The 57,091-nt window shown below is 70.2% G+C and carries 51 protein-coding genes (1 of these 51 cut by a window edge); 35 read left to right on the top strand and 16 right to left on the bottom strand.

The window, feature by feature from the left end; genetic code table 11:
• The 3 genes from ACFW0G_RS36270 to ACFW0G_RS36260 form a co-directional block, all read right to left on the bottom strand.
• Positions 1-939, bottom strand: partial view of an ABC transporter substrate-binding protein gene (locus tag ACFW0G_RS36270; RefSeq protein ID WP_378330009.1) — the 5' portion only. Its footprint begins 324 nt before the window's first position; only the first 939 of its 1,263 coding nucleotides appear in the window; its start codon is at positions 937-939; its stop codon lies beyond the left edge, outside the window.
• 84 nt (positions 940-1,023) lie between these two features.
• Complete coding sequence (locus ACFW0G_RS36265) at positions 1,024-1,821, bottom strand: hypothetical protein (protein ID WP_378330023.1); 798 nt, start codon at positions 1,819-1,821, stop codon at positions 1,024-1,026.
• A gap of 109 nt (positions 1,822-1,930) precedes the next feature.
• Entirely contained in the window at positions 1,931-2,650 is a 720-nt protein-coding gene (locus tag ACFW0G_RS36260; protein WP_378330008.1) for an MgtC/SapB family protein, read from the bottom strand.
• A gap of 166 nt (positions 2,651-2,816) precedes the next feature.
• On the opposite strand from ACFW0G_RS36260, the gene ACFW0G_RS36255 reads away from it, so the two are divergent.
• Positions 2,817-3,497: a maleylpyruvate isomerase family mycothiol-dependent enzyme gene (locus tag ACFW0G_RS36255; RefSeq protein ID WP_378330007.1), complete on the top strand. Its 681-nt coding sequence runs from the start codon at positions 2,817-2,819 to the stop codon at positions 3,495-3,497.
• A gap of 21 nt (positions 3,498-3,518) precedes the next feature.
• Here the strand turns inward: ACFW0G_RS36255 and ACFW0G_RS36250 are convergent, their stop codons facing one another.
• The 3 genes from ACFW0G_RS36250 to ACFW0G_RS36240 form a co-directional block, all read right to left on the bottom strand.
• The gene (locus ACFW0G_RS36250) at positions 3,519-4,874 is read right to left on the bottom strand and encodes a copper resistance CopC/CopD family protein (RefSeq protein WP_378330006.1); all 1,356 of its coding nucleotides are present in this window, start codon (positions 4,872-4,874) and stop codon (positions 3,519-3,521) included.
• The gene (locus tag ACFW0G_RS36245) at positions 4,871-5,452 is read right to left on the bottom strand and encodes a hypothetical protein (protein ID WP_378330005.1); all 582 of its coding nucleotides are present in this window, start codon (positions 5,450-5,452) and stop codon (positions 4,871-4,873) included. The genes ACFW0G_RS36250 and ACFW0G_RS36245 overlap by 4 nt, the downstream gene beginning before the upstream one ends.
• Positions 5,453-5,607: 155 nt before the next feature.
• Positions 5,608-6,288, bottom strand: coding sequence for a winged helix-turn-helix transcriptional regulator (locus ACFW0G_RS36240; protein ID WP_378330004.1), 681 nt, complete (start codon positions 6,286-6,288; stop codon positions 5,608-5,610).
• A 305-nt stretch (positions 6,289-6,593) separates the two neighbouring features.
• On the opposite strand from ACFW0G_RS36240, the gene ACFW0G_RS36235 reads away from it, so the two are divergent.
• From ACFW0G_RS36235 to ACFW0G_RS36225, 3 genes are all read left to right on the top strand, one after another.
• Positions 6,594-8,858, top strand: coding sequence for a TOMM precursor leader peptide-binding protein (locus ACFW0G_RS36235; RefSeq protein ID WP_378330003.1), 2,265 nt, complete (start codon positions 6,594-6,596; stop codon positions 8,856-8,858).
• A gap of 49 nt (positions 8,859-8,907) precedes the next feature.
• Positions 8,908-10,353: a SagB/ThcOx family dehydrogenase gene (locus tag ACFW0G_RS36230; protein WP_378330002.1), complete on the top strand. Its 1,446-nt coding sequence runs from the start codon at positions 8,908-8,910 to the stop codon at positions 10,351-10,353.
• Positions 10,354-10,623: 270 nt separating this feature from the next.
• Positions 10,624-11,721, top strand: coding sequence for a sensor histidine kinase (locus ACFW0G_RS36225; RefSeq protein ID WP_378330001.1), 1,098 nt, complete (start codon positions 10,624-10,626; stop codon positions 11,719-11,721).
• Between the two features lie 30 nt (positions 11,722-11,751).
• On the opposite strand, the gene ACFW0G_RS36220 is transcribed toward ACFW0G_RS36225, so the two are convergent.
• Together ACFW0G_RS36220 and ACFW0G_RS36215 are read right to left on the bottom strand one after the other, a co-directional pair.
• Positions 11,752-12,357: a DNA-binding response regulator gene (locus tag ACFW0G_RS36220; protein WP_378330000.1), complete on the bottom strand. Its 606-nt coding sequence runs from the start codon at positions 12,355-12,357 to the stop codon at positions 11,752-11,754.
• Positions 12,358-12,673: 316 nt separating this feature from the next.
• On the bottom strand, positions 12,674-13,420 hold the full coding sequence (locus ACFW0G_RS36215) for a helix-turn-helix domain-containing protein (protein WP_378329999.1): 747 nt from the start codon (positions 13,418-13,420) through the stop codon (positions 12,674-12,676).
• 485 nt (positions 13,421-13,905) lie between these two features.
• Between ACFW0G_RS36215 and ACFW0G_RS36210 the strand changes: the two genes are divergently transcribed.
• The gene (locus tag ACFW0G_RS36210) at positions 13,906-14,082 is read left to right on the top strand and encodes a hypothetical protein (protein WP_378329998.1); all 177 of its coding nucleotides are present in this window, start codon (positions 13,906-13,908) and stop codon (positions 14,080-14,082) included.
• A gap of 337 nt (positions 14,083-14,419) precedes the next feature.
• Positions 14,420-15,013, top strand: a complete 594-nt coding sequence (locus tag ACFW0G_RS36205; protein WP_378330022.1) for a DNA-binding response regulator — start codon at positions 14,420-14,422, stop codon at positions 15,011-15,013.
• A 7-nt stretch (positions 15,014-15,020) separates the two neighbouring features.
• Here ACFW0G_RS36205 and ACFW0G_RS36200 read toward each other — a convergent pair whose 3' ends face one another.
• The gene (locus ACFW0G_RS36200; RefSeq protein WP_378329997.1) at positions 15,021-17,357 is read right to left on the bottom strand and encodes a sensor histidine kinase; all 2,337 of its coding nucleotides are present in this window, start codon (positions 17,355-17,357) and stop codon (positions 15,021-15,023) included.
• 203 nt (positions 17,358-17,560) lie between these two features.
• Positions 17,561-18,073, bottom strand: a complete 513-nt coding sequence (locus ACFW0G_RS36195; protein ID WP_378329996.1) for a DUF899 family protein — start codon at positions 18,071-18,073, stop codon at positions 17,561-17,563.
• Between the two features lie 170 nt (positions 18,074-18,243).
• On the opposite strand from ACFW0G_RS36195, the gene ACFW0G_RS36190 reads away from it, so the two are divergent.
• Positions 18,244-18,864 (top strand): L-threonylcarbamoyladenylate synthase, encoded by a 621-nt coding sequence (locus tag ACFW0G_RS36190; RefSeq protein ID WP_378329995.1) that lies wholly within the window; start codon positions 18,244-18,246, stop codon positions 18,862-18,864.
• A 73-nt stretch (positions 18,865-18,937) separates the two neighbouring features.
• On the opposite strand, the gene ACFW0G_RS36185 is transcribed toward ACFW0G_RS36190, so the two are convergent.
• The gene (locus ACFW0G_RS36185) at positions 18,938-19,624 is read right to left on the bottom strand and encodes a winged helix-turn-helix transcriptional regulator (RefSeq protein WP_378329994.1); all 687 of its coding nucleotides are present in this window, start codon (positions 19,622-19,624) and stop codon (positions 18,938-18,940) included.
• 60 nt (positions 19,625-19,684) lie between these two features.
• Positions 19,685-20,527 (bottom strand): BTAD domain-containing putative transcriptional regulator, encoded by an 843-nt coding sequence (locus ACFW0G_RS36180; protein WP_378329993.1) that lies wholly within the window; start codon positions 20,525-20,527, stop codon positions 19,685-19,687.
• 549 nt (positions 20,528-21,076) lie between these two features.
• On the opposite strand from ACFW0G_RS36180, the gene ACFW0G_RS36175 reads away from it, so the two are divergent.
• The 16 genes from ACFW0G_RS36175 (at position 21,077) to ACFW0G_RS36100 (ending at position 42,299) form a co-directional block, all read left to right on the top strand.
• A complete protein-coding gene (locus tag ACFW0G_RS36175) occupies positions 21,077-21,988 on the top strand; it encodes a helix-turn-helix transcriptional regulator (protein ID WP_378329992.1) in 912 nt (303 codons plus the stop codon).
• Positions 21,989-22,014: 26 nt separating this feature from the next.
• A complete protein-coding gene (locus ACFW0G_RS36170; protein ID WP_378329991.1) occupies positions 22,015-23,010 on the top strand; it encodes a DUF1702 family protein in 996 nt (331 codons plus the stop codon).
• Between the two features lie 136 nt (positions 23,011-23,146).
• The gene (locus ACFW0G_RS36165) at positions 23,147-24,127 is read left to right on the top strand and encodes a DUF1702 family protein (RefSeq protein WP_378329990.1); all 981 of its coding nucleotides are present in this window, start codon (positions 23,147-23,149) and stop codon (positions 24,125-24,127) included.
• A complete protein-coding gene (locus tag ACFW0G_RS36160; protein ID WP_378329989.1) occupies positions 24,124-26,097 on the top strand; it encodes a CRTAC1 family protein in 1,974 nt (657 codons plus the stop codon). The genes ACFW0G_RS36165 and ACFW0G_RS36160 overlap by 4 nt, the downstream gene beginning before the upstream one ends.
• Before the next feature lie 5 nt (positions 26,098-26,102).
• A complete protein-coding gene (locus ACFW0G_RS36155) occupies positions 26,103-27,086 on the top strand; it encodes an enediyne biosynthesis protein (protein WP_378329988.1) in 984 nt (327 codons plus the stop codon).
• Positions 27,083-28,468, top strand: a complete 1,386-nt coding sequence (locus tag ACFW0G_RS36150; RefSeq protein WP_378329987.1) for a cytochrome P450 — start codon at positions 27,083-27,085, stop codon at positions 28,466-28,468. The genes ACFW0G_RS36155 and ACFW0G_RS36150 overlap by 4 nt, the downstream gene beginning before the upstream one ends.
• A 55-nt stretch (positions 28,469-28,523) precedes the next feature.
• Positions 28,524-29,090, top strand: a complete 567-nt coding sequence (locus ACFW0G_RS36145; RefSeq protein WP_378329986.1) for a DUF5987 family protein — start codon at positions 28,524-28,526, stop codon at positions 29,088-29,090.
• The gene (locus ACFW0G_RS36140; RefSeq protein WP_378329985.1) at positions 29,087-30,739 is read left to right on the top strand and encodes a GMC family oxidoreductase N-terminal domain-containing protein; all 1,653 of its coding nucleotides are present in this window, start codon (positions 29,087-29,089) and stop codon (positions 30,737-30,739) included. The genes ACFW0G_RS36145 and ACFW0G_RS36140 overlap by 4 nt, the downstream gene beginning before the upstream one ends.
• A gap of 162 nt (positions 30,740-30,901) precedes the next feature.
• Positions 30,902-31,948 (top strand): carboxymuconolactone decarboxylase family protein, encoded by a 1,047-nt coding sequence (locus ACFW0G_RS36135; protein ID WP_378329984.1) that lies wholly within the window; start codon positions 30,902-30,904, stop codon positions 31,946-31,948.
• A gap of 213 nt (positions 31,949-32,161) precedes the next feature.
• Positions 32,162-37,993: an SDR family NAD(P)-dependent oxidoreductase gene (locus ACFW0G_RS36130; RefSeq protein ID WP_378329983.1), complete on the top strand. Its 5,832-nt coding sequence runs from the start codon at positions 32,162-32,164 to the stop codon at positions 37,991-37,993.
• Positions 37,994-38,000: 7 nt separating this feature from the next.
• Positions 38,001-38,471 (top strand): acyl-CoA thioesterase, encoded by a 471-nt coding sequence (locus ACFW0G_RS36125; RefSeq protein ID WP_378329982.1) that lies wholly within the window; start codon positions 38,001-38,003, stop codon positions 38,469-38,471.
• A 103-nt stretch (positions 38,472-38,574) separates the two neighbouring features.
• Positions 38,575-39,048, top strand: coding sequence for a flavin reductase family protein (locus ACFW0G_RS36120; RefSeq protein ID WP_378330021.1), 474 nt, complete (start codon positions 38,575-38,577; stop codon positions 39,046-39,048).
• Between the two features lie 14 nt (positions 39,049-39,062).
• Positions 39,063-40,139 carry an SDR family NAD(P)-dependent oxidoreductase gene (locus tag ACFW0G_RS36115; RefSeq protein ID WP_378329981.1) on the top strand — a complete coding sequence of 359 codons (1,077 nt, stop codon included), beginning with the start codon at positions 39,063-39,065 and terminating at the stop codon, positions 40,137-40,139.
• Positions 40,136-40,309, top strand: coding sequence for a DUF6222 family protein (locus ACFW0G_RS36110; protein WP_378329980.1), 174 nt, complete (start codon positions 40,136-40,138; stop codon positions 40,307-40,309). The genes ACFW0G_RS36115 and ACFW0G_RS36110 overlap by 4 nt, the downstream gene beginning before the upstream one ends.
• A 160-nt stretch (positions 40,310-40,469) precedes the next feature.
• Positions 40,470-42,053, top strand: a complete 1,584-nt coding sequence (locus ACFW0G_RS36105) for an acyl-CoA carboxylase subunit beta (RefSeq protein ID WP_378330020.1) — start codon at positions 40,470-40,472, stop codon at positions 42,051-42,053.
• Positions 42,054-42,299, top strand: a complete 246-nt coding sequence (locus ACFW0G_RS36100; RefSeq protein ID WP_378329979.1) for an acyl-CoA carboxylase subunit epsilon — start codon at positions 42,054-42,056, stop codon at positions 42,297-42,299.
• 85 nt (positions 42,300-42,384) lie between these two features.
• Here the strand turns inward: ACFW0G_RS36100 and ACFW0G_RS36095 are convergent, their stop codons facing one another.
• Positions 42,385-42,690 carry a hypothetical protein gene (locus ACFW0G_RS36095; RefSeq protein WP_378329978.1) on the bottom strand — a complete coding sequence of 102 codons (306 nt, stop codon included), beginning with the start codon at positions 42,688-42,690 and terminating at the stop codon, positions 42,385-42,387.
• A complete protein-coding gene (locus ACFW0G_RS36090) occupies positions 42,687-42,815 on the bottom strand; it encodes a hypothetical protein (RefSeq protein ID WP_378329977.1) in 129 nt (42 codons plus the stop codon). The genes ACFW0G_RS36095 and ACFW0G_RS36090 overlap by 4 nt, the downstream gene beginning before the upstream one ends.
• Before the next feature lie 236 nt (positions 42,816-43,051).
• Between ACFW0G_RS36090 and ACFW0G_RS36085 the strand changes: the two genes are divergently transcribed.
• The 7 genes from ACFW0G_RS36085 (at position 43,052) to ACFW0G_RS36055 (ending at position 47,917) form a co-directional block, all read left to right on the top strand.
• The gene (locus tag ACFW0G_RS36085) at positions 43,052-43,189 is read left to right on the top strand and encodes a hypothetical protein (protein WP_378329976.1); all 138 of its coding nucleotides are present in this window, start codon (positions 43,052-43,054) and stop codon (positions 43,187-43,189) included.
• A gap of 234 nt (positions 43,190-43,423) precedes the next feature.
• Positions 43,424-43,732 carry a DUF6235 family protein gene (locus ACFW0G_RS36080; RefSeq protein WP_378329975.1) on the top strand — a complete coding sequence of 103 codons (309 nt, stop codon included), beginning with the start codon at positions 43,424-43,426 and terminating at the stop codon, positions 43,730-43,732.
• A 293-nt stretch (positions 43,733-44,025) separates the two neighbouring features.
• Positions 44,026-44,511, top strand: coding sequence for a DUF6423 family protein (locus ACFW0G_RS36075; RefSeq protein ID WP_378330019.1), 486 nt, complete (start codon positions 44,026-44,028; stop codon positions 44,509-44,511).
• A gap of 2 nt (positions 44,512-44,513) precedes the next feature.
• Positions 44,514-45,857: a hypothetical protein gene (locus ACFW0G_RS36070; RefSeq protein ID WP_378329974.1), complete on the top strand. Its 1,344-nt coding sequence runs from the start codon at positions 44,514-44,516 to the stop codon at positions 45,855-45,857.
• Positions 45,850-46,344 (top strand): DUF6187 family protein, encoded by a 495-nt coding sequence (locus tag ACFW0G_RS36065; RefSeq protein WP_378329973.1) that lies wholly within the window; start codon positions 45,850-45,852, stop codon positions 46,342-46,344. Before ACFW0G_RS36070 ends, ACFW0G_RS36065 begins: the two co-directional genes overlap by 8 nt.
• Positions 46,316-46,861, top strand: coding sequence for a carboxymuconolactone decarboxylase family protein (locus tag ACFW0G_RS36060; RefSeq protein ID WP_378329972.1), 546 nt, complete (start codon positions 46,316-46,318; stop codon positions 46,859-46,861). Before ACFW0G_RS36065 ends, ACFW0G_RS36060 begins: the two co-directional genes overlap by 29 nt.
• A gap of 666 nt (positions 46,862-47,527) precedes the next feature.
• Complete coding sequence (locus ACFW0G_RS36055; protein ID WP_378329971.1) at positions 47,528-47,917, top strand: VOC family protein; 390 nt, start codon at positions 47,528-47,530, stop codon at positions 47,915-47,917.
• Positions 47,918-47,974: 57 nt separating this feature from the next.
• Here ACFW0G_RS36055 and ACFW0G_RS36050 read toward each other — a convergent pair whose 3' ends face one another.
• Positions 47,975-49,588, bottom strand: a complete 1,614-nt coding sequence (locus ACFW0G_RS36050) for an FAD-dependent monooxygenase (RefSeq protein ID WP_378329970.1) — start codon at positions 49,586-49,588, stop codon at positions 47,975-47,977.
• Between the two features lie 87 nt (positions 49,589-49,675).
• Between ACFW0G_RS36050 and ACFW0G_RS36045 the strand changes: the two genes are divergently transcribed.
• On the top strand, positions 49,676-50,428 hold the full coding sequence (locus ACFW0G_RS36045; protein ID WP_378329969.1) for a TetR/AcrR family transcriptional regulator: 753 nt from the start codon (positions 49,676-49,678) through the stop codon (positions 50,426-50,428).
• Between the two features lie 90 nt (positions 50,429-50,518).
• On the opposite strand, the gene ACFW0G_RS36040 is transcribed toward ACFW0G_RS36045, so the two are convergent.
• On the bottom strand, positions 50,519-52,810 hold the full coding sequence (locus ACFW0G_RS36040) for a family 43 glycosylhydrolase (protein ID WP_378329968.1): 2,292 nt from the start codon (positions 52,808-52,810) through the stop codon (positions 50,519-50,521).
• Positions 52,811-53,104: 294 nt separating this feature from the next.
• Here ACFW0G_RS36040 and ACFW0G_RS36035 point away from each other — a divergent pair, with 294 nt between their 5' ends.
• The 4 genes from ACFW0G_RS36035 (at position 53,105) to ACFW0G_RS36020 (ending at position 57,022) form a co-directional block, all read left to right on the top strand.
• Positions 53,105-53,272 carry a hypothetical protein gene (locus ACFW0G_RS36035; protein WP_378329967.1) on the top strand — a complete coding sequence of 56 codons (168 nt, stop codon included), beginning with the start codon at positions 53,105-53,107 and terminating at the stop codon, positions 53,270-53,272.
• Between the two features lie 220 nt (positions 53,273-53,492).
• A complete protein-coding gene (locus tag ACFW0G_RS36030) occupies positions 53,493-55,961 on the top strand; it encodes a CHAT domain-containing protein (protein WP_378329966.1) in 2,469 nt (822 codons plus the stop codon).
• A gap of 99 nt (positions 55,962-56,060) precedes the next feature.
• Positions 56,061-56,540 (top strand): SgcJ/EcaC family oxidoreductase, encoded by a 480-nt coding sequence (locus ACFW0G_RS36025; protein WP_378329965.1) that lies wholly within the window; start codon positions 56,061-56,063, stop codon positions 56,538-56,540.
• 17 nt (positions 56,541-56,557) lie between these two features.
• Positions 56,558-57,022, top strand: a complete 465-nt coding sequence (locus tag ACFW0G_RS36020) for a peroxiredoxin (RefSeq protein WP_378329964.1) — start codon at positions 56,558-56,560, stop codon at positions 57,020-57,022.
• The last annotated feature ends 69 nt before the right edge of the window (positions 57,023-57,091 follow it).

The following is a 57,091-nucleotide window of genomic DNA, read 5'->3' as shown; positions in this document are numbered from 1 at the left end:
CAACGCGGCCTCGAACGCCTCGGGCTTGTGCTTCGAGTAGCTGCTGACGGCGAAGTTGAATCCGCCGATCGTGACCCGGCTCGGCGTCCCCGGCAGCACCTCGGGGTATCGCGCCCAGCGCAGATGCCCGACGTCGTGTGGCTTCTCCTTGGCGTAGGAGGCGAGGACGTACGGCCAGTTCAGCTCGAACGCGCCCTGTCCACGCTGGAACGCCTGCCGGACCTCGTCCTCCTTCTGACTCGCCAGCGACGCGTCGGTGATCCCGGACGTCGTCAGCTTTTTCAGCAGCTCCAGCGCCCGGACCGCGCCGTCGTCCAGCACCACGGACCGGCCGTCGTCGGACAGGATGTGGCCGCGCAGGGAGGCCACGAGCGTGTTGTAGAAGACGACGAGGCCCTCGTACTGGGCGCCGGTGAACAGGATCGACGACGGTTTTCCCTCGGCCTTCAGCCGCTCGGCCCGCGTGATCATCTCGTCGAACGTCTTCGGCGGCGTGGTGGTGATCCGGTCGTCGTACCAGAGCAACTGGACGTTGGTGTGTTTCGTGGCCGCGTAGAGCCTGCCGTTCCAGCGCGCGGTCGACAACGGGCCGGGCAGGACGTCGCGGGTCGCCTCGGCCTCGGCGGCGCCGGTCCACGGCTCGGCCCACCCCGCTTCGGCGAATTCCGGTACCCACGTGACATCGAGGCCCAGCACGTCCAGCGAGGTGTCGCCTGCCGCGAGCCTGCGCACCAGCTGTTCACGCTGGCCGTCCGCGCTTCGGGGCAGCTTGTGGTACTCGATCCGGTACCGCCCGCCCGATGCCGCCGAGCAGCTGTCCACCACGTGCTGGAGGTTGTTCTGCGGGTTGACGTACAGGGTGATCGTGAGCCCCTGGCCGCTTCCACAGGCGGTGAGCGTGCTCGCGCACAGCACACCCGCCAGCGCCGCACTGGCCATTACCGAATTCGGTCGCACGAAGCCCCCGCTCTCGCCGAGATCCACCGATGATCCGGGGACAGCGGCCCGGGGACAAGCCGGGGGTCAGCCGCCGCCCGCGACGTCGGTGAGCGCGGCGACCGGTTTGATCCGCTGGACCGGAACGGCGGGTTTCTCCGCGCCGGGTTCGGGATCGAGGGCGGAATTGGCCTTCGCCAGCAGGTCACGGCACCCGGCGAGGCTCGCGGCGAGCCTGGCGCGGACGTCTTCCAGTGCGGCCACCTTGCCCTCGGCTTCGGTGACGATCTTCTGGGCGCGGGCCCCTGCCTCGCGCACCCGCCGTTCGGCCTCGGCTTTCGCGGCCGCGTCGCGTTCGGCCAGCTGCCGCATCGCGTCGGCGCGCCGCAGCGCCATCGCCTGCGCGAAATCCTCTTCGAGACGCGCCCGCCGCGCGGCGGCCTCCTCGTCCAGCTCGCGGCGGCGTTGCTCGGCCTGGCGCGAGGCCTCCTCGGCGTCGGCGACCAGTTTCCGCTCCCGCCGGGTGAGCTCGACCGCTTCCAGTTCGGCGTCCCGCCGGGTCTGCTCGGCCTTTTCCCGCGCCCGCGTGGTGATTTCGGCGGCCTCTTCGCGGGTGAGCTCGATCATTCGCCGCGAACGCTCCTGTAACGCGTCCGGCGCGATCGGGGTACGGCTGATCCGGTCGATCCGCGCGCGCAGCTCGCGGTTCTCCTCGGCGAGCCGGGCCGCCTGGCGCCGCGCGTCGTCGCGTTCGGCCGTCCTCCGGCGTAGCTCGGTTTCGGCCAGCTCGACGAATTCCCGGACCTGGCCACGATGGAAACCGCGCCATGCCAGGTCGAAGCCGGTCGCTGAGCGGGCCTTCTCCTCGCCACCACCGGGGATCATGCTCACCTCCCATTTGGATGGTTTCTCCTCGGCCGCGTGTTTTCGTTGCGGTACCGGGGTTTCGGCTGCCACCAGTGTGCCGTATCCGGGGCGATCGCGCCCGTGCCGGTTATTCCTCGACCGGATCCTCCGCGCCCGTGGCGGTGCTGCGCACCCCGGGCAGCTCCGCGAGTTCGGCGGTGAGGTCGGGAAGATCACCGCGGCCGTCCAGCAACAGCGTGACCATCGCGACCCGTTGTCCTTCCTCGGAAACCGTTTCCCGGTCGACCGCGACTCGCACCACGATCCAGCCGCGGCCGGTGCACGTCTCCAGCACGGCGCGGAGCACGCCGTGCCCGTCGTTGTAGCTCAGCCGCACGATCGGCGGCTCCTTGCGGTGCCGCGCGACGAACTTCGCCAGCGGCGGGAAACCCCGCGTGATCACGAATAGCCCGATCGTGGTGGCCACGGCGAGCACCGGCAGGCCGGCGCCCGAGGCCATCCCGACCGCCGCCGCCACCCACACGGTGGCCGCGGTGGTCAGCCCGCGGACCGCGTCCCGCCGCACGAAGATCAGCCCGCCGCCGACGAAGCCGATCCCGGACACGATCTGCGCCGCGATCCGGGACGGGTCGAGCGCGACGTGCTCGGTGCTCAGCAGATCGGCGAAACCGTACTTCGAGACCAGCATGAACACCGCGGAACCGACCCCGACCAGGGTATGTGTCCGCAGGCCCGCGCTCTTGGCCCCGGCCTCGCGCTCCATGCCGATCGCGGTGCTGAGCACCAGGGCGAGCAGCACCGGCGGCAGCAGGGCCCACTGATCACCCGTGGACCACAGGGCGTGCACTGACGATCGCCTCCGTCCTTCGCGTCGATCACCGTCCTGGGTCACCTTGCACCTTCTCCGATTTCGCCGTGCGGGCACCCCGGTGCCCTGGTGCGCACGGCGTGAGAACCGCGGGCCCGGCACCCCGCACATACTGAGCGTCACCGAACTCGCGAGGAGGCCGGGTGTGACGATCAGCGAGCAGAACGCCGCGGTGGCGGAGGACTACGTCGGCTATTCCGAAGTGCGGCGCAACATCCGGAAACTGCTCGAGGAATATCCCGGCGCCACCACGCGGTACGTGCCCGCCTGTCCGGAGTGGACAGTCGGTGACCTGCTCGCGCACCTGGTCGAAATCGCCGAACGCGCGCTGGCGCGCTTCGGGGCCGCCGTGCCGCCCGTGCACGGGAAGCTCCGGCTCGGCGAGCTCCTCGACCGGTGGGACGTCCTCGGTGCCGAGATCGAACTGCGGCTCGAGTCGGCGGGCGGGCAGCGCGGCGACGTCCTGGTGACCGACGCCTTCACCCACGAGCTGGACCTGCGCTACGCCCTCGGCCTCGGCTTCCCCGCCGAGCACGTGGCGTGGGTGGCCAGTTTCGAAGTCCTCGTCCGCGGGTTCTCCGGGTCGATCGTGGAACGCGGGCTGCCCGCACTGCGCATCGTCACCCCGGGCGGCAGCGCCTGGCTCGCCGGGGCGGGACCCGCCGGTGCCATCCTCACCGCGCGGCCCGACGTGCTCTACCGCAGCCTCGCCGGTCGGCGGTCGCTGGACCAGATCAGTGCGCTGACCTGGTCCGCGGACCCCGGGCCCTGGCTGCCCGCGTTCGCATGGGGCCCGTTCCGCCCGCCCACGGCCCGCATCGAATGAGCCGCCGCCGGGTCGCGTGACTCAGCCGGTGGGGGACATCGACGAGAGCATCGCCGCCAGCCCCAGCACCGCCGTCGCCAGCACCACCTCCGCGCCGACCGCGAGACGCAGGCGCCGCAACTGGACCGTCCGTACCGCGGTTCCGCCACCTTGCCCGGCCACCTCGTGCAGGATCGCCCGCCGCGCGACGTTGGCGAGCGCGAGCAGCCCGGCGAACCCGGCGAGCTTGAGCAGCAGGATCACCCCGTAGGTCGTCGACCACAGCGCGGCAAGCGACGGCACCGTCCGGACGCCCAGGTACGCCCCGCTGAGCACGACCACCACGACCGACGTCGCGGCGGTGCGGGAGAACCGGGCCACCACGGCGCCGGGGTCCTCGCCGTCGGAAGGGCGGCGCAGGCACAGCGCCAGCTGGACGAGCCCGCCCGCCCACACCGCGATCGCGCCGAAATGCGCCAGGTCGGCGGTGACCGAGAAGAACATGATCGGATCCGTCACCGCGTGCCCCGAGGCGGAAAAGGTCAGCAGCACCACGAACCCGGCCACCATCGCGAGGTTCTCGTACCGCGACCGCAGCCGTTCGGGCAGCGTGCCGCGCGGCACCAGCAGCCGGGGGACGAGCCAGGCCAGCGCCCCGACGGCGGCCAGCCGCAGCAGGAGGAGCTTCCCGTACGCGACCCGCAGCGTCGAGGCGAGCATCTCCGGGTCGAACACAGCCGACACCCCGCGGCCGGCCACGTACGGGCCCTGCAGGAGGAACCCGGCCACCGCGGTGACCGCCGTGAGCACCCAGCCGTAGCGCAGCACCTGGCGTACCCGCGGGTCGGTCCGCCCCGCCGGACGGCAGGTCAGCACGAACACCAGCCCGCCGAGCAGCGCGACCCCGGCGAACGAAACCCACCGGAACACGGTGAACAACACGTCCACCAGCGCGTCGGTGCCGGTCGCCGCCGACACCGCCCCGGCGGAGGTGACGAGCGGCCCCGCTCCGACGACGAAGGCGAACGTACCCCGTACGGGATGCGAGTCCGCCGAGACGAACGCGTACTCGACCAGGTAGCTCGCCTCGGGCAGGTTCGGCTTCAGCCGGACGGCGAGTTCCTCGGCGACGGTGCCGGGCTGGAACACCGGCCCGTCGTCGACCCGGTTGCCCCGCTGGTCCACGACGTGGATCGCGCCGGGCTGGATGCCGACGTTCTCCGAGAGCACCACCGACACCTGGGCCGGGGACGTGCCGAGCCGGGTGCCGTCGCGGGGTGTCGCGGAGATGATCTCGACGTGTGCCGACGCGGGTGCGGCGGCGAGCACGCCCAGCCCGAGCCAGCCCGCCAGGAACAGCAGCAGCGTGAGACCGCGCCGCGCGGTCCGCGTCCTCACGACCCGGACAGCGCGGGAGCCGTGGGCCGGGGCGCCCCGCAGGAGCAGCCGGTCCGCGCGCGTTCGGCGGCCGGCGCCCGCCGGTGCAGGATCACCGCGACGATCATCGGGATGGTGACGATCGTGTTGTAGAACAAATGCAGTTCCACCCGGGGGATGAACAGCTGAATGATGCTGGACGGCACCTTCTGCCCTGCAAAACGCCAGCCCGTCTGCGCCTGCAGCAGCAGGAGCAGATGTTCGATGTGGTGCCAGAACTGGATTCCCAGCGCCAGGTTCCACCATTGCCGCGAACGCCCCGCGAAACCCTTTCGCAGCAGGAACAAAGCGATCAGCATGACGATCGCGTAACCGTAGTGCAGCCATTCCGAACTGATCAGCCACGGAAAGGGAATACCGAGAACGCCGCGCGCGTCGGGGGTTTTCCACCCCAGCGCGTAGATCTGGAACGCCTGCGCGAGGTGCTCGGCCCAGTGTGCGAGCACGACGACCATGAACGCCGCGAGGGCCAGATGGTGGTATCTGCTGTTCAGGCTTCCCAGAAAACCGGTCGGCCGCGTGATTCCGGACGTCGACATGGCAGGCCCCTTAAGCCGGTCACGAACACGATCGTTTCGACGATAGTCGTTCGTCCTGCTTGGACGGTTACTCCGGATTGCCGATAATGGACGGCCGGTTGCGCCGTTCGGCGGATTGTCCGCGGGTTTTCCGGGGACAATCCGCGCCGTGAAGGTCAGCCGATGCCTTCGGCAGGCGTGGGCGGCGCCGGGATGTGGAACAGCTTCGTGAACAGTTCGAGATGCCCGATCTCGCCCTCGATCCGCACCTTCCCGGTCCGGACGGCGTCCGCGGCGGTCAGCCGTCCGGCCAGGACGTCGACGAAACCGGGGCCGGTCGGCGCGACGACGAGGTCGGCCCCCGGATGCGAGCCTTCGCCCGCCTTGAGGGTGCCGTTGTCGATCAGCGCGTGGACGACCACGCCGTTCTGGTGCCGGATCTCGTAGGCGATGTGGACACCGACGGCGTTGTCGGGGCGGAAGGTGGTGTAGAGCGAAAGAATGGCGGAATCGAGGGTGAGGATTTCGCCGGGCGCGGGATGACCGAGGGAGCGGGCTCCCCACAGGCCGAGGTCGAGCACGATCTGGTCGAGTTCGCTGCCGTATTCGGTGAGCTCGTACACCACGCCGGCGTCCAGCTGCGGCAGGACCCGGCGGCGGATGACGCCGGACTGCTCGAGTTCGTTGAGCCGCGCCGAAAGGAGGCTCATCGGGATCTTCGGCAGGGTCCGCTGGAGATCGGTGAACCGCTTCGGGCCGAGTACGAGGTCGCGGATCACGAGCAGCGACCAGCGCTCCCCGACGAGATCGAGCGCGCGGGCGAGGCCGCAGAACTGTCCGTAAGTGCGCGTGGTCATACGTCGGTCCTTACTTGCTCGGTGGTGCCCACAGTGCGCCCGGTGCCGAAGGCGCGGCGGGCGCACGTCCTCTTCGTCGACTGTGACCGAGACGCCGCCTCGAAACCAGTGCCCTCGGCACCCGTCGGGCGTGGGTTCCTCCCCGGTGGCACATGCGTTTCGCATATCAGGCCGGTGTGGCAGGCACTGGCCGTCCACCCGCCGTCGACAGGAGGATCTGCTGCAACCCGGTACGTCCCACCACGGCAGGGAGTGCTCATGCGTGAGTCAGTGTCGGTACCAGAGCGATCCCGGCCCGGTGCGCGATGACCACCGGGGCGGTCAGTCCGACGCTGGCATTCAAACGGCATCTGCGGGCGGAGATCAGCGAGGGGAACGGTGCCTACCTGTTCTCCGAACAGGGCGTGATCGCCATGCGCGGCGCGCACATCGCGTCGCTGGCCGCCCTGCTGGACGGGACCCGCGGCCTGGACGACCTGCTCCGCGCCCGGCCCGACGGGATGGTGCCCGAGCAGGTGACCGGGCTGCTGGCGCGGCTCGTGGAGGCCGGGCTGATCAGCCTGCGGACACCGGAGGACCAGGCCGCCGACGAGCGCACACTGGCGTACTGGGACGCGGCGGGCATCGACGCCGCCGCCGTCGCGCGGGGAAAACCCGCCGGCGTCCGGCTGATCGCCGTCGGCGACGAGGTCGACACGGCACAGGTCGAGCGGGCGCTGGCCGATGCCGCGCTCGAACCGGACCGCGGCGACCGCGGTCTGGCCACCGGCCTTTCCGTCGTGCTGTGCGAGGACTACCTCGACCCGCGGCTGGCCGACATCGACGCCGAGCACCGCCGGACCGGGCAGCCGTGGCTGCTCGCGCGCCCGGTCGGCGCGCAGGTGTGGATCGGCCCGTTCCTGCAGCCCGGCGAATCGGGCTGCTGGCACTGCCTGGAGAGCAGGCTGTGGGGCCACCGGCACGCCGAGGCCTGCGTCCAGGCGGTCCTCGGCCACGTGGGCCCGGCGCGGCGCCCGGTGTCCACGGTGCCGCCGCTGACCGCCGCCGCGGCGCATCTCATCGCGCTCGAGACGAGCAAATGGCTTGCCGGGTACCGAAATCCGGGACAGCGGTGCGTCTGGGTGCTCGACACGCTCGATCTGCACGGCAGGCTGCACGAGCTGCGCCGCAGGCCGCAGTGCCCGGAATGCGGGGACCCGGGACTGGTGGCCGCGCGGACGGCGCATCCGGTACGGCTGCGCCCCGCGGTCAAGGTGACCTCCTCGGGCGGTGGGCACCGCACGCTCACCCCGGTGCAGGTGCTCGACCGCTATCGCCACCTGGTCAGCCCGGTCACCGGGATCATCAAGGAGATCCGGCGCGACCGGAACGCGCCGCCGTTCATCAACGCCTACCGCTCCGGGCTGAACACCGCCCGCGCGGTCACCGGGCTGGCCGGGCTGCAGGCGGGACTCCGCGGGGAGAACGGCGGCAAGGGCGCGACCCCGATGGACGCCGAGGTCGGCGCGCTCTGCGAGGCGGTGGAACGGTTTTCCGGCAACTACCAGGGCGACGAGCTGCGGGTGCGCGGGTCGCTGCGCTCGCTCGGCGGCGAAGCGGTGCATCCGAACAGCTGCATGCTCTTCGACGAGCGGCAGTACCGGGACCGCGCGCGGTGGAACGCCGAGCACGCGCCGTTCCAGAACGTCTGCGAGCGGTTCGACGAGGACGAAGAGATCGACTGGACACCGGTGTGGTCGCTGGCCGGGCGCCGCAGGCTGCTCCCGACCGGTTACCTCTACTACGGCGCGCCGCTGGAGTGCGGGATCCGCGGCGTACGCGCGGATTCGAACGGCTGCGCGGCCGGAAGCAGTCTCGAGGACGCGATCCTGCAAGGGACACTGGAACTGATCGAACGCGACGCGGTGGCGTTGTGGTGGTACAACCGCACGCCGGTGCCGGGCGTCGACCTCGGCGCGTTCGGCGATCCGCTGATCGCGGAGATGGCCGGGCACTACACCGACCTCGGCCGCGAGCTGTGGGCGCTGGACGTGACCTCGGATCTGGGCGTGCCGGTGATGGTCGCGCTGTCCCGGCGGACCGACGGGCCGCAGGAGCAGATCATGATGGGCCTCGGTGCGCACCTCGACCCGCGGATCGCGCTGCGTCGCGCGGTGACCGAGCTGAACCAGCTGCTCCCCGCCCTCGGCGCCGAGGGCGCGGCGTTCGGCGACGTCGACGCGGACCGCTGGATGCGCTACGCGACCGTGGCCAATCAGCCGTACCTGCGGCCAGCCGCGGGCGTACCGGCCAGGACGCAGGCCGACTTCGAGTTCGTGCACCGGAAGGACGTGCGTGACGACGTGGTCGCGCTCGGCCGCCTGCTGGCGGCCCGCGGCATGGAGATGCTCGTCCTCGACCAGACCCGCCCCGACGTCGAGCTGCCGGTCGTCAAGGTGATCGTGCCGGGGCTGCGGCCGTTCTGGGCGCGCTTCGCGCCCGGCAGGCTGTTCGACGCCCCGGTACGGCTGGGCAGGCTGACCGAGCCGACGCCGTACGAGCGGCTGAATCCGTTCCCGCTGTTCCTCTAGGGAGGACGGCTCCGGGAAGACCGGCGACACGGAGTACAGGAGTTTCAGGGTGACATCGCAAGGCAGGGGCGGGCCGGGCGAGACGATCCAGCTGTGGTCGCTCACCGAGGACGCCTTGGTCGAACTCGGCGAGGACGGCTCGGTCGTCGTGGTCACCCGCTGGGGTGAATTCGAGTTCCCCGAGACCGACGAGCTGATCCGCGAATCACTGCGGCGGATGGCGCTCGGGCCCATCTCGCTGACCAATGTGGCGGCGGCCGTCCACTACGCGGAGCCCGCCACCGAGTACTGGGCCGTCGCGCTGCGCAAGGTGCTCGACCGGCTGGGTGGTTCGGTGGTGCGCACCCTCGGCCTCACCGACGGCGGGGCACCCCTGCTCTCGGCGATCCCGGTGACGCTCGCGCCGAGCTTCGCGGTCCGCCCGGTGCCCGGCGAGCAGCCGGTCAAGCTGTCCCGGTTCGTGTCGATGCGGCCCGCCGAAGGCGGGATGCTGCTGGTTTCGCCCTGCGCCCGTTACCAGGTGCTGCTCGTCCGGCACGCCGCGATCGTGATCGCCTCCTCGCTCGCGGTGCCCACCACGATCGCGCAGGTCGTCGCGGTCACCGGGCTGTCGTGGGCGGTCGTCGCGGACGTCGTGGCGTTCCTGGTGGGCGCCGGGGTCGTGCTGGCCGGTGACGAGCTGGGCGGGTTCGCCGAGGACGACGACCCGGAGCTGGGTTTCTGGGCGCCCGACGATCTGCTGTTCCACATCCGCAGCCGCACCTGGCCGAGCGCGGGCCCGCCGGACTTCGGGGCGGCGCGCGACGGGACGCCGCCGCCGGTGGTCAAGCCGGTCACCGCGGGGCCGACTTTTCCTTTGTACCGCCCCGAAATCGCCGCGGACGCGCCCGGGCCGGCGCTCACCGCGCTGCTGGAGGACGATCACGTCTGCCCGGCGTTCACCGAACGCGAGCTGGACGCGAGGCAGGTGGGTGAATTCCTCTACCGCGCCGCCAGGGTCCGTTCGGTCGGGCCGGCACACCTGCCCTCCGGGCCGAGCCATGAGGCGTCCCAACGGCCGTATTTCAGTGTCGCGTGCCTTTACGAACTCGAGCTGTACGTGAGCGTGAATCGTTGTTCCGGCCTGGCGAAGGGCGTCTACCATTACGATCCGCTCTGGCACACGCTGACCTTGATCAATGACGACGGCGCCGATCTCGGCGCGATGCTGGACATGGCGATGGTCGCGGGCGGCAGCAACCGCAGGCCGTCCCTGCTGCTGACCATCGCCACCCGGATGTCCCGGATCGCCTGGGTGCTCGGCGGCGCCGCGTACACCACGACGCTGGTCCACGTCGGGGCGCTGCAACAGGTCCTGTACCTCACCGCCAAGGGAATGGGGCTGGCCGCGCACGCCGTCCCGGTCGACGCCAGCGACCGGGTGGACCGGGCGCTGAAACTGGAATGGCCCGCCGAGGTGAGTGTCGGTGAGTGCGTTCTCGATTTCCCTTGGTGACCGGATGATCGTTTTCCGCCGCCGGCGGTAGCCGCGGGCGAAGTGCGCGCGCGATTGTTCCTTTCGGCTGGTAATCGTTTTTCCTGTTACCTTTGTCGCCACTGGGGAAGTGGGACGCGGAGGGCGACCGTGGTACCAATGGCGAAAAGGATCAGGGCAACAGGCAGACGGACGCGACCGGCGGCGGCGAACGGAGTATCCGGCGGCGCGGCGGGGTCACGAGCGGTCCCGAGTGGTCTGGACCGGTTGTCCGAAGGGCCCAGGCCGCTCATGATCTCCGCGGTGCACGGGGTGGTCTGCGCCGGGATGGCGCTCCTCGCCGCGCTCCCCGTCCTCGCGCTCGCCGCGTCCTGGTTCGCCAAGGTCATGGGGCTCGGTTACCTGGCCGGGCTGGTCGCGGTGCAGCTGACCTGCCTGGGACGGCCGGGCGGCCGGCGCCACGGCGTTCCCGCGCTCGTCGTGCAGGCCGCGCTGGGCATTCTCCCGATCCTGCAGTTCGGCGTCGCGTGGAGTGTGTTGTCGGGTTTCTTCGCGGGTGGGTTGCTGCTGGTGGCGAAGCCGATCCTCGCGATACCGGGGATGCTCGCGGTGGCCGGGGGCGTGGGGGCGCTGACCGGCTTCCCGGGGCAGGCGGGGACGGGACCGGCCGCGGCGCTGGCCACCGCCGTGACGGCGCTGATCGTGTTCGGGCTGACCTGGTCGGCCCGGCTGGCCGCCGAACGGTCCGAGACCCGTTCGGAGCTGACCCGGCGCGCGGTCGCCGAGGAGCGCATGCGGTTCTCACGGGACGCGCACGACCTGCTCGGCCTCAGCCTTTCGGCGATCACGCTCAAGGGCGAGCTGACCCACCGGCTCATCGTCGACCAGCCGCAGCGGGCGATGGAGGAGCTGGTGGAACTCCTGGACATGTCCCGCAAGGCGCTGGCCGACGTCCGCTCGGTCGCGGCGGGATACCGCGACCTCTCCCTCGACGACGAATGCCTGGCCGCGATCGGTGTCCTGCGGGCCGCCGGGGTCGAGGTGTTCGTGGACCGCGGCCCCGTCGAGTTGTCCCCGCCGGTGGCCACCACGCTGGCCACCGTGCTGCGGGAAGGCGTCACCAACGTGATCCGGCACAGCAAGGCGAGCCGGTGCCGGCTCACCCTGCGGGCTTCGGGCACCGCGGCCTGGCTGGAGCTGGTCAACGACGGCGTCCCCGAGGAGCCGGAGACGCCGTGCGCGAGCGCGGGATGCGGGCTGCGGAACCTGCGGCACCGGGTCGGCGCGCTCGGCGGGGAGCTCACCGCGGACGTGCGGCCGGACGGTTCGCACCGGTTGTTCGCCAGGGTGCCGCTGACCGCCTGCGAGGTGCGGCGCCACCTCGGGTGAGCCGGTGCGCGGGGAGGGCTGCCCGGTCGCTCAGAGCCACTCGGCTTCGGTGGCGATCCGGATCGCGTGCACCCTGTTGCGGGCGTTGAGCTTGGTGACCACCGCGGCCAGGTAGTTCCGGACGGTGCCGGGCGAGAGGAACAGCTCGGCGGCGATGTCGGCGACCGTGCGGCCCCGCGCGGTCAGGCGCAGGATCTCGACCTCGCGCGGGGTCAGCGGGCACTCGTCGGTCTCCCAGGCGGTCAGCGCGAGCTCGCTGTCGATGACCCGGCGGCCCACCGCCACCGACCGCACCGCGTTGGCGAGCTTGTCCGACGGCGCGTCCTTGAGCAGGAAGCCGTTGACCTTGGCGTCCAGTGCCCGGCGCACGGTGCCGGACCTGCCGAGCGAGGTCAGGATCAGGGTGTGGCAGCCGGGCAGGCTCGCGTGGATCTCCATCGCCGCGGTGAGCCCGTCCTTGCCGGGCAGGTCGATGTCGATCACCGCGACGTCGGGCTGCACGGCCTTCGCGGTCGGCAGGATCTCCTCACCGGAGGCGACCTCGGCGACCACCTCGATGTCGGACTCGAGGTTGAGCAGCGCGACCAGCGCACCGCGGACCATGTGCATGTCCTCGGCGAGCAATACCCTGATCACGATGGTCCTCACCCCAGTCCGTTTCCTGTTCCCCGCACACATCGTACGCCATTGTCCCGACCCGACAGTGGTATTCGGCCGCCATACCGGTGATTGCCGCGGCACCCGATCAAGCGGCGATCGTACGCATCTTGTCCGGCGACCGGCGGTATATCGCCGAGGGGAATTCGAGGCCGGGAAATGGGGCCGCTAGCGGTGTCGTCTTCGCCGCCCCATCGGCGGGATTCCCGGCCGCGGTCAGATTGTTCGGGCACGAACGATTTCCGTTGTCCCCGTCCCGCCGGTTCCCCCGTCCGGCCCACCGGGAATCCGCCGTTCAGACCGCGAGCGGCTGCGGGACCACGCGGCGCAGGTCCGGGAGTGCCAGCAGGGCCGGCGGGTCGAACCCGCGGCGGGGCCGGAGCCGGACGTCGGCGAGGCTCGCCGCGACACCTTCGTGGATGGTGACCGGCCCGGCGACACCGACGTACGGACGTGGTCCCCCGTCTTCGAGCCGGCAGGCGCCCCACGCGTGTGCCAGCACGTACCAGCGGCCGACCGGCACGTCCTGCAGGTGGTAGGGCCCGGCCCCGGTCAGGAACGTGTGCCGCGCGGGTGTCCCTTCGGTGATGCGGCCGGGGAACAGGCCGAGGAACACCATGCCGACGTCGGTGGCGGGCGGGCACCGGAGCTGGCCGCGCACGCCCGCCCCGGAACGGGCGCACTCCCGCTGTTCGGGCACGCGCGGGGTCCGCCCCCGCAGCTGCCGGTAGGACGACGGCGGAACGCCCACGCTGCTGCTGAACCGCGCGCTGAACGTGCCGACGCTGTTGTACCCGACCTGATGGCTGATGTCCGTCACCGACGTCGAGGTGGACACCAGGAGGCGCTTCGCTTCGGCCAGTCTCAGCGCCGAGAGGAACCGGCCCGGGGAAAGCCCGGTGACCTGGTTGAACACTCTCGAGAAGTGGAACTTGCTGAACATGGCCGACCGGGCCATGTCGTCGATGGTGAGCCGTTCGCCCAGGTTGTCCTGCATGGTCACGATGGCGCGTGCCACGGCGCGCCGGACGATCTCGTCCATGCTGGCCGCCCTCCTCCTCGTCGCCGGTTCCGCCGATCGTGCCGCCCAGCGAAAAGGCCGATCGGCTGAGAATTGTTTCTGCTACGACTCTAGAAGGGTTCGCGTCTACTTCTTAAGTGCTCCGTGCAATGAGTGGATATGTGTTGTCCACGGCGGGGACATGCGTTTCGCATACCCATTTCCGTGCGTCTTGAGCCGTGGTCACGTTCGGTGATCGCAGCAGGTGGGTCCCGTGTCGGCCGGTCGGACTCGTTGTCGAGGGAAGTTCGGTGTATCCGAGTCGAGCGGCTACTTCGGGTGACGATCACGAGGTGAATTCCCGCTAAATCCTCGTTCTGGTAGCTCTATCGGTCTAGTGCTGCGTGCGCTGCCCGGAGCATGAGCAAAGCACGGACGCACGGTGATGTGGGCACTGGAATTCGAGTGACCGCGAGGGGACTATTTGAAATACGTGAAACGTGCTGATTCACCACTGGGAGCAAAGAATGATCAAGGCAATTTCTGGCGATGTTGTTTCCGTCCTCGCCGACCTCGGTGTCGATGTGAAGAATTGCGATCGCTCGACCGAGCTCGAGATCGCCCACTTCGACCAGTGGGCGAATGGCAATCTCGCCCTCTCACCCACGTCGCTTTGTACATCGCCGGTTCTCGAGGCGGCCTGACCTCCGGCGGCGACCACCAGGGAGGTCGGTGCCCGGCCGGCACCGTGGCAGACCGGTCGTCGGTGGCGCGGCAGGCGCACCCGGCGACCGGTTTTCCATTTTTTTTCGAAGGCGGAATTGTGCGCTGCCGGGGGCTGGTTCTCGAACAGTGCACGAGTCACGTTTGGTGATCGGCCGAATGCGAGCGGATATCCTCACAGCCCTTTCGAACCGGTGGTCCGCCCGTTCTTCCGGCTCCGTGTGACCGCGCTACCCGAATGGCTCAACGATAGTCACCAGCGAAGTGTTTAACTGACACTCCGGGGGCGTGGCGAATGGGGGCCTGGTGATCAAGGTAATGGTTGCCGAGGACATGCACATTGTCCGAGGGGCGCTGGTCGCATTACTCCGGCTCGAGCCAGACATCGACGTCGTCGCGGAAGTCGCCTCGGGAAACGAGATCCTGCCCGTCGCGCGGTCCACCGGCGTCCAGGTGGCGGTGATCGACATCGACCTGCCGGGAAAGGACGGACTGACCGCGGCGGGGGAGCTGCACGAGCATCTGCCCGCGTGCCGGACCCTGATCCTCACCAGCCTTGGCAGGCCCGGCACCCTGCGCCGCGCGCTGGCCGCGAAGGTCAGCGGCTTCCTGCTCAAGGACGCCCCGCCGGACAAGCTCGCCAACGCCATCCGCGGCGTCGTCGCCGGACGGCGGATGGTGGACGGCGATCTCGCGCTGGCCGCGTGGGACACAGTGGACTGTCCGCTGACCGGCCGTGAGATCGACGTGCTGCGGCTGGCCGCCGAGGGCTACGAAACGGTCGAGGTTGCCGCACAGCTGTACCTCTCGGCCGGAACCGTGCGGAACTACCTCACGACCGTGGTGGCGAAGCTCAACGCGCGGAACCGGGTCGACGCGATCAGGATCGCGAAGGAGGCGGGCTGGCTGTAGCCGGGTCTCACGCCGGGACGACGGCGTGCAGCCGGAACCGGCCGTCCGGCTCGATTCCCGCGGTCAGCCTGCCGCCGAGGGCGGTCACCCGCTCGGACATGTTCTCGATCCCGCTGCTCGCCGCCTCCGTGCGGCCGTCGGCCTTGAGCGTGACCGCGCCGTTGCCAGACCGGACACCGTCGTTGACGATCTCCAGGCTCACCCTGTTCTCCACGCGCCGCACCGCGATCTCGCAGTGTTCGACCTCGCTGTGCCGGAGCACGTTCGTGACGCCTTCGCGCAGCACGACGGCGAGCACGGTGCGGACGGGCGCGGGAAGGTCCTGATGCTCCATCTCCAGCCGTACCCGGACATCCGCGGCGACCAGAATGGACTGTGCGGTGCGCGACTCGCTTTCCAGCGACAGCTCCCGATAGCCGCTGGCGACCGAACGGACGTCCGAAAGCGCCTGCCGGGTGAGGCCGAGGATCTCGTCGACCTCGTCGCTCGCCTTGTCCCGGTCCAGTTGCAGGACCCGGCAGGCGAGCTGGCTCTTCAGCGTGATGGCGGACAGCGTCATCCCGAGCAGGTCGTGCAGGTCCCTGGCGAACCGCAGCCGCTCTTCGGCGATGGCGACCTGCGCGAGACGCCTGCGGGTGTTGTCCAGCTCGGTGGCCAGCCGCAGCAGCCAGATCAGCCCGAACACGATCATGCTGGACAGCACCGCCGAGGTCGCGGCGTAGACGACGTAGGTCACCTCCACGCCCTGCGCGATGTTGATCCAGACGACACTGCCGACCGTGAGCGCGAAGACGCTCCAGCCGCCGATCGGGCGAAGCACGAGCAGCGCGTTGCCGGCGAGCATGCCGGGAATGCTCACCCAGTGTTGCTGGAGCGGGATGAGGGGCAGGTAGATCAGACACGCCTGGACGAACAGCAGGGCGTACGTCTGCGGCGACCGCAGGCGGGTGGCCGGGCGGCTGAAGTAGGACAGCTGCAGGGCGAGCAGCGCCAGCAGGTAACCGGCGGTGAGCGCGATCTGCCACCACTCGCGGGTCAGGTACAGCAGCCGCAGCTCCACCCCGATGGTGAAGGTGGTGAAGGTCGCGATGAGCAGGTTCCGGACGAGCCGCGCGTCGGCGGGAGGGCGGCCTTCGCCGGTCCCGCTCGTGGTCGTGTCCGGGATGCCGTCCGCCGGCAGGGGCAGCTCGACACCCAGGCGGTGGCGTCCGCCTTCGTCGAGCCCTGCCGACATCGTGCCGCCGAGCGCGGCGACTTCCTCGCGGAGGGCGGCGAGCTCGTCCTGGTCGATGGCGTCTTCGTCGTGGTTCCCGTCGTCGGTGACGACGAGCGAGAGCCGGTTCTGCCGCTGGGACACCGAGATCTCGCAGTGCGCGACGCCGGTGCGGCGCAGCACGTCGGTCACGCCCGCGCGCAGCGCCTTGGCCAGTGCGGACCTGGTCTGGACGGGCAGTGCGTCGTGGTCCAGATGCACCTGCACGGCGATGTCGGACGCGTTCAGCAGGGATTCCGCGGTCCGGAACTCGTTGGCCAGGGAGACCTCGCGGTACCCGCGCGCGACCGAGCGGACGTCCGAAAGGGTCTTCTGCGCGAGATCGGTGATCTCCGTCAGTGTGTGCTGGGCCTGTTCGGCCGACCGGGTGATCAGGCGGCGGACCAGCTCGCCCTTCAGCGCGATCGCGGACAGGCTCAGCCCGAGCAGGTCGTGCAGGTCCCTGGCGAACCGGAGCCGCTGTTCGGCGACCGCGCGCCGGGCCAGCTCGGACCTCGCGTCGTGCAGCTCGGTGACCATGCGGGCGAGCTTGCTCGTCAGGTAGACGTCGAGCGCGAACGTGCACATGCCGAACAGGGTGTAGAGGATGTCGACGAGGTCGCCGGTCAGCGCCGCCTGGATGACGGCCCCCGAGGCCACGACGGCCCCGAAGACCGGCCAGGCGAACCGGACCGGGAGCACCAGCAGGGCACTGCCCGCCACGAACCCGGGAAGGCCGATCCACAGCTGTCCGAAGGTGACGATGGGGAGGTAGGCGAGGACGGCCTGGCCGAACAGCATGAGCACGCTCAGCCGCGAGCGGAGCCGGGTGGTCGGCCTGCTGAAGTAGAGCAGCTGGATCGCCAGCAGCCCGGCCAGCGCCAGTACGGCGTAAGCGGTGCGGGCGAACCCGAGATTCGCGTTGAGGACGGTCGTCAGACCGACCGCGACGTGACCGAAGAAGACGACTGTGACGACGACGCGGGCGAGCAGCCACGCACGTTTCGGCCGCTGGTCGACGCTCGCGGTGCCGGGCGGCTCCGTGGGCGCGGTCAGGTGGCCTGCTTCTCTCCCGGGTACCGGAGGCGTCACACGGATCTCCTCCGGTATCTCGACGGCCGCGCCTTGTCAAAGGCTTTTGTGCAGGTGCGATCCTAACTCAGCCGAGGCCGGGACCCACGCGGTCGAAGCCGGGTCGTTGCCACGAAAAGGATTCTGTCGCCGGGGTGGGGATGAAGATTACGCCGTTCCGACGCACCATGGGCGGAACGGACTACGGCGGCGGCCGCCGGGTGCTAGCCGCACGGGGTCACCGGCGCGGGATCCAGGACGTCCAGCGCGCGCATGAGGAAGACCAGTCCGGGAACACCGATCGAGCCGATGTGGACGATCCCGTCCCCGGTGCGCCGGAAGAAGCTGACGCCGGGGATCTCGTCGTCCCACGTACCCGCCGAAACCCCGGACGTGGCGGGAAAGTCCGCGCCGAAGTCGTGGCCGATCGCCGAGTAGCAGGGCAGATCCCAGCCGAGGTTCCGCCGGTACTGCGCGAGCTTCCGGTACCGTGCACGGGAAACCATGGCGAGCCGGCAGTCCGCCCGGAACGGGCCGGACAGCATGCGCTCCACCTCGGCCGAGGAACTCGTGCGCGTGATCCGGTCGGGGATGGTGTGGTGGACGAGGAGCCACTGGCGGTCGAGGAACATTTCACGAAGCGTGACCAGACCGTTGTCTCCTTCGAAGAGATAGGCCGTCATCGGAACCGGCCGCGCGGTCCCGGATCCGGGTCTGACGAGCTCCGGCACTGTCATCGTGTATCCCTCCCGCTCCGGCGATGTCTCGCCGGGGCACCGAAAACAGGGTGCTCCGCGATTGTGCCCCCGGCGCTCTCGCCTGCGCACGGGCACGGCGGCGAAGAGCGCACGCTGGAAGACGTGCGCGCCGCCGGGCCCCCGAAGGTTTCGCGGCCTAAACTTCCGACATGGCGAAGTACTTCGACATTCATCCCGAGAACCCGCAGCGTCGCGCGCTCGGGCAGGTCGTGGACATCCTGCGTGCCGACGGGCTGATCGCGTATCCGACCGACTCCTGCTTCGCGCTCGGCTGCCAGCTGGGCAACCGGGACGGGATCGACCGGATCAGGGCGATCAGGAAGCTGGACCACCGTCACCACTTCACCCTGGTGTGCCAGGACTTCGCGCAGCTCGGCCAGTTCGTGCACGTGGACAACACGGTGTTCCGCGCCGTCAAGGCGGCCACACCCGGCCGGTACACGTTCATCCTGCCCGCCACCAAGGAGGTGCCGCGACGGCTGATGCACGAAAAGAAGAAGACGGTCGGGGTGCGCATCCCCGACCACGGTGTCACCCAGGCTCTGCTCGCCGAGCTGGGTGAACCACTGCTGTCGAGCACGCTCCTGCTGCCCGAAGCCGGTGAACCGCTGACCCAGGGCTGGGAGATCAAGGAACTGCTCGACCACGTCCTCGACGCCGTGCTGGACTCCGGCGACTGCGGGGTCGAACCGACCACGGTGATCGACTTCTCCTCGGGGGAGGCCGAGGTCGTCCGCCACGGGGCGGGCGACGCCTCCCGGTTCGAATAGCCGCGAGCGGGGACGCGAGCAGGACGCGCCGGGAGTGGGGGAGCCCGGGCGCGTCCCGCTCGCTCGGGGCGGCTCAGCGGACGCTGAGGCCTTCGGGCAGGTCGGGCGGCGCCGGGATGCGAAAGAGCCGGGTGAACAGCTCGAAGTGCTGGGGCTCGCCGTCGATGTGGACCGCTCCGCACTGCAGGGCGTCGGTGGCGCGGAGCTGGCCGGTGAGGACGTCGATGAAGACCGGGCCCTGCGGCGTGATGACGAGGTCGGCGCCGGGATGGGAGCCTTCGCCCGCCTTGACCGTTCCGTCGTCGACGATGGCGTGGACGATCATGTCGTCGGGGTGCCGGACCTCGAAGGTGATGTGGACGCCGGCGGCGGCCTCGGGGTTGAAAGTGGTGTACAGGGAAAGGATGGCGGAGTCGAGGGTGAACACCTGCTCCGGTCCGGGGTGGCCGAGTGACCGCGCGCCCCAGAGCCCGAGTTCGAGGACGATCTGGTCGAGTTCGCTGCCGTACTCGGTGAGTTCGTAGACGACCCCGGCGTCGAGCTGGGGGAGCACCTTCCGCCGGACGACGCCGGACTGCTCGAGTTCGTTGAGGCGCGCGGAAAGCAGGCTGGTCGGGATCTTCGGCAGCGTGTGCTGGAGGTCGGTGAACCGCTTCGGGCCGAGCATCAGGTCCCGGACGACGAGCAGCGCCCAGCGTTCCCCGATGATCTCCAGCGCGCGGGCGAGGCCGCAGAACTGTCCGTACGTGCGAGTTGTCATACCTCGGTCCTCACATGATCTCGATGGGGCTCAACGATTTCCGGTGATCTCCGTCTTCCGTCACACCGCTTGTTCGCCTTCGGACAACAGGTCGTGGTGCAGCACCTGGAGTTCGTCGCAGGGCTCCACGCCCAGCTCGTCGGTCAGCCTCGCGCGCAGGTCGCGGTAGACGGCCATCGCGTCGGACCGGCGGCCGCTGCGGCCGAGCGCCCGCATCAGCTGCCCGTGCAGCGCTTCGTCGAGCGGGTTCTCCGCGGCGAGCGAACGGAGTTCCCCGATCAGCTCCAGGTGCCTGCCGCTGTTGATCTCCGCCTCGAAACGCAGATGCAGGGTGCCACGCTGCTGTTCGAGCAGGTCCACGGTGTAGCCGGACAGCACCGGTCCACAGTGGACGTTGGCGAGCGGCGGGCCCGACCACAGGTCGAGCGCGGCTCGGTAGGTCATGGCCGCCTCGGCGTGGCGGTGCTGGGACTGCAGTGTCCTGCCCTGCTGCTGGAGCCGGGTGAAGGCGTGGACGTCCACCTGCGCGGGGTCGATGCGGAAGACGTAGCCCGGCGGTTTGGTGACGAGCATGGTTTCCGCGTTGGCGGCCAGCTGGTTCTGCTCGATGCACCGGCGCAGATGGTAGACGTAGGTGTGCAGCGTGGTCCGGACGCTGCGCGGTGGCTGGTTGGCCCACAGCTCGGCGATGATCGAATCGCTGTGCACCATCTTCCCCGGCCGCAGCACGAGCAGGGCGAGGAGCTGGAGGATCTTCGGCGTGGTCGGTGCGTGATCGACGCCGTCTCGGAGCACTTCGAGCGGGCCCAGCAAGGTGAAGCGGACGTCGCTGCCCGAAGGGTCGGCCGCGCCCGGAGCGTGGGCACCGGCGAACCGGTCCGACAAGCCGCTCTCGGAGTACATCAGCGAGCCTCCACTCGATAGTCTTCATCCCCAGTGCGGACCTCGTACCGAACGGCGGAAAACGGGGTCCTGACATCGAATGTGACAGAGCCTCATCGCTCGATCCAGTGAACGGACCACAAGCGGTGACGTGTGTTCCGCAGGTGTTCGTATGTGTTTCGCGGGGATCTCCGGCGGTGCCGGATCTTGCCTGTTCCGGTCTGCGCGCGGCGTGCGGAGAGCGCGTTCGCGGACGGCGTATGCCTGGCCGATAAGCCAAAAGGCGGCCGGGCGGCCGCTGTTGTCACCGAAAGCGGTGCCGCGGTCACTCTTCGCCCTCCGGGCGGGTACCGAGTCGGAGAAAGCGCTTTCCGGCAGCTGCGTAATACCCGTCGGTGACCTGCGTTTCGCATGGGCTCTCCTCTGCGTCCTTCCTGTCCTCCCCCTGCGAATCGCACGTCCAAATTGTGCGGCCGATCGGTTCTCGATCGCTTGTCGACAGCATCGCGATCGGTGGCGTCTTGGCTGAGCAGCAGGAAAAGAGCAGGAGAGAAAAGCGGGGTGGGTCTCATGGTGCTACGAGCGGTCGCGTCCTTGACGCACGAGACGATGTCCGACGAACCGGAATGCCGCGTCGCGTCTTCGGCTTCGCCGTACCCGGTGCCGCCTCCCGTGCTGCAGGCGATCTCGTCGATGCAGGCACGGTACTTCGAGCCGATCACGTTGACGGATCTGGCCTCGGAGGTGTTCGTCAGCCCGTTCCATTTCTCACGGGTGTTCGCGCGGGCCACCGGGGTGACGCCGGGGAGGTTCCTGACCGCGGTCCGGCTGTTCGAGGCCAAACGACTTCTGCTGACGACGTCGCTGACGGTGTCGGACATCGTGTGCAGCGTCGGCTACAGCAGTGTCGGGACGTTCACGAGCCGCTTCACCCAGGCCGTCGGGATGACGCCGACGCAGTACCGCGATCCCGAGGTGGGCGAGGTGCTCGTCGCCGTCGCACCGCACTTCCAGCGCCTGCCCTCGCTGCACACGCTGCGCGACACCGGGTACAACTGCTCGTCGCTGCGCGTGGGCACCGGGGTGATCACCGCCAGGATCGAGATGCCGAAGGGGGCCGCGCCCGCCGACGTCCTCGTCGGCGTCTTCGCCGACGACATCCCGCAGAGCAGCCCGGTCGCGTTCGGCGGGATGGCGGGCGCCGGTTCCGGCGAGGTGACGATCCCCGGCGTGCCGGAGGGGGAATGGACCGTGCTGGCCGTCGCCGCGCACGCACCGGGGACGCCGGGTACGACCTTCTCGGTCGGCACACTGGCCAGCCGGGTGACCGTCGGCTGTCACGGCCGGGTTCGCGCCACCTTCGCCATGCGCGAGCCGCGGCCCATCGAGCCGCCCTTCGCCGTCACGCTGGCGGAACGGCCCACACCACTGGCCGGCCGGTCGGGCCTGCCCCGGCGGCCGTACCTGCGTGCCGTCGCCTGAGCTCAACTATCCACAAAGGACGAATCATGTCGACGCTGTTCGGTTTGTTGCGCAAGAAGATGCTCGCGCCGTCGCTGGCTTCGGTGGGCTTCGCCGAGCGTGGCTTCCCGGTGACCCCGTCCGCGGCGACCGTGAAGCTCGAGGCTGTTCCGCAGGCGGTGGTGTGCGGGTTCGAATGGGCCATCGAAGGCGCGTCGCTGTGGGAACTGGAGCGACGGCTGGAGCTGGTGGAACCGGAGCAGCGCGGGTTCGCCTACGAGGGCGCGACCATGGGGTGCACCATCCTCGACGCGATGCCCGGCGGCGGCCGGAACAGAACCCGCGAACTGCTCGAAGGACCGGGAAAACCACACATCTTCCTGACCTACATCGGGATCGGGTTCGCGATGGCGAGGCTGCCGAGGCCGCTGTGGAAGAACATCCTCCCGGAACTGTCCGGGGTTCCCTATCACCCGACGATGAGCTGGCTCGCCGTGGACGGCTACGGTTTCGACCGCGCCTATTTCGACACCCGCCGCTGGGTGGACGAGCAGCATGAACCGGAACCGTATCCGTGGGCGGACCACCCCGGCTACTTCCCGCGTGCCTTCGACCAGGGGGTCGGCCGCGCGCTCTGGTTCATCCACGGCGGTGATCCGCGCGCGGTGGCCGAGGCGGCGGAGCGTTTTCCCGAGCGGCGGCGCCCGGACCTGTGGAGCGGGATCGGGCTGGCCGCGACGTTCGCGGGCGGGTGCGACCGGGCCGGGCTCGCCGAACTGCGCCGCGCGTCCGGGCCGCACCACGACGAACTGGCGCTCGGCGTCGTGTTCGCGGTGAAGGCGAGGACCTTCTCCTCTTTCGTGCCAAGGCACACGATGACCGCCGCCGGGATACTCGCCGGCCTCACCGTGGAGGCGGCCCGCGTACTGGCCGACCGCACCGAGGTGGCATCGGACTTCGAGGCACCCGAACCACCGTACGAGGTGTGGCGGGACCGGATCCGGGCCGAGTTCTCCGCGGGCGACCAGCGCCGGGCGGGCTGACTCGCCGCCGCGGCGTGGCCGGGCAAGGCAGGAGAACCGCGGGGCAACGGTGAAGTAGACCGGCCTTCACGAAATATGTGAGCCTGAGTGAAAGAAATGCACGGAAGATTTTCCTACCCGCAAGGGGGAGAGTGCGTTGGGCAATGGTTGGCGCGCGCTCAGGCGCCGTATCCTGACTCCGGACGTCTCGGAGACCTCGCTGGACAAGCGTGGTTTCCACAAGAAGAGCCCAGCCGCTCAGGAATTGCTGGAGACGGTGGGTGAAAAGTTCCTCCTCGGGTACGCGCACGCGGTGGAGGCACGGTCGTATCGGCAGGCCGAAGAATGGCTGGAGCGCATTCCCGCGCAGTTCAGGGGATTCGCCTACGAGGGCGCGGGAATGGGCTACGCGATGCTCGACGGGCTGCCCGGCGGCGGCCGTTCGCACATCACGGACTTCCTCGACGGCCCCGGGGACAAGCACAACTACATCATCTACGTCGGTGTCGGCTGGGCGATGGCGCGGCTGCCCCGGTTCCGCTGGCCGTCGCCGTCGGACTTCGACCCGTTGCTGCGCTGGCTCGTCCTCGACGGCTACGGCTTCCATCAGGCCTACTTCAGGACCGAGAAGTACGTGCGGCAGCAGTATCAGGAGCAGGGATTCCCCTGGCCGGACAAGGAACGGAGCGCGTACGCGCTGCGGGCCATCGACCAGGGAATCGGGCGGGCGCTGTGGTTCATCTGCGGCACCGACGTCGACCTCGTGACCGAAACGATCGCCGGGTTCGCGCCGGAGCGGCACGGTGATCTGTACGCGGGCGTCGGCCTGGCTTCGACGTACGCGTGCGGGGTCGACGCGGAAGAACTACGGAAGCTGGCCGAGTTCGCGGGCAAGCACCGCGGCAGGCTCGCACAGGGCAGCGCGTTCGCCGCGGAGGCCCGCGTCCGCGCGGGTCTGCTCATCCCCGAAACGGAGGTCGCCACCGAGGCGATCTGCGGGCTGCCCGCCACCCGCGCGGCAGCGATCACGCAGGAGGTCCGCCCGGCGGTGGTGGTCGACGGCGACCTGCCGGCTTTCGAGACCTGGCGGCAGGAGATCGCCGACGGAGTGTTGGCACACGGAGGTGTGGAGGAATGACCGCGACCTTGGGCTGGCTGCGCAGGCAGCTGGCGGGCATCGTGGCGTTGGTGCTGGTGCTGGGATTGTTCATGGTCGCCCGGCTGCCCAGCGTCTCCGCTTCGGAACAGGACACGATGGCGTCGAAGTACGCCTTCCAGCCGATGTCGATCGCGCTGCCCGCGGCGAAGAAGCAGCAGTCGATCCGGCCGGTGAACAAGACCTACGAGCACATCCGGGCCTGGGTCTCCTCGGTCGGTGCCGGGATCGCGATGGCGGATCTGTCGGGCACGGGCAAACCCAAGGACCTGTGCCTCGTCGACCCGCGCAGCGACCAGGTGGTCGTGACACCGGTGCCGACGTCGGGCCCCCGGTACGCGCCGTTCGCGCTGGACGAGGCCCCGCTGCCGACGAACCCGAACATCGCGCCGATGGGTTGTGTCGCGGGCGACTTCAACGAGGACGGCCGCACCGATCTGCTGGTCTACTACTGGGGCCGCACCCCGGTCCTGTTCCTGGCCAAGGCGGACGCCGCGAAGTTCGACGCGAGCGCGTACGAACCGGTCGAGCTGCTGCCGGGCGAAAACCGCGCCAAGGACGGCACGTACAACGGTCCCAAGTGGAACACCAACGCGGCCACCGTCGGGGACTTCGACGGGGACGGGCACCAGGACATCTTCATCGGGAACTACTTCCCCGACAGCGCCGTGCTCGACCCGGATGCCGACGGCGGTGTGCAGATGAACCAGTCGATGTCGCACGCGCCCAACAGCGGCGGGAAGCACATCTTCCGCTTCACCGGTGCGTCCGCGGGTGCGAAGCCGGCGGCGGCCTTCGCCCACGAGCCCAAGGCCATCCCCGAGGCACTGCAGATGGGCTGGTCGCTCGCGGCGAGCGCGACCGATGTGGACGGTGACGGGCTGCCCGAGCTCTACATCGGCAACGACTTCGGCCACGACCGCCTGCTGTACAACAAGTCCAAGCCCGGACACGTCGAGTTCGCCGAGGTCACCGGGGTCCGCGGGATCACCGATCCGAAGTCCAAGGTGCTCGGCAACGACTCCTTCAAGGGCATGGGCGTCGATTTCGGTGACCTGAACCACGACGGCCTGTACGACATGTACGTCTCGAACATCACCACCTCGTGGGGTATCGAGGAGAGCAACTTCCAGTTCATGAACACGGCCAAGGACACCGCGGACCTGCGGGCGAAACTGGCCAAGGGCGAGGCGCCGTGGACCGATCGCAGCGCCGAGGCGGGCACCGCGTGGTCCGGCTGGGGCTGGGACGTCAAGATCGCCGACTACAACAACAGCGGCGACGCGGTGATCACCCAGGCGACCGGGTTCGTCAAGGGCCAGGTCAACCGGTGGCCGCAGCTGCAGGAACTGGCCACGGCGCACGACGGGCTGCTGTCCAACCCGTTCTGGTGGCCGAACGTCCGCGCCGGTGACGACATCGGCGGTGACCAGACGCTGCACTTCTTCGCCAAGAGCCCCGGCGGTCGCTATGTCGACCTCGCGCCGAAGCTGGGACTCGCCGTCCCGGTGCCCACGCGCGGTATCGCGGTCGGTGACCCGGACGGGACCGGTCTGCTCGACTTCGCCGTCGCCCGGCAATGGGAAGCGCCGGTGTACTACCACAACGTCAGCCCGAAGCCCGGGAAGTTCCTGGAGCTGGAACTGACCACCGACGCGGCGAAGTCGGCGGGTCCGCTGACCGCGCCGGGCAGCCCGGCGATCGGCGCCGAGGTCACCGTGACCACGGCCGACGGCAGGAAGTACATCGACCGCGTGGACGGCGGCAGCGGCCACTCCGGCCGGCGCAGCCACCAGGTCCACATCGGACTCGGGGAGAACGTGTCCGGCCCGCTGAACGTGCACCTGCAGTGGCGGGACCGCACCGGCCAGCTCCGGCAGCAGGATCTGAAGCTGGAGCCCGGCTGCCACATGTTCCAGCTCGGTACCCAGGCCATCCAGGAAGGAATGTGACGGTCATGGCCCAGACAACGGCCCCGGCGCCGCCGAGGCACACCAACAAGGTCGTGACCGCGCTCCGGCGGTTCGCCATCTCGATCACCGTGTTCAACATCGTCGGCTACACCGTGCTCGGCTTCGAGCAGCCGTGGCTGTACCCGTTCATCGCGCTGGCGACCGCCTATGTCACGGAGATCGGCCTCGAGATCATCGGCGCCAACGCGCAGAAGCGGCCGGTCCGGTTCAAGGGCAACGGGTTCAAGGGGCTCGCCGAGTTCCTGCTCCCCGCGCACATCACCGGGCTCGCGCTGAACATGCTGACCTACGTCAACGACCAGTGGCTGGTCATGGTGTTCGGCGTGGCCGTGGCCGTCGGGGCGAAGTGGGTCCTGCAGGCGCCGGTGCGGGGCAGGCTGCGGCACTACATGAACCCGTCGAACTTCGGCATCACGGTGATCCTGCTGGTGTTCCCGTGGGCGAGCATCGCCCCGCCGTACCACTTCACCGAGAAGGTCGACACCTGGATCGGCTGGCTGATCGTGGGCATCATCATCGTGTCGGGCACGGTGCTCAACGCGATGCTGACCCAGCGGATGTGGCTGATCGGGGCGTGGCTGATCACCTTCGCGCTGCAGGCCGTCGCGCGTGGCCTCGTCTTCGACACCGCGATCCCCGGCGCGCTGGGCATGATGACCGGCGTGGCGTTCGTGCTCTACACGAACTACATGGTCACCGACCCGGGTACGTCACCGTCGAAGCCGTCTTCGCAGATCCTGTTCGGCTCCGGGGTGGCGCTGGCGTACGGATTCTTCATGGTCGTGCACGTCGCCTACGGGCTGTTCCTCGCCACGGCGGCGGTGTGCCTGATCCGCGGATTGTTCCTGTGGGGCCTGCACTTCTCGAACAAGGCACGGCTGAAGTTCGAGGCGGAGCAGGCGAAGCTGGCGCAGCTGCCGAGTTCTGCCGGTGAAACGAAACCCGACACCGGGGCCATCGCGGCATGAGTGACCACCAGGACCCGGCCCGGACGGCGCTGCCCGCGCCGCCCGGGCCGCCGCGGCGGCAGACGGTCAAGCTGCTCAGGCAGTTGTTCACCGACCGGCTCGCGCTCATGACGGACTCGGCGGCCGGGTACGGCGACGTGGTCCGTATCGCGATCGGGCCGAAGGCGATGTACCTGGTGAACCATCCGGAGCTGGCCAAGCACGTCCTCGCGGACAACAGTGCCAACTACCACAAGGGAATCGGCCTGCAGGAAGCCCGGCGCGCACTCGGGGACGGGCTGCTCACCAGCGACGGCGAGACCTGGCGTGCCCAGCGCCGGACGATCCAGCCGGTGTTCCAGCCCAAGCGGATCGCGCGCCAGGCGGAGCTCGTGGCGTCCGAAGTGGACGGTCTGGTCGGCAGGCTCGCGGCACACGACGGCCCGGTCGAGATCCTGCACGAGATGACCGGCCTGACGCTGGGCGTGCTCGGCAAGACGCTGCTCGACGCGGAACTCGGCGGGTACGAAACGCTCGGCCACTCCTTCGAGGCCGTGCAGGACCAGGCGATGTTCGAGGCCGTCACGCTGAGCATGGTGCCGGAATGGGCGCCGCTGCCCAAACAGCTGCGGTTCCGTACCGCGCGCGACGATCTGCGCCGGATCGCCGACGAACTGGTCGAGCAGCGGCTGGCGAACCCGGTCGAGGGCGGCGAAGACGTGCTGTCCCGCCTCATCGCCTCGGCCGGTGACGACGTCGAAGGCGCCCGTGAACGGATGCGGGACGAGCTGATCACCCTGCTGCTGGCCGGGCACGAGACGACGGCGAGCACGCTGGGATGGGCGTTCCACCTGATCGACGAGCACCCCGAGGTCGGCGAGCGGCTGCACGCCGAAGCCGTCGAGGTGCTCGGCGATCGGCTGCCGGCGCACGAGGATCTGCGGAAGCTGCGCTACACCGCGATGGTCGTCGAGGAGGTCATGCGGCTGTACCCGCCGGTGTGGCTGCTGCCGCGTGTCGCGCAGGCCGACGACGAGATCGGCGGCTACCACGTCCCGGCGGGCTCCGACGTCGTCGTGGTGCCCTACACCCTGCACCGGCATCCGGGCTACTGGGCCGATCCGGAACGGTTCGACCCCGAACGGTTCGATCCGGACAATCCGGCGGGCAGGCCGCGGTACGCCTACATCCCGTTCGGCGCGGGGCCGCGGTTCTGTATCGGCAACAGCCTCGGCGTGCTGGAGGCGGTGTTCGTGCTCGCCATGGTTTCCCGCGACCTGCGGCTGCGCAAGCTGCCCGGCTACGAGGTCGTCCCGGAGGCGATGCTCTCGCTGCGGGTGCGGGGCGGGCTGCCGATGACCGTGCACGCCAGGACCAGCCAGACGCGGTCGCTGGCCGCGTAAATCCATTATGGACAGTGCCGTCGGCGCTGCCCGGTTTCGACGAGGAGGTAGGCCGGTGTCCCCAGCCACCGACGAGGAACGCGTCAAGATCCTGACTCTGGAGGCCTACGCCGACACGATCGTGCCGGGGGAGAAGCGGTCCGAGGACGACCGTGCCGTCGCCGGGGCCTCGGCGGGTCCCGGCGCGGTCGAGGCGGGCGCGCTCGAACTGCTGCACACCGACGCGACCGGCGTGACCGCCGGGCTGCCCTACCTGGCCCAGTCGCTCAACGACCACGCCAAGACGTACGCGGGCGAGCACGGCGTGGTGCTCGACGACGACGTACCGCCGTTCGTGGCCCTGCCGTTCGAACACCGGACCGCGCTGGTGCGGCAGCTGACCGCCCCGGGACATCCGGAGAAGGACGGCTGGGTGAGCCTCGCGTTGTTCAGCAACATGGCCTACGACAGCGCAGCGCACCTGCACACCGCCGACGCGATCCGCGCGGGGCACCCCGGCCTGCTGGCGATGGGCTACCGCGAGCCGGACGCCGACGGGTTCTGGCGGTTCCCAAAGTTCTCCTACGGCCGGAAGCTGGCCGAAGTCCACCCCGACACGACGCCTTCAGGGAGCCCAGCGTGAGCGCGATCGAGAAGACCGACGTCGTCATCGTCGGCAGCGGTTTCGGCGGCTCGATCCCCGCCTACCACCTCGCGGCGGGCGGGGCGAAGGTCACCGTGCTGGAGCGGGGCCCGTGGCTGGCCACCGACGAGTTCGAACACGACTACCTGCTCGGCTCGTCCTACACCCGCGCGTTCGACTTCGTCGTCGGCGACGGCATGAGCGTGCTCGGCGGCAACTGCGTCGGCGGCGGCAGCGTGGTCTACTTCGCCGCGATGCCGCGTGCCCCGCGGTTCGTGTTCGAACGGCACGGCAGCATCGGCCGCCGGATGTGGCCGTCGGTTCTTTCCCGGGACGCGCTGGAGCCTTGGTACGACCGGGTTTCCGAATCGCTCCCGGTGTCCACACAGGACTGGAACGACGTGTCCTACGCCGGCGGGCTGTGGGCGGCGGCGTGTCACCACTCCGGGCGCACCGCGAACCCGGCGCCGGTCGCCGTCGACAACGACCGCTGTGTCAACTGCAACTTCATGATGGCGGGCTGCAAGTTCGACGCCAAACGCTCGCTGCTGACGAACTACCTGCCAGCGGCGCTCGCGCACGGTGCGAAGATCCGGCCGTTGCACGAGGTGCAGAAGCTGGAGCGCACCGAGGACGGGGACTACCGGGTGCACTTCACCGTCGTCGACGACGAGGACTACCGGGTGCACACCGGCTCGGGCGTGATCGACGCGAAGATCGTCATCATCGCCGCCGGCGCGGGCGCCACCCCGGTGATCCTCCAGCGCTCGGAGGCCACGCTGGGCACCATGCCGCACGCGGTCGGCCGGTACTTCTCCGGCAACGGCGAGCGGCTCAACACCGCGATTCTCAACGAGGACAAGGTGCGTGAGGTGCTCGGACTGTCCCGTGAGGACGGTCTGGCGTACGCGGCCAACCACATCGGCAAGGGCCCGACCGTGGCGAACTGGGACAAGCTCGACGGGTCCCTGCCCGAGTACGAGCGGTACTCGCTGGAGCAGCTGTACTTCCCGCCGGGGCTGGGCACGATCCTCGCGCAGGTCCCCGGCGGCGACGAACCTCGGTGGTTCGGGGTGCAGAAGAAGGAAATGCTCAAGCAGTGGGCGTCCTGGCTGACGATCTTCCTGATGACCGAGGACGACAACGAGGGCGTGTTCGGCACTCCACCGCCGACCGGCAACGCGTACCGCATCTCGCAGCAGATGCTCGGCCGCGGCGCGCTGCGCTACGACCCGACCGAGAACACCCGCCGCGGCTGGGCGCTCGCGGACGCGGAGTGCAAGGAGATCATGGAAAAGGACGGCCTGGCGAAGGTCGCGCCGTGGACCAACGACGTCGTCGGCGCCTACACGGTGCACCCGCTGGCCTCGTGCCGGATCGGCGACGACCCGGACACCTCCGCGCTGCACCCGAACCACGAGCTGCGTAACCACCCGGGCATTTTCGTCACCGACAGCGCGTCGGTGCCGGGTGCGCTGACGGTCAACCCGGCGATGACCATCGCCGCGCTCGCCGAACGCGCCGTACCCGGCATCGTCCGCGCCGCCCGGGAACGCGGCGTCGACGTCACCTACGGCGCCCCGGCCCCCGACGGCTCCATCACCGGCCGCCGCGCCGTCAGCAAGCTCAGCCTCGTCGCAGGCAACTGAGGCACGAAACCGCGATCTCGCGTGATCAGAGACGTATCTCGCGTGATTGAGCGGAGATCTCGCGTGATTGGACGAGATCTCCGTCCAATCACGCGAGTGCGCTCTCCAATCACGTGAGTGCGCTTTCTGATCACGTGAGTTCGCCGGTGACGGGAGGTCGGGATGACGCCGGGAGTGGTGCGGCTCGCGTTGCGGCGGGCGGTGCGGGAGGTGCGGTACGTCGAGGTGGTGCGGGCCCGGCGGGCGAAGGGGCTCGTCGGGCAGGTGTACCGGCAGATCGAGCGGGACTTCGGGATGCTCGCGCCGCCGGTCGCGCTGCACGCGGCCGCGCCGCCGGTGCTGGCCGCCGCGTGGGCGATGCTGCGGGAGTCGCTGATCGCGGGCGGGGCGGCGAGCCGGGTGGCCAAGGAGGTCGTCGCGACGTCGGTGTCCGAGGGGAACGCGTGCCCGTACTGCGTCGAGGTGCACGGGATGACGCTCGGCTCGCTGGGCTCACCCGCCGAGGCCGCCATGATCGAGAGTGGCGAGTGCGCCGCGATCGAGGACACGGACACCCGGGAGCTGGCGCGGTGGGCACGGGGAGAAGGGCCGCTCCCCGACGGCATCTCTCCGTCGACGGCGGCGGAGCTGACCGCGGTCGCCGTCGTCTTCCACTACCTCAACCGGATGGTGAACGTCTTCCTCGGCCCGTCGCCGCTGCCGCCCGCGGTTCCCTCCTCGGCGCGGCCGAAAGTCCGGGACGTCCTCGGCCGGTTCCTCAAACCTGGGACGCCACCGAAGCCGGGCGCAGCGCTCGATCTGCTGCCGAAGTCCGCTGTGGAGAGTCCACTATGGACAAACGAAAACCCGGTCATCGCCGACGCTTTCGCCAGGGCGGGGGAAACGATCATCACGGCGGCGAGCTGGATCCCGCCGGGCGTCCGGCGGCTGGTGACGCGCGAGGTGGCCGTCTGGGACGGACGGCCACCCGGGCTGAGCCGGGCCTGGCTGGACCCCGTGGTCGCCGAGCTGCCCGAGGACGAACGTCCGGCCGCCCGGCTCGCCCTGCTCGTGGCGAAGGCGGCATACCAGGTGGACGCCGACGTCGTCCACGATTCCGGCCTCGGCGATCGAGGCCTGATCGAACTGACGGCGTGGGCGAGTTTCACCGCCGCCGCCGAACTGGGGTCCCGTCCGCGTCACGGCGCGGCTCGCCGGGTGATGCCCTGACGGAGCGCCGATTACGGGACCGTGCGGACATATTCGCCCGGCACACAGGGAGAAGACGGGAAGGGGGCCTCGGATTCATGCTTGATCGGACTGCGCGAAACGGACCGGGGCCGGTGACGTCTCGGCAGGCACGACAGCGGGACGGTGCCCGGAGGTGCGGCAGGGCCGGGTGGCCCGACGAACGGCCTGAGAGCTAATGGGAGTGCGGTGGGCATGAGCGTTGAGCGGATTGCGATTGTCGGGATCGGACTGCGGTATCCGGACGCGCGGTCTCTGGCGGAGCTCTGGGAGAACGTGCTGGCCGGGCGCCGGGCGTTCCGGCGCCTGCCCGACGAGCGGATGAACCGCGAGGACTACTACTCACCCGACCCCAAGGCCCCGGACCGGTTCTACGCGCAGAAGGCCGCGGTGCTGCGCGACTTCGAATTCGACCGGGTCCGGTACAAGGTCGCGGGCAGCACTTTCCGCGCCACGGACACCACGCACTGGCTGGCCCTCGACGTCGCGGCGCGGGCACTGGCCGACGCCGGGTTCGCCGAGGGCGAGGGCATGCCGAAGCAGACCACCGGCGTGGTCATCGGCAACAGCCTCACCGGCGAGTTCTCCCGGGCGAACATCATGCGGCTGCGCTGGCCGTACGTGCGCCGCACCGTCGCCGCCGCGCTCGCCGAGCGTGGCTGGGGCGACGACGAGACCGTGACGTTCCTGCGTGATCTGGAAGCGCAGTACAAGGCGCCGTTCCCGGAGATCAACGAGGACACCCTCGCAGGCGGGCTGGCCAACACCATCGCCGGCCGGGTCTGCAACCACTTCGACTTCGCCGGCGGCGGGTACACAGTGGACGGTGCGTGCTCGTCCTCGCTGCTGGCGGTCGTGAACGCCGCGAACGGGCTCGCGCAGGGCGATCTCGACGTCGCCATCGCCGGCGGTGTCGACCTCTCGATCGACCCGTTCGAGGTCATCGGGTTCGCCAAGACCGGTGCGCTGGCCAAGACCGAGATGAAGGTCTACGACGCCGATTCCAACGGGTTCTGGCCCGGTGAGGGCTCCGGCATGCTCGTCCTGATGCGCGAGAGCGACGCCGTCGCGCAGGGCAAGCGCATCTACGCCTCGATCAGCGGCTGGGGTGTTTCCTCCGACGGCAAGGGCGGCATCACCCGGCCGGAGGCGGCCGGGCACCGGCTGGCGATCAGCCGCGCCTACGAGCGCGCCGGGTATGGCGTGGAGACCGTGTCGTACTTCGAGGGCCACGGCACCGGTACCGCGCTGGGCGACGCCACCGAGATCGAGGCGCTGTCCACCGCCCGCCGGGACGCCGACCCGCTCGCCGCGCCCGCCGCGCTGGGCACGATCAAGGGCAACATCGGGCACACCAAGGCCGCGGCCGGGGTTGCCGGGCTGATCAAGGCGACGCTCGCGGTGTACCACCAGGTGATCCCGCCCGGCACTGGGCATTTCCAACCGCACGAGTCGCTGCTCGGCGACTCCGCGCGGATGTACGTCCCCGGTGAGGCCGGGCTGTGGCCACCGGAACAGCCGGTGCGCGCAGGCGTCTCGGCGATGGGCTTCGGCGGGATCAACTCGCACATCGCGGTCGCCGAGGCGCCGGGCGCCGCGCGGCGGCGGGTGCTCGACGAGCGGACCCGCGCGCTGGTCTCCGGACGGCAGGACGCCGAGCTGCTGCTACTCGACGCCGCCGACTTCGACGCGTTGCGGGCGCGGATCACCGAACTGCTCGATTTCGTGCCGAAGTTGTCGATGGCCGAGCTGACCGACCTCGCGGGCGCCCTGCCGACCGAGCTGACCGGCAAGCCCGTCCGCGCCGCGATCGTCGCGAGCACCCCCGAGGACGCCGAGCGCAAGCTGATCCGGCTGGCGGAGCTGGTGTCCGAAGAGGACGGTGAGGTTTTCGCCGTCACCGAAGGGATTTTCGCGGGTTCGCGGACCGGCGCGGCGAGGATCGGCTTCCTCTTCCCCGGACAGGGGTCGGGCAAGGGCGCGGTCGGGGCCCTGCGCCGCCGCTTCGCGGGTGTGGAGGAGATCTACCGGTCCGCGGGCCTGAACGTCGCGGGCGACCAGGCCGCGACCGAGATCGCCCAGCCGAGGATCGTCACCGGGTCGCTGGCGGCGTTGCGTGTTCTGCGGCATCTCGGCATCGAAGCCGACACCGCGGCCGGGCACAGCCTCGGCGAGCTGACCGCCCTGCACTGGGGTGGCGCGCTCGACGAGCACGAGGTGCTGCGGCTGGCCAAGATCCGCGGCAAGGTGATGGCCACGGCGAGCGCGGGCGACGGCGCGATGGCCGGGCTCGCCGCGAGCCCGAGCCGTGCCGAAAAACTCAGCCAGGGCGAGGATGTCGTGATCGCCGGGTACAACGCGCCGGGCCAGACGGTGATTTCCGGCCCAGCCGCCGCTGTGGAGCGGGTCTGCACCCGCGCCCGCGCCGAAGGCGTGACGGCCACCCGGATCAACGTCTCGCACGCGTTCCACTCGCCGTTGGTCGCGCCCGCCGCCGAAGCGATGACCGAGCAGCTCGCCGAATTCGACTTCGCGCGGCTCGACCGGCCCGTGGTCTCCACGGTGACCGGTGACGTGCTGCACGCCGCCGAGAACCTGCGCGAGCTGCTGCGTGACCAGATCGTGCTGCCGGTGCGTTTCCGCGAGGCCGCCGCGAAGGTGGCCGAACGCAGCGACCTGGTGATCGAGGTCGGCCCCGGCCGTGTCCTTTCCGGACTGCTCGAGGAAATCGCTCCCGAAAAGCCCGTTCTTTCGGTCGACACCGACAGCCAGACGCTGGGCGCGGTGCTGCGGGTCGCCGCGGCGGCACACGCGCTGGGCGTCACGATCGACACCGGTGCGTTGTTCGCGGGCCGTGTCGTGCGGCCGCTGCCGATCGACGGCGAGTTCAGCTTCCTGGCCAGCCCGTGCGAGGCGGCTCCGGCGATCGACGCCGAGCTGGCCCGCGAACTGGCCGCCGAGCGCGAGCAGCAGGCCGCCGCGGCCGAGGGCGTCGCGGCCGAGAGCAGTGGGAGCACGACTCTCGACCTGCTGCGGAAGCTGGCCGCCGAGCGCGTCGAGCTGCCGCTGGAGACCGTCACCGCGGACACCCATCCGCTCGACGACCTGCACCTGTCCTCGATCACCGTGGGGCAGCTGGTCAACGACGTCACCCGGGCACTGGGCCGTCCCGCGCTGGAGGGCATGCCGAACTTCGCGACGGTGTGCCTCGGCGACCTCGCCGAGATGATCGACGAGCTGGCGCAGACCGCCAAGCTCGAAGACGCCAACAGCGCGGCCGAAGTTCCCGGTGTCGGCCCGTGGGTCCGGCCGTTCTCGGTCGACTACGTGCCCGCGCTGCGGCCGAATCCCGATCTCACCCCGGGATTCGCGGCCGCCGACTGGCAGGTCTTCTCGACCCCGGGCCACTCGCTGGCCGAGCCGCTGCGCGCGGCACTGGCCGGTGCCGGTCTCGGCGACGGTGTCCTGCTGTGCCTGCCGGCGGACTGCGACGCGTCGAACGTCGGCCTGTTCCTCGACGCGGGCCGCGCGGTCATGGCCGCGCCGAACGGCACGCGGTTCGTCGTGGTGCAGCACGGACTCGGCGCGTCCGGGCTCGCGAAGACGCTGCGGCTCGAAGACCCGTCGGCCCGCACCACGATCGTCGACCTCGCCGAGCCCTCGCCGGCCGACCCGGCCGGCATCGACGAGGCGGTGCAGACCGTGCTGCTGGAGGTCGCCGCGACCGACGACTTCACCGAGGCCCGGTACGACGAGCAGTGGACGCGCACGGTGCCGAAACTCGGCGCCCTGCCGCCCGCGCCGGTCGGCCCGATCCCGGAGCCGCTCGACGCGACCGACGTCCTGCTCGTCACCGGCGGCGGCAAGGGCATCACCGCCGAAAGCGCGCTGGCACTGGCCAAGGACTCCGGCGCGAAACTGGCTCTGCTGGGCCGCAGCGACCCCGCCGAGGACACCGAACTGGCGGAGAACCTGCAGCGGATGGCTTCGGCGGGCATCACCTACCGGTACGAACGCGCCGACGTCACCTCGGCCGAGCAGGTGGCCGCCGCGGTCGCCGCCGTGCAGGCGGACCTGGGCCCGGTCACCGCGGTCCTGCACGGAGCGGGACGCAACGAGCCCGCCGCGTTGTTCAGCCTGACCGAGGAGAGCTTCCGCACGACGCTCGCCCCGAAGATCGGCGGCCTGCGGGCGGTGCTCGACGCGGTCGATCAGGACCGCGTCAAGCTGCTCGTCACCTTCGGCAGCATCATCGGCCGCGCCGGTCTCCGCGGCGAGGCGCACTATGCCACCGCGAACGACTGGATGACCGAGCTGACCGTCCGATTCGGACAGACACATCCGAAGGCGCGGGCGATCGCGCTGGAGTGGTCGGTCTGGTCCGGCACCGGTATGGGCGAGAAGCTCGGCGTGGTCAGCGCTCTCATGCGCGACGGCATCACGCCGATCCCGACCGAGGAGGGCATCGCGATCCTGCGTCAGGTGCTCGGCGATCCCGGCGCGCCTTCGGTGCTGGTGGTCTGCGGCCGCACCGCGGGACTGCCGACGCTGCCGGTGGAGAGCGAGGAACTGCCGCTCACCCGGTTCGTCGACCGCGCCGTCGTGCACTACCCGGGCATCGAGCTGATCACCGAAGCGGACCTGTCCGCGGGCAGCGATCCTTATCTGGCCGATCATCTGCTCGACGGGGACCTGCTGTTCCCGGCCGTGCTGGGCATGGAGGCGATGACCCAGGTCGCGTCCGCGACCCTGCGCGGCAGCCAGGTCACGCCGGTGCTGGAGGACGTCGAGTTCCTGCGGCCGATCATCGTGTCGCCCGCCGGCACCACCACGATCCGGCTGGCCGCGCTCGCGGTCGACGCCGAGACGGTCGACGTCGTGCTGCGCAGCGGCGAGACCGGGTTCAGCGCCGATCACTTCCGGGCCCGGCTGCGGTTCTGCCGCCCGGACGAACTCGGCGAGCGCGTCCCGCGTGACGTCGCGTTGCCGCCGGTCCCGGTGGACCCGGTGACCGAGCTGTACGGCTCGGTCCTGTTCCAGGGCAAGCGGTTCCAGCGGGTGCTGGGCTACCGGCGGGCGAGCGCGCGGCACGCGGTGGCGGAGATCGCGACCGGTTCGGACGTCTCATGGTTCGCACCTTTCCTTCCACAGCAACGACTCCTGGCCGACCCTGGCACGAGGGACGCGATGATGCACGCGATCCAGTGCTGCATCCCCGACGCGACGTTGCTGCCGCAGGGGATCGAAAAGCTCCACCTGGCCGAGCCAGGCGCACAGGATCTCGAATACGTACTGCTCGACGCCCGCGAACGCGAGCAGGACGGCGACAGCTACGTCTACGACCTCGACGTCCGCAATCCCGACGGGACGCTCGTCGAGCGCTGGGAAGGATTGAAGCTGCGGGCGGTCCGCAAACGGGACGGCGCGGGGCCGTGGGTCCCGTCGATGCTCGGGTCCTATGTGGAGCGTGCGGCCGAGCGGATGCTCGGCGGCAGCCGGTCGGTGGTGCTCGAACCGGACCCGGTGGGCATCGAGGTCGCCACGATCGCGCAGCGGCGGGCGCAGACCGCGCTGGCCGCGGGCCGCGCGTTCGACCGGCTGGTCGAGGTGCGCTACCGCCCGGACGGGAAGCCGGAAACCGACGGTGCCGAGGTGACCGCGTCGCACACGTCCCGGCTCACCCTGGTGGTCGCCGGGAGTGGGCAGGTCGCCTGCGACATCGAGACCGCTGTCGAACGCACCGAAGAGGACTGGGCGGGCCTGCTCGGCGAGGAACTGCTCGCCGTCGGGCAGCTGCTCGCGGCGGACGCGGGCGAGCCGGCCACGGTGGCGAACACCCGGGTCTGGAGCGCGCTGGAATGCGTGCGCAAGACCGGCGACATGACCCAGGCGCTGACCGTGCGCCGGGTCGAGGCCGACGGCTGGGCGCTGCTGGCGTCCGGGCAGTTCCGCATCGCCACCTGGGCCACCACGATCAACGACCGGACGGACCCCGTGGTCTTCGCGGTCCTCCAGGGTGAGGAGTGAACGGGCAATGGCCGACTACTACGAGATCCGCCACACGGTCGGTTTCGAGGAGACCAACCTGGTGGGCAACGTCTACTACGTCAACTACGTCCGCTGGCAGGGCCGCTGCCGCGAGATGTTCCTGAAGGAGAAGGCGCCCGCGGTGCTCGAAGAGGTCCGCCAAGACCTGAAGCTGTTCACGCTCAAGGTCGAATGCGAATTCTTCGCCGAGATCACCGCGTTCGACGAGCTGTCCATCCGGCTGCGCCTGGAAGAGCTGACCCAGACGCAGATCCAGTTCACCTTCGACTACGTGCACCTGACCGACGAGGGTGAGCGGCTGGTGGCGAGGGGACGGCAGCGGATCGCGTGCATGCGCGGGCCCAACACGAACACCGTGCCCTCGCGGGTTCCCGAACAGCTGCGTGCGGCGCTCGCCCCGTACGCCACCGGGTCCGTGCGGGGGCTGGGCGGTCCGGCCGATGGCAAGGGGGAGTGACGTGATCGACTCCGGCGACGACTTCGACCGTCCCGCGCTGAACCGGTTCGTGCCGTCCCAGCCGCGCCGGCGGCTGTCCGAGCAGGCCGGGCTGCGCGAGGTGATGGGGCGGTTCGCCACCGGCATCACGGTGCTCACCGCGGGCGGCGAGCGCGGCCACGGGATGACCGCGAACGCGTTCACCTCGGTCTCCCTCGAACCGCCGATGGTGCTGTGCTGTGTCGCGCGGGCCGCGCGGATGCACCAGGCGATCGTGGCCGCGGGCTCGTACGGCGTGTCGGTGCTCGGCGGCGAACAGCGCGAGCTGGCCCGGTACTTCGCCGACTGGCGGCGTCCCGCGGGCATGGCGCAGTTCGAGCGGGTCGACTGGTCGCCGGGACCGAGGACCGGCGCGCCCCTGCTGACCGGCGCGCTGGCCTGGGTCGAATGCGAGCTGGCCGAGATCCACGAAGGGGGCGATCACTCGATCTTCGTCGGCAAGGTGCTCGCCTCCAGCCGCAGTACAAGTGCCGAAGCGCTCGTCTTCTACAACGGCGGCTACCACCGCGTCGACGGCCGCGTCCGGGCCTCGGCCTGAACCGGGAGCGGACGATGGACATCAGCGTCACCGGCGGCACCGGTTTCCTGGGCGCCCACTCGGCCGCCGAGCTGCTGCGGCGGGGACACCGGGTCCGCGTGCTCGCGCGTGACCCGGACCGGCTGCGGCCCGCGCTGGAGCCGTTCGCCGTCGATTCCGGTCGTGTCGAGGTTGTCGCGGGTGACGTCCTCGACGAGAGCGCGGTGGCGCGGCTCGTGCGGGGCGCGGACGCGGTGCTGCACGCCGCGTCCGTGTATTCCTTCGACAGCAGGCGTCGCGCGGAAATGAGGCGCACCAACGAACGCGGCACCGAAGTCGTGCTCGACGCCGCTCGTGCCGCCGGTGCCGGACGGATCGTGCACGTCTCGACCGTCGGGGCGTTGTTCCCGTCGGAGACCGCCACGATCGGCCCGGAGTCACCGGTCGCCGCGCCGCGTGAGACGTACCTCGCGACCAAGGCGGCGGCCGACCGCGTCGCGCGGCGGCACGCGGCCGAGGGCGCCCCGGTCGTCATCAGCTACCCGTCCGCGCTGATCGGGCCGGACGATCCGTACGTCGGTGACCAGAACGCCCGGCTGCGCAACGTCCTGCGCGGCCTGATGCCGTTCTGGCCGTCGGGCGGGCTGCCGATCGGGGACGTCCGCGACACCGCCGTGCTGCACGCGAACCTGCTCACCGGGACGGAGCCCGGCGCGCGGGTTTTCGGGCCGGGGCACTGGGTTCCGACGCCGCGTTATCTCAGCGTGCTGCGTGAGGTCACGGGTCGGGCGCTGCCCGCGCTGTTCCTGCCGCCGCGTGCGATGGTTCCGGTGGGGAGATTCGCCGACCTCGCGCAACGGGTGTGGCCGTGGACCATTCCGGCCGAGTACGGCGCCATCCATGTGTGCGCCGTCGCGGTGCCGGTGGACGGCGATCCGGTCGTCACCGGCGGCGTCGTGGCCCGCTCGTTGTCCCGGACCGCAGGGGACACGGTCGCCTGGTTGCACCGGCGGGGGCTGCTGACCGACCGGCAGGCGGGCGCGGCGGCAGGACGGAAAGCGGACGGACCGGTGACCGCCGGTTCGACAGGAACGGAAGAGGTGTTGTCATGACGACGAACGAGGCCAGGGACACGGGGGTGGCGGCGCCGGAGCAGACGGCCGTGCTCGTCCCGATGCCCCGGCTCGGCCGCGGTATCCGGTGGAGCGACATCCTGGCCGAAATCGAACGCGACAACCGGGCCAGGTCCGGCGGAGACGAGCGAGTCCGGGACGCGGCGTGAGTGACGCTCGTGAGCTAAGCGAGGCGATCGCGTGAGTAGCGGCGGTGAAGCGGGAGCCAGGGCCACCGGCGACGACGTCGTGGTGACCGGCGGCTCCGGCTCCCGCCGCGGTCACCGCAGGCTGCCGCGCCCCGGCGGCGGGGACGCCCACGTCATCCCGCTGGCGCGGGGTACCGAACCGGTGCACCCGCCCGCCCCGGACATGCCGATGGTGCGAGCGCAGCGGGAAGAGCTTCGCGCGCACATCGTCGAAGGCCGGTTCGAGGGCGTCCGGCGCCAGCACTCGCTCGGCAAGCTCACCGCGCGGGAACGGATCGAGCTGCTGCTCGACGCCGATTCGTTCACCGAGATCGAGCTGTACCGGCGGCACCAGGCGAGCGGGCTGGGGCTGGCGGAGAACCGGCCCTACACCGACGGCGTGATCGCGGGCTCCGGCACGATCGACGGCCGCCGGGTGTTCGTGTACGCCCAGGACTTCACGGTGTTCGGCGGTTCGCTCGGCGAGGCGCACGCGGCGAAGATCCAGAAGGTGCTGGACCTGGCGATCAGCACGGGATCGCCGGTCATCGGGCTCAACGACAGCGGCGGCGCGCGGATCCAGGAAGGCGTGTTGTCGCTCAACGGTTACGGCGGCATCTTCCGCCGTCAGGTCGAGGCTTCCGGTGTCGTCCCGCAGATCAGCGTCGTGCTCGGCCCGTGCGCGGGTGGCGCCGCGTATTCGCCGGCGCTGGCGGACTTCACGTTCATGGTCCGCGACACCGCAAGGATGTACCTGACCGGTCCCGATGTCGTCGAAGCCGTCAGCGGGCACCGCGTCAGCCACGAAGAGCTCGGTGGCGCGGACGTGCACGGCACGTATTCGGGCGTGGCGACCGTGGTGCACGACGACGAGGAGAGCTGCCTCGAAGACGTCCGCTACCTGATTTCCTTGCTGCCAGCGAACTATCTCGACCCGGCGCCGGACGCCGGGGCCCGTGGCGCGCATCGCGACCGGCGTCCCCGGCTCGCCGAAATCGTCCCGGTGGAACCGAACCGGCCCTACGACATGCGCGAGGTGTTCGCCGAGATCGCCGACGACGGCGAGTTCTTCGAACTGCACGAGGGCTGGGCCCGCAACGTGCTGTGCGCGCTGGCCCGCGTCGACGGGGCGGTGGTCGGGCTGGTGGGGAATCAGCCGATGGTGTTCGCCGGTGTGCTGGACGGTCCCGCCTCGCAGAAGGCCGCGCGCTTCGTGCGATTCTGCGACGCCTTCGGCATTCCGCTGGTGACGCTGGTCGACGTGCCCGGCTTCCTGCCCGGCGTCGAACAGGAACGCTCCGGCATTATCCGCCAGGGCGCCCAGCTGCTGCACGCCTACTGCGAGGCGACGGTGCCGCGGATCCAGGTGATCCTGCGCAAAGCTTACGGCGGGGCGTACATCGTGATGGACTCCCGCTCGATCGGCTGCGACCTTTCCCTGGCGTGGCCGACGAACCAGATCGCCGTCATGGGCGCGGAGGGCGCGGTGAACGTGCTGTTCCGCCGCGACCTCGCGGCCGCGAAGGACCCGGACGCGTTGCGGGGCAAGCTCGTCGCGGAGTACACCGAGGAGTTCATGAACGCCCAGTACGCGGCCGAACGCGGTTTGGTGGACGACATCATCGATCCGGCGGACACCCGCGCGGCGCTGGCCCGCGGGCTGGCGATGGTGCGGGACAAGCGCAAAGCCGCGCCGTCACGCAAACACGGCAACCTGCCGATCTGAGTGTTCTGGGAGTCCACAGTGGATTATTCCGTGCTGCGCGTGGTGCGAGGTGTGCCGGACGAGGTGGAGCTGGCGGCGCTGATCTCCGTGCTCGCCGGTCTCTCCACGATGGGTGCTGCCTGCGTTGCTCGGGGTGCTCGGGGTGCCGGGGAGGGGCGGCGGGTCTGGGCGCATCCTGCTTGGCGGCCCGGCACTCCGCCGCGTGCCAACCGTGGCGCGTGGCGCGTCTCTTTGTTGCCGAGGTAGTTTCCCGGGCCTGCCGAACGCTGTGAAGGGGTCCTTCACGGCATCAAAGTCCACAAAGGACACAGGCGCGGAGCGCGGAGGTGGCTCAGGCGGCGCGGACCCGGCGCAGCCGGTCGGCGATGCGCCGCTCCCGGCGGCTCGCGTAGATGCTGTGGCCGGGATGTACTGCGGTGTACCGGATCTCGCCGTCGGTGAAACTCTGCAGCTCGGTCCGTTCACCGGGCGAGAACGGCACGCCGCACACCGCGCACGTCCGCTGGTGCGCCGCCGCGCTGAGCGGGGTTCCGGTCCGCTGCCGGGGTACCCGCCAGTCCGGGACGACCCTGGGCCGCCGCGGCTTCCGCGGCTCGGCCAGGCCGTCCGCCGGGTCGTGCCGCGGCAGCAGGCTCACCGGTCCAACCGCCTGACTTCGGCGACCCGCGGCTCCGGCGGGAGTTCGTACCAGATCGGCGCCGACAGGTCGATGTCGGTGTCGTCGTCGGCGAAGATTTCGTACGGGTCAAGGCGTTCGGTCATGGTGTACTCCGTGGCGTGAGAGCCGGCCGGTGAGGCCGGCCACCGGCCCGCGAAGTGGTGGTCGCGGGCGTTTCCGTTGTCCCTTCAGGATCGCCGCCACCCTCCCCCTGCCGACCACTCTCAGCTTGCGCAGCACATCCCCGCCGCATCGGGCAAGTGCGTTTTCCACTGGTTCCCCATTAACTCTCCATCGGCGGAGCGCACACTTCTCCCATGTCCGAAGTGGAGGCCGCATCATGACAGCACAGCTGGACCTGTACGAGGTCGACCCGTTCGAAGAGGACATCGAGCTGCTCGGCACGCCCGTCCCGGCCGAGGAGCCCGTGGCCGTACGCGAGTATCTCGCCGAACACATCGTGCTCGGCTACAACTGAGCACTTCCGGTACGCGAGGTGCCCGCACCGCTACCGAAAAGCAAGGTCGAAGATGACCTCCGCCACGGCCGGGTTCGATACTGGAAACCGACTGTCCGGCCGGAGGTGTCACCTGATCCCGCCGGCGGGCGCCGGGCGGACGGGACGAGTCCGGGTCGCGACGGTCCTGCGGGACGTCGCGCCACCACCAGGCCGGCACCTCGCCGGCGACTGCTGAGTTGAGGAGGCCGGCGGATGGCTATGCGCCTCCAGCTCACTTCGGGGATCGAAATCCTCGAGGAATGGGCCCAGGCCGCCAGCCAGGCCGACCGCAACGTGATCTACGAGGCGCTGTTCTCGATCGCGGACGGTTCGGCCTTCCTGGTTTACGACATTTTCGGCGACGGCCGGAACCCGCACAATTTCGTGATCGTCGTGAAAAGAAACCTTGTCATCAAATTCAATATGCGACGCAGTGAATCCTCTTTCGAGCTGATTTACGTCGGTGACCTCCAGGACGGCGTGATCGCGGCGGCCTGGGAGCAGGAGTACGACGAGACCTGATCATGGGAGCCGGGACCGGGGCGGACTCCGCCCCGTACCGCCGAACGGACCAATCGCTCGCCGCCGTTCCGCCGAATTCCGCGAGTGCCGTGTGGTTTGCCGGTTAACCTGATTCACGCGCCGTCGAGGTCGTGCATATCTCATCTTGACACCCCAATGGGCTTGTGAAACTCTTTCCCTGCTTGATGCGCAACTTTCTGCTCCGGGGGCAAGCGAGGAGGCACAATAAAATGTCGTCACCGGAATTCGCTGGATTGGATGTCTCGACCCGGGTCCGCGCGCGTGACATTCAAATGGCGGGAGTCGCCGACGTCCGCCGCCGGGTGCTGATGATCTCGGGTGCCATCGACACCACCGACCACGACGTGTCGGTCAGCGTCAACCTCCCCGAACCGGGCCGGTGGCAGGTGATCAAGTCGGAGACGAACCTGACCGACAAGACCTGGGTCGCGATGCAGGTCGTCACCGACGAGGACTCCACCTTCGTCAACGATCCCGACACCCTCGTGCTTTCCCGCCAGTTCTCGAAGTCCTTCATGACCCCGGACCAGCGGCGCCTGACGTTCTACGACGGCGAGGTGCGCCCCGGCGAAGCGGTCCTCAAGGTGTACACGCTCGAAGCGGGCGGCCGGAAGCCCACCTACGCCTACTCCCGGTACAGTCCTATCGCGACCGACACCGCCGAGCAGTCCCGGCAGACGCTCGAAGAGCTCGTCACCAACGGGATGCGACAGCGGCCGGTGATCGAGCTGATCGTTCCCGTCACCGTCATCGGCTGAGCATGATCACCTTCGTCCCCGAGCCGCGACTGCTGGATTCGCCGCGCGGGCGGGAGTGGCCGGTGCTGCCGGGAGAAACGGGCGCACCGGCCGGAAACCCACCGCACACCGCGGACGTCGTCGTGGTGGGGGCCGGCCCCGCCGGGCTCGCGGTGGCTTCCGCCCTGTGGCACCACGGAATCCACGACGTCGTGCTGGCCGACCGTTTCGGGCGGCCGTGCCGCCGGTTCTTCGGCCGGGTCGACCGGCTGGGGCAGCGGGTGCTGCGCTCGCCCTACGAACACCACCCCGGCGTCGAGGGCTACCGCGACTGCGAGCTGCTCGACTTCGCGCGGCTCCACTGGGGACTGCTCACCCCGGTGGAACGGCGGGAGATCCGCATGGCGCAGGCCGGGCATCGCTCGGTCGTGCCCGTCGACGTCTTCGACGCCTACTGCCGGCACCTGGCGGCCGGCCACCACGTCACCGAGAAGACCTGGCGGGGCGTGGTGCGGGAGATCCTGCCGACCGCCGACGCGGTCACCGTGCGCGCGGACCGGTTCGGCGTGACCGCGCGCTGTGTGGTCCTGTGTCTCGGCGAGGAACGCAAGGAGGCCCCGGAGCACTGGTGGGGCGGCGGGTTCCCGCCCCCGTCGGTGAGCTACTGGGACCAGAAGCTGCCCGCCTACGGCGAACGGCTCGTCGTCGCCGGCGCCGGGCTCACCGCGGCGCACCTGATCGGCAACGCGCTCGCCGCGGGCAAGCGGGTGCACTGGGTGGTCCGGGAACCGGGAGAGCGTTATCAGTGCGCCGACGTCAACTCCACGTTCTTCCGGCCAGAGGGCAGGGCCCGGTTCGACGGGGTGAGCTGGGACGACCGCCTCGATCTCATGAGCCGTTACCGGCGCGCGTCGATCATGTTCGAGTTCCGCCCGGCGCTGGAACGCGCGGAAGCCGAGGGACGCCTCGTCGTCCATCGCGGCGAGACGATCACGAAAGTGGCGCCCGGCGTGGGCGGCACGGCCGTGCTGCGCCTCGAGAGCGGCGGCAGGGTCACCGGCGACCACGTCGTGCTGGCGCTCGGCACCACCCCGTCGATCGGCACCGGGCTGCTGCCCGGCGAACTGGTCGGCGAGCGCGACGGCTGGCCGGAGCTCGACGGGCGGACGATGGCCTACGCACGCGCCCCCCGCGTGTTCGTGGTGGGCGCGGCGGCGGGCATGGTCCTCGGCCCGGCCGCCCGCAACATCGACGGGCACCGCGTCGCGACGGCACGGGTCGCCGCCGCGGTCGCCGAAAGCGTGCGCCGCGAGGCCCGCCGCACGGAATCCGTCCCCGCAAAGGAAAAGGCCGTCGCCCGTGGCTGATGCGACAGCACCCGATCCCGCCGCGTACGACACGCGGTTCTCGCTGCCCTCGATCGACGATCCGGCCTCGACCGAGATCGGGGTGATCCTGATGGGCTTGGCCGCCGAACGGCTGCTGGCCGGTGTCGGCCTCGCCTGCCTCGCCGACGACCCGGCGCTCGTGACGCTCGCGGTGGACCAGGCCCACCACGGCGCACTGGACCGGCTCGGCACCGCCGCGCTGGTCGAAGCGGGGCGGACCCGCTGGCGCTCGGTACGCCCGGCTATCGAGGCGGGACCCGAGGTGACCGCGGCCGGTTCGCTGCGCCAGGAATGGGACCGGACCACCGAACGGGTCACCGCCGCCGTCCCCGGCCTCGGCCCCGCCTCGGCCGCCTACCTGACCGCCTGCTGGCTGCGCCGCGCCGACGTCGACCGGCTCGCCGTCGGGCGGCCCGAACCCGAGGGAGCCGTCCCCGATGTCCTATCTGAGGTCCTTGCCGACTGAAACGACCCTGCTGGACGTGTTCCGTGCCTACCCGGCGTCCGCGCGGCCGTTGCTGGATTTCCACGAGCTGGTCATGCGCGCGCCGTCGAAGTTCAGCGCGGGCGAGCGGGAACTGATCGCCGCCTATGTTTCCGGGGTGAACGGCTGTGGTTACTGCCACGGCGTGCACACGGTCACCGCCGAAGCCTTCGGCGTCCCCGAAGGACTGCTGACGGCCGCGCTCGCCGATCTCGCCGGCGCACCGGTCGACGAGCGGCTCAAGCCGGTGCTCTCCTATGTCGGCAAGCTCACCAGGACCCCCGCCGAGATCACCGACGCCGACGCCGAAGCGGTCTTCGCCGCGGGCTGGGACGAGCAGGCGCTGCACGACGCCGTGCTCGTGTGCGCGCTGTTCAACTTCATGAACCGCATGGTCGAAGGGCTCGGCATCGAGGCGGACACGGCGTACGCGAAGACCTCAGGGACCCGGCTGCGCGACGGCGGCTACTCGGGCCTGGCCACCCTGCTCGACACCTGACTCCTTTGTGGACCCCCATCTTCCCGAGGCGTCCCGTCCTTCGTGCAACCACTGCTGACAAAGCCCCCAATGAGGTTTTCTCGCTAAGGGTTCTGGGGCCGTATGTGTGTTGCCGGTTGTGTTGTAGGACGCCTGGGGTGCGACAAGGGCGTCCCTGGGACTTCCCTGGGACTTTCCTGCGCTCGCCGACTCCGTTCGCCTGATGTCGCGAACGCTCCGTTGCCGACGATGAGCGTCCCGAACGGAGCGTTCGCGACACGCGCCCCGAACCCCACCGCATGCCGTGAAGGCCTCCTTGCCGGCGCTCAGCGCCGCGAAGGACCCCTTCACCACACCACCAAGCCCCCGGGAAAGCACCCACCAGCAAAACCGCACCCCCGCACCTACCGAGAAAACCCCAATGTGGCATTGGGTGCTCCACCCTTGCCCCCGCCACCACCCTCAACGGAGACGCTCCGCGTCCAGCCTTGATTCCACGCACCGAACGCCACAGTGGGGCGCATGACCGCGGCAAGCGGGCGGTGGCGGAGTGAGCCGGAGGAGACGCCGGGAGGCCGGTCACAACGGACTTGCGACGGCCGGGCGGTTCGTGATCTGATCGGAGCAGCGTCGCGTGCCGGTGGCGGACAGCGTCAGGCATGGAGGCGTCGGTTCGAAGGGTCATTCATGACCACGTTGTTCAATCACACCATCGTCGCCGCGCGCGACAAACGGGAATCCGCTTCCTTTTTCACCGAGATGTTCGGCCTGCCCGAGGCGGAGGAGGGCGGCCCCTTCCTCACCGTCCGGCTGGACGGCGGCGTGCTGTTCCAGTTCGCCGAGCCGGGCGTGGAATTCCCGCCGCAGCACTACGCGTTCCTCGTGACGGAGCCGGACTTCGACGAGATCTACGCGCGGATCCAGGCCAGGGGACTCGACCACTGGGCGGATCCGCGGGGTGAGCGGCCAGGGGAGTACAACACCAACCACGGCGGTCGTGGCGTGTACTTCGCCGACCCGTCCGGCCACTACCTGGAGGCCATCACCCAGCCCTACGGCGCGGACGTGGCGAGCTGACCGCGAGGTCCCGGGCCACCCCCTCGGTGACCCGGGACCTCCTGCGCCCCAGGGGTTTCAGCGCCCGAGGACCTGGGAGAGCGCTTTCCTCAGCACCCCGGCCGGGTGTTCCGGGCACGTGGGCGAGTGCCACGCCACCACGGCATCCGGGCGGACCAGGACCGCGCCGGTGCCGGTGAGTTCCGCGGCGGTGAGCCAGCCGCCTTCGTCGTCGGAGAGATCAGTGACGTCGGTGCCGATCCGGTACACCTCCACGGCGACCCCGGATTCCGCGGCGACCTCGGCTGTGGCCCGTTGCCACGCCTCGCCGTCCGGACCGGTCAACAGCGTGAAGCCGGGGCCCACGAGGTCCAAAGTGGACACCCGGTCGCCGTCGCGGCCGAGCCAGACGTGCGGGATCCGGGTGCCCGGTCGCGCGCCGGGCGCGTATCGGTCTTCCGGGGAGGGGCCGCGGTCGTCGGGGACGAACGCACCCTCGGGGTACTGGACGCCGAACATCGCGGCGCCGATGTCGGCGCGCTGGGCGCCCCCGCCGGTGATCGTCTTGAGCATGGTGCCGAGATGGCCGCTGACTTGACTGGAGAACGCGGCGGTGGCGTAGCCGATCGGGTAGCGCTCGGCGTGATAGCTGTCGAGCAGCGCGCGTGACGCGTTCCCGTCGAGCACCGCGGCGAGTTTCCAGGCGAGGTTGGCGACGTCGGCGATCGCGGTGTTGGCCCCGGCCGCGGCCATCGGCGGCATCGCGTGCGCCGCGTCGCCGGCGAGAAACACTCGCCCTTCGGCGAACCGCTCGGCCACGTACATCCCGGACTCCCACGGCATCTTCGACAGGATCTCGACGTCCACATCGGACACTCCGAGCACCTCCCGCAGCAGGTGTGCCCATTCTTCGTCGTCGAGGTCGCGGGCGCGCCGGTCGCCGACGGCGAAGTCGGCGGTGGAGAACAGCCAGACGTCCGTGCCGTTGACGGAGACGAACGCCCCGGACGCGGCCGGGTTCTCGATCCGGCACAGGTTGAATTCCTTGCCACGCACCAGTTCGGCGAGATCGGCGCGGAAGCACACGTCGAGGTTGTCGGCGAGATGCCCGGCGCCGTCGCGCGGGATGCCGAGAGACTCGCGGATCGGGCTGCGGGCCCCGTCGGCGGCGATCAGGTAGTCGGCGACGACGGTGTAGGGCTCGCCATCCGCGGGGCGCAGTTCGGCGAGTACGCCGTCGGCGTCCTGCTTGAACGTCACCAGTTCCGTGCCGAACCGCAACCGCGCGCCGCGGGCTTCGGCTGCCCGGCGCAGTACCGGTTCGAGCACGTCCTGCGGGCACAACACGCTCGGCGCCGGGCTGAGTCGCCCGAGTTCGGTGTGCTGGGCCGCGACCGCGCTCAGCTGAGGTGTCATTTCGGGCCAGGTCGCTTCCGCCAGCGTCGGCCCGGTCAGCATCCCGGTGAACTTCGCGAGCGGGGCGCCGGCCTCGGCGACCTCCTCGCTCAGTCCGAGCGCGCGGAAGACTTCGTTGCTGCGCGGGTTGAACCGCCGTGCCTTCGGCTGCGGTGAGGTGCCCGCGTGCTTTTCCACGAGCACCGCGCCGACGCCGTGCTGCTGCAGCAGCAACGCCGCCGTCAGCCCGGCCACGCCGCCACCGACGATCAGGACGGGTACGTATTCCTCGGTCATCGTCATTCCCCAGATTCGTGTACGTCGTACATTCCATGTACGTTGTACACGACGTGTACTCTGTACGCAAACCGTGGGAGGTAGTGAGTGGGTGGCTCGAAGGAGCGGGGTTCGTCGAAGGTCCCGCCACCGATCTGGCTGCTGCCGGAGCCTCCGGAACGGAAGTGGGGGCTCGGCCGCGGCGAGATCGTGCGCGCGGCGGTGGCCATCGCGGACGCGGGCGGCGCCGAGGCGCTGACCATGCGTGCCGTCGCGGCGAAGCTCGGGTCGAGCACCCCGATGTCGCTCTACCGGTACGTGCACAGCAAGGAGGGCCTCGTCGACCTCATGCTGGACGCGGCGGGCGCGGAGGTGACGACGCCGGCGCATCCCGGCGAGGACTGGCGGGCCGACCTGACGCTGGTCGCGACGGAGTACTGGGCGATGGCGAAGCGGCATCCGTGGTTCGCCGAGCTGGTGCACAGCCGACCGCCCGCCGGGCCGAACGCCTCACGGGTCAAGGAGTTCATGCTCGCGACGTTCGACCGGCTCGGGCAGGACCTCGGTACCGGGCTGGGTTACCAGCGGCTGATCGAGGGCTATGTGCTCGGGGTGGCGCTCCAGCGAGCCGAAGAGGTGAAGATGTGGCGCCACAACGACTTCTCCTCCCCTGAGCAGGTACGGGAGATGGCTCGTGACTGGTGGGGGGACGGCTCCGGCGAAGGCCCGTACCCGCTGCTGGGCCGGTTCATGCGGGGCTTCCTGCGTGACGAGGACCCGGAGGTGATCGGCCCCGGTGAGGACGCGCAGTTCCGGCTCGGCCTGGACTGCCTGCTCGACGGGATCGCCGCCCGGCTCTGACCGCGCGCACCGAGGGACGCCCTTGTCGCACTCAACGCACCCAGGGCGTCCCTCGGGCCTGCCCGCGACAGGCCGTTCGCGACGTCCCGCTCAACCCCGGTAGACGCGGAAGTAGTGGAACACCGCGGTGGCGGGCGGGGTGTCGCCGCCATGGGCGATCAGCCCGATCCGCGGCGTGGTGCTCGCGGGGAACGTCCAGGTGCCGCCCCATTCCCAGTGGTATCCGTCGAGGCTCGCGCCCGCGCGGAACCGGTGCTCACCGGTACGGTAATCGACGCTGTGCGCGAGCCGGAGCCACGTGGTCGTGGCCGGTGCGGTGAGCGCCATCCCGCCGAAGACGGTCCGGCCCGCGTAGGGGAGTTCGCGACCGTACTCGATCTGCCGGGTGTTCCAGATCGCGACGTGGCTCAGCCGCGCGAAGTCGTCGTCGCTGACGTAGGCGATCAGGCCTGCCTGCTCGAAATTGCGCACGATGCCGACACCGACATCGAGGTCGAATTCGGTCTCGACCACGTAGTCGCCGTTGGGCGCGTCACGCAGCAGGACGCTCGCGTCGTTGCCGGTGCCGACCAGCTCCGCGGCCTGTGTCGGCCAACGCAGCGCCCCCGATTCGACCGTGGCCGAGGGATCGGGCCGTACCCAAGTCCACTGTGGACCCAGTGATCCGGCGAAATCGTCCGAAAAGGACGGATCGAACCAGCCTGCCCGTGGTTCGGGCGCCACCTGCCGTGCGGGGCGGGACGCCGGAGCGGCCGAGACGTTGTCCACTTCGGCCGGTCCCGAGGCGAGAACGGTCAGCCCGCCGTCATCGGGCCACCACGGCAAGTCGCGTTCCTGCTCGGCAACGGGATTGCCGGGACGCCCTTCCGTCACGGCCACCCGGAGGACCTGGCCGACGATCCGGACGGTGAGTGTATGCCAAGTCCCGTAACGGAAACCCGGAGGAAGCGGGGTGCGCAGCATACTGTGTCCATCGTGGACGGTGACGTCGGTGATGAGCGCGGCGGCGGACTCGTCGAGTGTCACGGACACCTGGTCGCCCTGGCTGCGCACGCGTAGCGCGACCCCGGCCGCGCCGCCACCGGTGACGCGGAGGTCGAGGCCGATCTGCGCGTCGGCGGGGATCCGTTTCGTGGACGGCAGCCGGCCGGGTCCCTCGCCGGTGTGGCGCAGCAGGCCGCCGGAGTCCGGATCCGCGTGCGGCACGACGGTCCAGTCCGGCGCCGGGCCCCGCCATCCCGGGCCGAGCCGGGAGCGTTCGAACCGGTCGTCGACGACGCCGGTCGTGACCGGCGCGGGCTGCTCGCCGTCCGAGGCCCCGGCACCGCCGCGGACCATCGGCCAGCCGTCGATCCAGTCCAGCCGGTCGAGCAGCATCGGCCGCCGGTTGATCCCGTACGGTTCGTCGAGGTAGGGCTTGTCGCGCGGGATGGCGTGATAGAGCAGCCAATCCTGGCCGGCCGCGTCGCTGACGACCGCGTTGTGCCCGGTCCCGGCCCAGCGGTTCCCGTTCGGCTGCAACACGGGTGTCCCGCCGACCCGGGAATCGAGCAGCGAGCGGCCGGCGCGGTCGACGAACGGCCCCGCCGGATTCGCCGAGCGACCGGCGAAAACGCTGTAGCCCGTGGCCGGTCCCGCGCAGCAGTTCGCGGCCGAGGCGAACAGGAAGTACCAGCCCTCGTGCCGGACGACGTAACTCGCCTCGTAGCGGTCGGCGATCGCGACCTGGATCGCGTCACCGGTGACCCGCAGCCCGTCGGAGGACAGCGGGACGACGAAGAGGCCGCCGACGTACGAGCCGAAGTAGAGCCAGCGCCGTCCCTCGGCGTCGGTGAGCATGGCCGGGTCGTACGTCCACTGGTACCCGCCGCCCGCCGCGGGACGGGGCGCGACGACGGGGCCGCCGCTGTCGGTCCACGGCCCGGCCGGCGTCGGTGCCGTCGCTACGCCGATGGCCGGGTCCGAGCCGGGATTCGCGGTGGTGTCGGTGACCGTGAAGTAGAGGAGGTAGCGGCCGTCGGCGTAGCGGATTTCCGGTGCCCACAGCCCGGCGCCCGGCGCTGCCCACCCCGGCCGGTTGGCCGGGGTGAACACGTCGGCGACGTAGACCCAGCGCACCAGGTCGGCGGAGCGGAGGATCGGGATGCCGTGGTGGAACCGCTCGCCTTCGTGCAGCGGATCGGCCGTGCCGTAGGCGTACCAGAATCCGTCCTCGCCGCGCAGCACCGCCGGGTCGGCGAAGGTGTCGGCCGCCGGGCTGGAGATCGGATTGGTGAACGTCTGGCGCCGGGCGCTCTCGGCGCTGGAAATTCCGGGGATTCCGGCGAAGACGAGCACGATCGCGAGGACGAAAGTGGCGGCGCTGCGCAGAAGTCCGGTCATCGCACTCCCCCTGGTGGAGGGGAAGACTCCCATGCGTGACCGGCCGATCACGACCGCCGGGTGCCGTATTCGATCTCGGCGAAAGGGGTAACGCTCCGCCGCCTATTGCACGCTGAGAAATTCACCACGGATTGTTCAAATGCGCTACTGATCACTGCTCCGCTATGTCACTATTACTCCGTTCGCGGGTTGAGGGACCCGGTGAACGGCAACTGGGGGTCACCTGGGGTTCGTACGATCGGTGGGCCGAGTTGCCCGTATGTACCAGGCAGATCAGCAGGGGAGGCTATCGCAATGTCCACACCTACGGACGTCACCGACACCACGATCGACGACGAACTCGAGCCGCTCGACCCGTCGGCTCCGCCGACCGAGCCGAGGCCGGAGGACGAGCCGCACGAGCACACCGATGACTGCGGTGGCGGCTGCGGCCAGCACGTCCCGGAATCGCAGCAGCACTGAGTCGGTGGCCCGCCCCGGTTTGCGCCGTGGGCGGGCCATCAACCACTACGTTCTGTACTCTAATGACGTTGTGTGCGTTACTGGACTGACTCAGGCCGAGACCATCGACAAAGCTCGCCTTCTGCACCGCAGAGGTGTTGAGGTGGGGTGCGCCGGCCGGCAGCGCGAGAGCGTCCGGCTGATGCGTCGCGGGCTGGCATTGCTGGATGGAATTCGACCGGTGGACCGGGCGAACGAGCAGGACTGGCTTACCGTTCGGATACGGCTTTCCTGTTTGCTGGCACTGCACTCCACCGAGGTGACCGGAGCGGTCGCGGACGGTCTGGCGAAGTTCGACGAGGTGCGTGAACTCGTCGCCTCGATCAGCAGTCCCGTTTCGAGGGCGGAACTGCACGGGGTGGTCGACCACAATCATGGCACCCTGCTCATGGCCGTCGGGCGCAACGACGAGGCCACCGCGTACTTCGATTCCTCCATCGCCCACAAACGCGATCAACTGTCGCGGGTCGCCGATCAGGCCGCGCTCATGGGCCCGTATATCGGCACCCTCGCCACTCGCGCGATGGCGTGCACTCGCCTCGGCGAACTCGGCCGGGCGCGGGCCGACCTCGTCGAAGCCATCGAACTCGCGGAGAAACACGATCGGGGGACCGACGCGGCCGATGTGCGGCGGACGCTCGGCGGGCTGGAGCTGCGGGTCGGCGACGTCCCGGCGGCGCTGCGCCACTACAACGAAAGCGAGCGCGGCTATCAGGAGCTGGGTGCCGAGATCCCGGCCCGGCTGCGGATCGAGCAGGCGCAGGCGCTGCTGGCGGCCGGGCTCGCGGACGAGGCGGGCAGGCATCTCGACGAGGTGCTCCCGATCATGCGGGAACAACGCAGTGTCAACCGGGACCTCTCCGACGTCGAGCAGTACCGGGCCGCCGCCGCGCTGATGAACGGGGACCTGGAGCTGGCCAAGACGCTGGCCGCGTCCGCGCGGCGGCGGATGGTGCGGTGGGGCTGCCAGACCTGCGTCGCCAACACGACGCTCATCGGGTTCCACGCCGAGTTGCGGGAAGCGCTCGCGACGTCGGAGTTTCCCGCCGGGCTGCCGAGCCGGATGCTGCGGGCCGCCGACGCGATGCCGGTGCCACGGCTGGCCGAGCAGGCCGCCGTCGCGCGGATGCTCGCCGCGCGCCTGGAAATCGCCCGCCGCAGGCTCGCGAAGGCGGACGAGCTGGTGGCCCGGATCCCGCGGCCGGGCAAGCTCACCTCGATCGACTACCAGCTGCTGCGCAGGCTGTGCCGCGCCGAACTCGCCGTCGCGCGCGGGGAACGCGGCAAGGCACTGGCCGAGATCCGGGCCGGGCTCGCCGAACTCGACCGCGTCCGCGATCGGATGGGTGCCGGGCTCGAGCTGGTCTCCGGAGTCGCCGTGCACGGCAGGGAGCTGGCGGAACTCGCGATCCGGCTGGTGCTGGCCGACGGGAACGCCCGCAAGCTGTTCGACTGGCTGGAACGCACGCGCGCGCAGACCTACCGCTACGAGCGGCTCGCGCGGGTCGACGATCCCGAGCTGGCGGAGCGGATCGCCGAGGTCCGCGGCCTCGAACAGGCCATCCACCAGGCACAGCACGACGGGCACCCGGTCGCGGCGCTGCGCGCCCGGCATGCCGAGCGGTTGCGGGAGGCACACCGGCTGGGCTGGCACAGCAGCCGATGGGGCGCGCCACGGCCGGTGGTGACCGCGAGCGGTGTCGCCGGGCAGCTGGGGGACCGGGTGCTGGTGAGCTTCGCGACCTCCGGGGGCGAGGTCGTCGCTGTCGTGCTCGGCAGGGGCCGGTGCGAGCTGGTGCGGCTCGGCCCGGCGGGCACGGCCGCGGAAAACGCGCGCATGCTCCACACCGACCTCGACGTCCTCGCGCCGGACAACCTGCCGGCCGCGCTCGCCGACACGGTCCGGGCCTCCGCCCGCAAACGGGCCGACCTGCTCGACACCCAGCTGCTGCGGCCGCTCGCCGGGCTGCTCGGCGACGGCGAGGTCGTCGTGGTGCCGACCGGCGCGTTGTACGCCGTGCCGTGGGGTGTGCTGCCGAGCCTGCGTGGCCGTCCGGTCGCTGTCGCGCCTTCGGCGACCGCGTGGCTCGCCTCGGCGAAGGTGCCCGTCACGGGCGCCGCCGACGTCGTGCTCGTGTGCGGCCCGAACGTGCCCGGCGCGCTCGGCGAGGTCGGCAAGCTCGCGGTGCGCTTCCGCACGGCCAGCGTGCTCGACGGCGATCGCGCGACGGTCGCGTCCGTGCTGAGCGAACTCGACGGTGCCGCTCTCGCGCACATCGCGGCGCACGGCTCGCACGAGCCGGAGAACGCGTTGTTCTCCCGGCTCGAAATGACCGACGGTTCGCTGTACGCGCACGAGATGACCGGGCTGGGCCGTCCGCCGCGGCAGGTCGTGTTCGCGGCGTGCGACCTCGCGCTGAACCGGATCCGCCCTGGCGACGAACCGCTCGGCTTCGCGAGCGTCCTGCTCGCCGGCGGCTCCCGCACGGTGCTGGCCCCGGTGTGCCGGGTGGGCGACGAGGCCGCCGCGTCGACTATGGACGACTACCACCGCACCCTCGCCGCGGGTGCGAGCCCCGCCGCGGCGCTCGCCGAGGCGATCGCCGCCGACCCGTTCCGCCGCCCGTTCGTCTGCCTCGGCGCCGGGTGACGTCTGGCCTTCTGCGCAAGGGAGAGGAGTTCCCGGCGCGCGTGGTGCGGGATGGTTGTCTCGACCTATCGGCGCGCGACGAACAGGGAGAACAACAGCATGGCTGCAACGACCACGCCGTGGGGTGACGCGTCGGCCATCCTCGCCGCCGCGGGGATCGAAGAGGACACCTCGTACTACCGCGAATTCACCGGCGAGGACGAAAAGGCCGTGCTCACGGTCGCGATGCGGATCCAGGAGGGCTGGGAACGCAACGACGCCGACTACTTCGCCGACACCTTCGCCGACAACGGCAGCCTGCTGATGAAGGACGATCAGCTGACCAGCCGTGAGGAGATCCGCGAATACATGAAGGCGGGCTTCGAAGCGCAGTTCCGCGGTGCGCGGGTGCGCGGGTGGCCGCTTTCGGTCAGGTTCCTCAGCGACGACACGGCGATGGTGATCAGCCAGGGTGGCATCCTGCTGGCGGGCGAGACGGAGACCGCGCCCGAGCGGCAGGTCCGGGTCACCTGGGTGATCGTCAAGGAGAGCGGCGGGCTGAAGCTGCTTTCCCACCAGACCAGCCCCATCAAGGGATGACGGAAGGGTATCGGCTCATGGCGGTGGAAGCAGGTTCGGCGGCGCCGGACTTCGCCCTGAATGACCACAACCGGGAGCAGGTCACGCTGAGCGCCCTGTGGCGGGAGAAGAACGTGCTGCTCGTGTTCTTCCCGTTCGCGTTCAGCCAGATCTGCCAAGGCGAGATGTGCCAGGTCCGTGACGAACTCGCCGGGTACGGCGACGAGGACGTCCAGGTGGTCGGCGTCTCCGTCGACACCCCGTTCAGCCTGAAGGTCTGGGCGGAGCAGCAGGGTTTTTCCTTCCCGCTGCTGTCCGACTTCTGGCCGCACGGTGCGGTCGCCAAGGCCTACGGCGTTTTCAACGACGTCGGCGGCATGGCCAATCGCGGCACCTTTCTCATCGACACCAAGGGAATCGTCCGGTTCGCCGAGATCGTCTCGCCACGCGAGGCCCGCGACCAGGCCGAGTGGAAGAAGGCGGTCGCCGCCCTGCGCGGCTGACCCTCCGCGTTTGTGGATCGATGGTCCGTGAAGGCCTCCTTCACAGCGTTGAGCGCTGTGAAGGAGGCC

It is taken from the genome of Amycolatopsis sp. NPDC058986, from assembly GCF_042741125.1.
Taxonomy (GTDB): domain Bacteria; phylum Actinomycetota; class Actinomycetes; order Mycobacteriales; family Pseudonocardiaceae; genus Amycolatopsis.
The sequence above is the reverse complement of the archived record's forward strand: the minus strand, read 5'-3'. Positions and strand labels throughout refer to the sequence as shown.

Excerpts from the sequence above, each read along its gene's own strand:
- ACFW0G_RS36265 (WP_378330023.1), bottom strand. The coding sequence starts at position 1,821 with ATGATCCCCGGTGGTGGCGAGGAGAAGGCCCGCTCAGCGACCGGCTTC.
- ACFW0G_RS36245 (WP_378330005.1), bottom strand. The coding sequence starts at position 5,452 with ATGTCGACGTCCGGAATCACGCGGCCGACCGGTTTTCTGGGAAGCCTG.
- ACFW0G_RS36240 (WP_378330004.1), bottom strand. The coding sequence starts at position 6,288 with ATGACCACGCGCACTTACGGACAGTTCTGCGGCCTCGCCCGCGCGCTC.
- ACFW0G_RS36235 (WP_378330003.1), top strand. The coding sequence starts at position 6,594 with ATGACCACCGGGGCGGTCAGTCCGACGCTGGCATTCAAACGGCATCTG.
- ACFW0G_RS36225 (WP_378330001.1), top strand. The coding sequence starts at position 10,624 with ATGATCTCCGCGGTGCACGGGGTGGTCTGCGCCGGGATGGCGCTCCTC.
- ACFW0G_RS36215 (WP_378329999.1), bottom strand. The coding sequence starts at position 13,420 with ATGGACGAGATCGTCCGGCGCGCCGTGGCACGCGCCATCGTGACCATG.
- ACFW0G_RS36210 (WP_378329998.1), top strand. The coding sequence starts at position 13,906 with ATGATCAAGGCAATTTCTGGCGATGTTGTTTCCGTCCTCGCCGACCTC.
- ACFW0G_RS36205 (WP_378330022.1), top strand. The coding sequence starts at position 14,420 with ATGGTTGCCGAGGACATGCACATTGTCCGAGGGGCGCTGGTCGCATTA.
- ACFW0G_RS36195 (WP_378329996.1), bottom strand. The coding sequence starts at position 18,073 with ATGACAGTGCCGGAGCTCGTCAGACCCGGATCCGGGACCGCGCGGCCG.
- ACFW0G_RS36190 (WP_378329995.1), top strand. The coding sequence starts at position 18,244 with ATGGCGAAGTACTTCGACATTCATCCCGAGAACCCGCAGCGTCGCGCG.
- ACFW0G_RS36185 (WP_378329994.1), bottom strand. The coding sequence starts at position 19,624 with ATGACAACTCGCACGTACGGACAGTTCTGCGGCCTCGCCCGCGCGCTG.
- ACFW0G_RS36180 (WP_378329993.1), bottom strand. The coding sequence starts at position 20,527 with ATGTACTCCGAGAGCGGCTTGTCGGACCGGTTCGCCGGTGCCCACGCT.
- ACFW0G_RS36175 (WP_378329992.1), top strand. The coding sequence starts at position 21,077 with ATGGTGCTACGAGCGGTCGCGTCCTTGACGCACGAGACGATGTCCGAC.
- ACFW0G_RS36170 (WP_378329991.1), top strand. The coding sequence starts at position 22,015 with ATGTCGACGCTGTTCGGTTTGTTGCGCAAGAAGATGCTCGCGCCGTCG.
- ACFW0G_RS36160 (WP_378329989.1), top strand. The coding sequence starts at position 24,124 with ATGACCGCGACCTTGGGCTGGCTGCGCAGGCAGCTGGCGGGCATCGTG.
- ACFW0G_RS36155 (WP_378329988.1), top strand. The coding sequence starts at position 26,103 with ATGGCCCAGACAACGGCCCCGGCGCCGCCGAGGCACACCAACAAGGTC.
- ACFW0G_RS36150 (WP_378329987.1), top strand. The coding sequence starts at position 27,083 with ATGAGTGACCACCAGGACCCGGCCCGGACGGCGCTGCCCGCGCCGCCC.
- ACFW0G_RS36135 (WP_378329984.1), top strand. The coding sequence starts at position 30,902 with ATGACGCCGGGAGTGGTGCGGCTCGCGTTGCGGCGGGCGGTGCGGGAG.
- ACFW0G_RS36130 (WP_378329983.1), top strand. The coding sequence starts at position 32,162 with ATGAGCGTTGAGCGGATTGCGATTGTCGGGATCGGACTGCGGTATCCG.
- ACFW0G_RS36125 (WP_378329982.1), top strand. The coding sequence starts at position 38,001 with ATGGCCGACTACTACGAGATCCGCCACACGGTCGGTTTCGAGGAGACC.
- ACFW0G_RS36120 (WP_378330021.1), top strand. The coding sequence starts at position 38,575 with ATGGGGCGGTTCGCCACCGGCATCACGGTGCTCACCGCGGGCGGCGAG.
- ACFW0G_RS36115 (WP_378329981.1), top strand. The coding sequence starts at position 39,063 with ATGGACATCAGCGTCACCGGCGGCACCGGTTTCCTGGGCGCCCACTCG.
- ACFW0G_RS36110 (WP_378329980.1), top strand. The coding sequence starts at position 40,136 with ATGACGACGAACGAGGCCAGGGACACGGGGGTGGCGGCGCCGGAGCAG.
- ACFW0G_RS36090 (WP_378329977.1), bottom strand. The coding sequence starts at position 42,815 with ATGACCGAACGCCTTGACCCGTACGAAATCTTCGCCGACGACGACACC.
- ACFW0G_RS36085 (WP_378329976.1), top strand. The coding sequence starts at position 43,052 with ATGACAGCACAGCTGGACCTGTACGAGGTCGACCCGTTCGAAGAGGAC.
- ACFW0G_RS36080 (WP_378329975.1), top strand. The coding sequence starts at position 43,424 with ATGGCTATGCGCCTCCAGCTCACTTCGGGGATCGAAATCCTCGAGGAA.
- ACFW0G_RS36075 (WP_378330019.1), top strand. The coding sequence starts at position 44,026 with ATGGCGGGAGTCGCCGACGTCCGCCGCCGGGTGCTGATGATCTCGGGT.
- ACFW0G_RS36070 (WP_378329974.1), top strand. The coding sequence starts at position 44,514 with ATGATCACCTTCGTCCCCGAGCCGCGACTGCTGGATTCGCCGCGCGGG.
- ACFW0G_RS36060 (WP_378329972.1), top strand. The coding sequence starts at position 46,316 with ATGTCCTATCTGAGGTCCTTGCCGACTGAAACGACCCTGCTGGACGTG.
- ACFW0G_RS36055 (WP_378329971.1), top strand. The coding sequence starts at position 47,528 with ATGACCACGTTGTTCAATCACACCATCGTCGCCGCGCGCGACAAACGG.
- ACFW0G_RS36050 (WP_378329970.1), bottom strand. The coding sequence starts at position 49,588 with ATGACCGAGGAATACGTACCCGTCCTGATCGTCGGTGGCGGCGTGGCC.
- ACFW0G_RS36040 (WP_378329968.1), bottom strand. The coding sequence starts at position 52,810 with ATGACCGGACTTCTGCGCAGCGCCGCCACTTTCGTCCTCGCGATCGTG.
- ACFW0G_RS36035 (WP_378329967.1), top strand. The coding sequence starts at position 53,105 with ATGTCCACACCTACGGACGTCACCGACACCACGATCGACGACGAACTC.
- ACFW0G_RS36025 (WP_378329965.1), top strand. The coding sequence starts at position 56,061 with ATGGCTGCAACGACCACGCCGTGGGGTGACGCGTCGGCCATCCTCGCC.
- ACFW0G_RS36020 (WP_378329964.1), top strand. The coding sequence starts at position 56,558 with ATGGCGGTGGAAGCAGGTTCGGCGGCGCCGGACTTCGCCCTGAATGAC.